Source organism: Aquimarina aquimarini (assembly GCF_900299535.1).
Taxonomy (GTDB): domain Bacteria; phylum Bacteroidota; class Bacteroidia; order Flavobacteriales; family Flavobacteriaceae; genus Aquimarina; species Aquimarina aquimarini.
This window is the reverse complement of record NZ_OMKE01000005.1, coordinates 57672-115342: the sequence shown is the minus strand read 5'-3', so window position 1 is coordinate 115342 and position 57671 is coordinate 57672. Positions and strand designations below refer to the sequence as shown.

Here is a 57671-nt window from a genome sequence, read left to right as displayed (position 1 = left end):
CTCGTGGCCAAAATGGTTTCAGGAGGAGATGTTAATGAGCGTACATATAGGGGAGCTTCTGTAATAGAATTAATACACACAGCAACTTTGGTTCATGATGATGTGGTTGATGATTCAAATCAGAGACGAGGCTTTTTTTCTATCAATGCATTGTGGAAAAATAAAATAGCAGTCTTAGTTGGAGATTACCTACTATCAAAAGGTTTGTTGCTCTCAATAGATCATGGAGATTTTGATTTATTAAAAATTATCTCGGTAGCTGTTAGAGAAATGAGTGAAGGAGAGTTGCTACAAATCGAGAAAGCCAGAAGTCTTGATATTACAGAAGAAGTGTATTATGAGATCATACGTCAGAAAACAGCAACACTGATTGCTGCTTGTTGTGGTTTAGGGGCTTGTTCTGTAGCTCCTGATTCAGATAATGTTCAGAAAATGAGAAGATTTGGGGAACTTATAGGTATGGCTTTTCAGATAAAAGATGATTTATTTGATTATGGAGATACTGCTATAGGTAAACCAACAGGGATTGATATAAAAGAGCAAAAAATGACATTACCTCTTATATATACATTAAATCATTGTAGTAAGGAGAAAAAGAAATGGCTTATCAACTCTGTAAAGAATCATAATAAAGATAAAAAGAGAGTTAAGCAAGTTATAGACTTTGTAAAGATAAGTGGAGGATTAGAGTATGCTATTACTATAATGCATCAATTCAAAAATGAAGCACTTACTATTTTATCAGAATATCCAGATTCAGATTATAAATCATCCTTAGAGTTAATGGTTGATTATGTAATCGATCGAAAAAAATAATTCCCACTTTTTGCTGGATATAAAATCTTATAGCCACGTGTAGTAACTATCCTGTTTCTTTTTTTTAAAGAAGTTATTTCTGTATTAAAAACAGAAAAAAATAAACCAGGCAACCTTTTTGTTTTTATTACCGTCTATGTAAAAGAAGGGTTCAAACTAATTGATCTTATTATTGAAAGTTATTCAGTTTTATAAAAACGAGACTCAGCTTATAAAAAAAGCTGCAAAACAGCATCATGATGCGCAACGTCAGTTGTACAATAAACATGCTCCCAAGATGCTAAGTGTATGCAGACAGTACATAAAAGATATTCATTTTGCAGAAGAAGTAATGTTGAGTGGGTTTTTGAAGGTTTTTATGAATATAGATAAATTTAGGTTCGAAGGAAATTTTGAGGGATGGGTAAGAAGAATTATGATTAATGAATCAATTTCTTTTTTAAGAAAAGAAAAACGGGTCTTGTTTATAGAAGAAATAACAAACTATCATGAAGAATCTCATAATAATATTAATACAGAATTAGAGGTAGATCAAATACAAGAATTGATAGATAATTTACCAGAAGGGTATAAAGTTGTGTTTGTATTGTATGCTATAGAAGGGTATAAACATAGAGAAATAGCAAAAATGTTAGAAATTTCAGAAGGTACCTCAAAATCTCAACTCTTTAAGGCTAGAAAAATGCTACAGCAAAAATTAAATAAACAAAATAATATAAGTAATGGCGCCATTGAAATTTGAAGATAAGATGAAGGAAAAATTAGGGCAACGTACTATACAGCCTTCAGCTAACTCATGGGAGAGATTAGAAGATAAGCTTAGCAATGTTCAAGGTAAGCAACGATACAGTAAAAGAAATTTGTGGTATAAGGTTGTTGCTATTTGTGTTGTGATGCTAATTACAACTGCTATTGTGGTAGATAAAAATTCAGAAGAAGAGCCAACAGGTTCTCAATTTGTTGATAGTAATAAAGAAATTATAGAAAAAGAAGGTGTAGAAGTAGTTTATGATAAAGTATTAGAAAAAAGAATTCAAGATAATACCGATGTTTTAGAAAATGATACCACAGCTAATAAGCTGGATATATCTTTATCACAAAGTAAAAAAGCAATTCACAAAGAAAGAATTGTTTCAAATGCAACGATTTTTAATGATACTGTAGATGAAAAAATATTCAGTAATCATAAATATGATCGTAAAATAATGGTAAGCGACAAACCCTTGCATACCAAAAAGCAAGCAGGGTTTATAGACTCCTTGGTGATAGAAAATAAAATAGCAGGAGTTGTTGCAGAAATCAAAGAGCTTCAAAAGAACAAAATCCAGATAAGTGATAAAGAAATAGATATATTGTTACAGAAAGCTCAAAAGGAAATTGCAATAGAAAAAAACGGTAACTCAGTAATGGTAAATGCATCAATTCTTTTACAAGATGTAGAGCAAGAACTTGATGAAAAGTTTAAGCAACGTGTTTTTGAAGCACTTAAAAGAGGGTTTCAAAAAGTTAAAACTGCCGTAGTAGAAAGAAATCAATAATATCATTCATCAATCAATAATTAGTAATCTCTCTCTCCTATAGAAAGAGAGAGGGATTGCAAAAATCAAAATTCTTAAAAAATGAAGACCTTAATTACAATTGCTACATTCGTGGCCATGACGCTTTTTGCTCAATTGTTAACAGCTCAAGAAATAAATAAAGATCAAAAAATAGAGGAGTTAGAAAAGCAAAAAGAATACATTATACAAACAGAAAAAGATGCCCTAAAAAAGGAAGTAGAAAAGATTAATGAAAAATTAGCGAATAATAAAATATCGCGAGAAGATGCTCAGCAAAATAAAGAAATAGTAGCAAAGAAGCGTGCTCTTAATATTGAAAATAGGATAGCGATTATAGAAAATAAAATAGCTCTTTTAGAACGTAACGGAGTTGAGGTTTTTAATTCGATAACAAAGAATGAGATTAATAAATATACAGTTTTTGGGATAGATTTAAGAGAACAGAATAAAAAGGAAATACCTTATGATAAGCGTACGACATCTAGTGTAGTAATGGCATTAGGGTTTAATAATGCAATTGTTGATGGGCAATCATTAGAAGATTCAGACTATAGGATTTTAGGAAGTCGATTTTTTGAAATAGGTTGGGCTTGGAAAACAAGAGTCTTTAAAAACACAAATTTCTTAAGAGTTAAATATGGTATTTCATACACCTCAAATGGTTTAAAAATTAGAAATAATAAATATTTTGTAGAAAATGGTAATCAAACTGTGTTAGAAGAATTTAGAGTAGAATTAGATAAATCTAAATTTAGAATGGATAATCTTGTGATTCCTGTGCATTTTGAATTAGGTCCATCAAAAGTAAAAGAAACAGAAAATAGCATTCGATACGATACTAATAATAAATTTAGGATAGGGTTAGGAGGGTATGCAGGGTTTAATATAAGTACTCGACAGAAACTAAAGTACAAAGAAAATGGAAATCGTATTAAGGATAAAATTAAGAAAGATTATAATACCAATAAAATAATATATGGAGTAAGTGCCTATATAGGTTTTAGTGATGTGTCTTTGTATGCTAAATATGATATATCTCCTATTTTTAAGAATGCAGAGGTTGAGCAAAATAATGTGTCATTAGGTTTACGATTTGATTTTTGACACTAGACATTATTCTTTTTGAGTAAAAATAATAATGTGTAAAACCCATATAAATATTACGGAATGCGTGTAAATACTTATTTTTAAGAGCTTTGTAAGGGTTTATTTTTTTGTTTTTTGATAAAATGCTCTATATTTATCTGAGTCAGATAGTGTGAAATAATTCTTCCCGAATTCAACAAACGCTTTTATATTTTTTGCCTCAAAATATAAGCGTTATTACTTATGCTGAAAAATGGTGTAAAATCGAACAGTTAACCAAATTTCACACATATGAAAACAAATTTTATTTATCTAGTATTTTTTGTGTTTTGCAGTTTTGGACTGCTAGCTCAAAAAGGAAGTCCCGTCAAGGCAAATTCTGTTGGTAAAGCGGCTTACAAAAGAGATATTCCTGCACTTTCTAAGATGGAGAATATCATTTCAGCAAAAGGTCTTGGTCATGTAGCGCCACCAAAGCGCAGAGGTAGTAATACTGTGGTACCAGGAAAAGGATTTCCAAAAGGGAATGATCCCCTTATTGAGCAACAAAAAAGTGCTAGCAAAATGGCTATTAGAGCCCCATTAGCATCCTTTGATGCACATGTAGGAACGGTACTGAATGATGCTACAGGAGCAATTGGTCCTAATCATTATGTATACGCATTTAATTCAGGTTTTGGTATTCTGGATAGATCTGGTAATGTTTTGTTAGCAGAAGCATCCTTAGGTACACTATTTCCTGGAGAAACATTAGGAGACCCCATTGTTGTCTACGATAACTTTGTAGATCGATTTATTATTATGGAGTTTAGTAATTCTCCTAATGGATTTTTGATAGCAGTTTGTAAAGGTCCTGATCCAGTAAATGATGGATGGTCAACCTATAGATTTAATACAGGAACATTTCCTGATTATGAAAAACTATCTATTTGGAGTGATGGATATTATATTACAGCCAATAAAGATCAAAATGCTCCCGACACCAATAATGTTGTATTTGCGGTAGAACGTGATAAAATGATCGCAGGAGATGCAAATGCTCAAATGGTTAGTTTTTCTTTACCTGGAGCCAAAACTAATGGATTTTACAGTCCAGGAGGGTTTAATGCAACAGGAACTACATTGCCTCCAGTGGGAGTTGGATGTCCAATAGTATACTTGCAAGATGATAGTTGGACAGGAGTTACTCAAGATCACTTAAAAATATGGACAATAGATGTAGATTGGGTAACCCCTGCTAATTCTACAATTTCAACACCACAACAGGTTGATACAGCACCGTTTGATAGTGTTTTTGATAATGGGTCTTTTCAAAATCTGGATGAGCCTGGTAATGGGCCAGATATAGATGCGCTTCAAGCAACAATGATGTATATGACGAATTATAGACGATTCCCATCACATAATTCTGTAGTGATGAATTTTGTAGTTGATTTAAATGGTACAGATAGTCTAGCAGGAATACGTTGGTATGAACTTCGTCAAACAGCAGATGGTCAGCCATGGACTATTTATCAAGAAGGAACATATACACAGCCAGATGGATTAAGTGCTTTTTGTGGAAGTATAGGAATGGATTCATTAGGGAATATTGGTCTTGCATATACCGTTGTTAGCTCAAGTGTATATACATCATTGCGATATACAGGAAGATTAGCAAATGACCCATTAGGTACCATGACTGTAGCAGAGCAGGTTTCTGCAAATGGTGACAGCCAAAATAACCGAAGTGATGGTAGGTATGGGGATTATGGGCAATTAACAATAGATCCATTAGACGATAAAACATTCTGGCATATAAGTGAATATATGAAAGGGCCTTCTCCAAATGTGAGAAAAAGTCATGTAGTTGCTTTTAAGATAGAGCCAGCAGTTGTTGATAATGATCCGCCGTCTACTCCAGCTAATTTAGCAGCTTCAGGTACTACAGCAAGAGAAACTACATTAAATTGGGGGGCATCTACAGATAATATAGGTGTTACAGGATACGATATCTATCAAGATAATGTCGTAGTCGGTAATTCTTCTACAGCGTCATACACTGTAATGGGATTAGCTCCTCTTACCACATATTCATTTTATGTAATAGCAAAAGATGCAGCAGGAAACCAATCCGCGCCAAGTAATACAGTAAGTGTAACGACACTAGAAAGTACAACAGGGCCAGGTTGTTTAAACGGTTTAGTAGCGCCCTATAATGAGAGTTTTGAAACTAATTTAGGAGCTTGGACTCAAGCGTCAGGAGATAATCTTGATTGGTCAAGAAATTCAGCAGGAACTCCTTCAAATGGGACTGGTCCTTCAAGTGCTGCAGATGGAACTTCGTATATATATGTAGAAGCATCAGGTAGTGGAACAGGGTATCCTAGTAAACAAGCGATACTTAATTCTCCTTGTTTTGATCTTAATGATGCAACAGCGGCAATATTTTCGTTTAAGTATCACATGTTTGGAGCAACAAACTTTGGATCACTTGATGTAGAGGTTAGTAATGATGAAGGAGTAACTTGGACAAGTGTTTGGAGTAGAACAGGAAATCAAGGTAACTCTTGGCAGACAGCAACCGTAGATTTAGCAGCTTATCTTGGCTCAGGGGTACAATTACGATTTAATAGAGTAACAGGTAATACTTGGCAAGCCGATGCTGCAATAGATGCAATATCGCTTTCTACAGGAGCGGCAGGAAACTGTGCAGCAAGTGATTTGACATTAAATATAACATTTGATAATTATCCACAAGAAACTTCTTGGATGTTAAAAGATGCGGCAGGAACAACAGTAGCTTCAAAAAGTTATTCTACAGCAAACCCTGATGGATCAACGGTTACAGAAGCGATTACTGGATTAGCTGCAGGTAACTTTGTTTTTACAATATCAGATTCTTTTGGTGATGGAATTTGCTGCTCATATGGTAATGGTTCTTATACCTTATCAAGTAGTGCTGGTACAATTGTAACAGGAGGACAGTTTACTAGTTCAGAAATTACAGAATTCTGTGTGCAAGGAGCAAGAGTACGATTAAATACTTATGAGCTTACAGATGTCAAGGCAAATGATAAAAGATTTGTATTGTCGCCAAATCCTGTAAATAACGGTATTTTGAATATATCTGTAGATAAAGCACCAATCCAAAGCTTGGAGATTTTTTCAATGTTTGGTCAACTGGTACGTACAGTTAAAAATGAAGAAAATAAACAACAAGTTAATGTAAGTGACCTTACTGCTGGAACATATTTTGTTCGGATAATAGCAGAAGAAACTATTGTAACTAGAAGTTTCGTTATTTCAAAATAACTTTTTAGAAACAAAAAAAATAGACTTAAGGAGATTTCTCTAAAAAAGTAACTTATTACCAGATAGATACCACGATCAAGTTTTTTAGATAGTGTGCTTTTGGTAAAACTAAAATAGGCTTTTAGTTTTGAAGTTACTTTTTTGGAGTGATCTCCTTTTTTGTAAGCTGTAAAAGTTTAGTTACTTATCAATTAAAGAAGTAGGTAAAAGAAACCAATACAATTCTTGTTTTTCTTTAGGATGAATTTAGATGGAGATAATGTAAGCTTAAAAATATGAACTTCGTGGATCTCATTAATTGTGCTATTTTTGTAGCAAATTTATCTACAAGTAAAAAGATAGATTGGTAAAAAAGAGGTATGAAAAAAAATACCTCAATACTCAATAGTAAACTTATTTATATTAGAGGATGATCCATAAAGCTACCATAGATGCTGTATTTGAAATTGCTAGACTAGAAGAAGTTATAGGTGATTTTGTGCAATTGAAAAAAGCAGGAAGTAATTTTAAAGGGCTCAGTCCTTTTAGTGATGAGAGAACTCCTTCTTTTATGGTTTCTCCTGTAAAGCAAATATGGAAAGATTTCTCTAGTGGAAAAGGAGGTAATGTAGTTGCCTTTTTGATGGAGCATGAGCATTTTACATACCCAGAAGCTATAAAATATTTAGCAAAAAAATATAATATAGAATTTGAAGAGACAGAGCAAACAGATGAGCAAAAGGAACAGGCGAATGAAAGAGAGAGCATGTACTTGGTTAGTGAGTTTGCAAATACTTTTTTTCAAAATTCATTGCTTAAAACCGAACAAGGTAAAGCAATAGGGTTAACATATTTTAAAGAACGAGGATTTACAGATGAAACAATAAAAAAGTTTGAATTAGGATACTCTCCTGATGTGTGGGATGCATTTACATCAGAAGCAATTAAAAAAGGATATCAGCTAAGTTATCTTGAGAAAACTGGACTTACTATTGTTAAAGAAGAAAAGCAATTTGATCGATTTAAAGGAAGAGTGATGTTTCCAATTCAATCAATGTCTGGTCGTGTTTTAGGATTTGGTGGTAGGATTTTAACCAATGATAAAAAAGCAGCCAAATACCTTAACTCCCCAGAAAGTGATATCTATCATAAAAGTAAAGTCCTTTATGGTATTTATCATGCGAAACAAGCTATTGCTAAAGAAGATAATTGTTATTTGGTAGAAGGATATACAGATGTAATTCAGTTTAATCAAACAGGAGTTGCTAATGTGGTTTCTTCATCAGGAACAGCGCTGACTACAGATCAAATACGTTTAATAAATAGACTGACTAAGAATATTACAGTATTGTTTGATAGTGATGCTGCAGGAATGAGAGCATCTCTAAGAGGGATAGATCTTATTCTGGAACAGGGAATGAATGTGAAGGTGTGTAACTTTCCAGAAGGTGAAGACCCTGATAGTTTTGCTAAGCAAAACACATTAGACGAATTGAATACGTATCTTGAGGAGAATGTTCAAGATTTTATAAGTTTCAAGGCATCTTTCTTACAACAAGAATCTAAGAATGACCCTATTAAGAGGGCAGAATTAGTAAGAGATATGGTGACCAGTATTTCAAAAATTCCTGATGTCATCAAACGAGAGATATATGTAAAAGAATGCTCTAGGATTATGGATGTCTCAGAAGATGTGTTGTTTGATACCCTAGCACAGATTCGCAATAGTGATGTAAAAGACCAGCATAAACAACAAAAACAGCAAAACAAACCTCTTGAAGTTGTAAAAACTGAAACTCAAAAGCAACCTAAAGTAAATAGACAATATATATTAGAGCGCCATATTATAAAAGCATTATTGTTATATGGTGTTCAGGAAGAGGAATTTGAGGATTTGATATTGAAAGAAAATGAAGAGGGAGAGCTTGTTTTAGAGCCAGAAATACACAATATAAAAGTTTTTGAAAAAATATATTTGGATTTACAGGATGATGAAATTGAATTCACTGATCAAATTTTTAAAGATATATATGGGATTTTGATTGAAGAGCTAAATCAGATTGATGAATTTAAGATAGAAAGCTTTATAAATAGAATTCAGCCAGAGATAGCAGCCGAGATCACAGAAATCATGATGAATGAAGATCGTTATGAACTGCACCGATGGGATGATAAAGAGATTCATGTAAAACAGAAAACAGAAACTATTTCAGACTATGTCAATAATATTATATTGAGCCTAAGGGGGTTTTTGATTGATCAAAAAATAAATGAGCTTTCACAAGGAGTGAAAGCTCAAAAGTTTGAAAATAATTTAACGGTCTTAGAAGATATTCGAGATTATCAAACCCTCAAAAAGTTATTATACAGAAAGCTAAATAGAGTAATTTAGCTTATGTGTAATAATCTGGATTGATGGATAAGATCTGCAAGATTATCTACTTTCAATTTTTTTAGTAATCGAGTTTTGTATGTACTTACTGTTTTTTCATTAATAGACAATGTCGAGGCAATATCTTTATTACGCTTTCCAGATGATAGAAGGTTAAGAACTTCTATTTCTCTAGAAGAGAGTTTTTTGTATTTTACAACCATATTGTTTTCATTGGCATTTCCATTTGCCAATTGTTGTGTAAGGTTGTCGTTTAGATATATACCACCTCGAGCAACTCTTTCGATTGCTTTTTTGAGTATTTTTGTTGGGACAGTTTTAGATAAGTATGCAGATGCCCCTGCTTTTATGGCACTTAATGCATACATTTCTTCAGGATGAGAGCTGAAAATAATTACTCTGATCCCTGCAAATTCTTTTTTAATAGTCCTTAATGCCATTATGCCATTGATTTGAGGTAAATCTAACTCCATGATAAGTATATCAGGAGTACTAGCTTTCAAAACATCATACATTTCGTTTCCATTACTTACTTTTCCAATAATCTCATAGTCCTCTGAGTTACGAAATAACGAAACGATCCCCTTCCTTGTGATTGGATGATGATCTGCAATTAATACGGTTGTCATTCTTGTTTACGATTGTTAACGTTAATTTAATTTTAAGAGTTTAACATCTTTAGGCTAGGGGTAATTTTAAATCTTGGTGCAAAATTACTAAGAACTAGTCCTCGTAAACTTTTTTTTATTGGTTTATCGATAAAATGTTGGTTATAATAGATCAAAGGGTATTTTGCAGACAGGAATTGGGGTCATTTTGTGTTGGTTTACGGTATTTAAATGTACAAAAATTTTAAAAACCTCTTGTTTTCTCCCTGTAAAATCGTCAATACCTTTACCTTCATTTTTCATTTTCATAGCCCATTCCAATTCATCATAGCTTGCTCCGATCTGGTCTTCATCACTTCTGCTATCACCAAATAAGCCATCCGTTGGTGCTGCAATTTGTATAGAATCTGGTACCTCTAGGCTTTTTCCTATGGCATAAACATCACTTTTTAATAAATCAGCAATTGGGCTTAAATCTACACCACCATCTCCATATTTTGTATAGAAGCCAACGCCAAAATCTTCAACTTTATTACCAGTTCCCGCAACTAGATATTTATGTAGTCCTGCAAAATAATATAGTGTAGACATTCTTAGTCGTGCTCTTGTATTTGCCAATGACAAGTCTAATTGTGCGCTTGGAGTAGTTTTTGGTACTACAGATTTAAACTCTTCAAAAACAGAAGTAAGGTCAACTCGCGTGTCAGATACATTTGAGAACCTTTTTTTTAATTGATCAATATGTTCTTGAGCACGGTTTACTTGGCTTTGAGCCTGATGAATTGGCATCTCTATACATAAGGTGTCTAGACCAGTTTTTGCACATAATGATGAGGTGACAGCGCTGTCGATCCCACCGCTTACACCAACAACAAAACCTTTGATGTTAGCTTTTGTAGCATATTCTTTTAACCAGTTGACAATATGGTCAATTACTTTTTCTGTTTGCATTCTTTGTTATTGTTAATTATTGATTGAATACCAGTTTTTCTTTTTTGTACTTCAGATATCTATCCTTGTACTTGGTAATTTGATGTATTACCTTTGCGAATATAAAATTAATAAAAAAAGATGGTGTTCTGGAATCAGATGAATTATTTAAAAAGATGTAGGAATATAAGGGTAGGTAATTTTAGGTTCTTAAATTTAGCCATTGTTTTTTACATATTTGTTTCTTGTTCTAATGAAAATAAGTTAGAAAAAGAGATTGCAGAAATCTCTGTAGATTTTGATATTGAAAGATTTGACCAGTTGTTTGCCCAATTGACACCAGAGAGCCTGCCAGAATTGAAAAACAATTTTCCTTTTCTGTTTTCAGAAAAATATGAAGATAGTATTTGGTTCAAAAGATCACAGGATACGATACAACAAGAAGTAAATAAAGAAGTAGAGAAAGTGTTTTCAGATCTTTCTGAAGAAAAAAGAGAATTACACTCACTTTTTCAGCATATACAATATTATTTCCCTCAAATAAAAGTGCCTCGTGTGGTAACCATTACCAATGATGTAGACTATAGAAACAAAGTAGTGCTTTCTAAGGGGTTGTTGGTTATTTCTCTAGATACATATTTAGGAAAAGATCATCATTTTTATGAAAGCATACAGAAGTATTTGAGGCAAAATTTCAACAGGCAGTATATTGTCTCTGATGTGGCTTCTGCTTATGCAAAAAATCAAGTTGGACCAATACGAGAAAGAACATTTCTGGGGAACCTGATATCTTTTGGAAAAGAATTGTATATCAAAGATCTATTATTACCAAGTCTTAGTAATGCAAGAAAAATTGGATATACAGAAGAACAGTATGAATGGGCAGAAATCAATGAAGAGCAGATATGGAGATATTTTATCGAGAAGCAGTTGTTGTACAGCACAGACAGTGAATTGATGCCGCGATTTATGTATCCAGCTCCTTTTTCAAAATTTTACTTAGAAGAAATAGATAAAGAAGCGCCAGATAGAATAGGTCAATATATAGGATGGAGAATTGTGGCTTCATATATGGAAAATAACAATGTATCTTTGCAGCAATTATTGATCGCAGATGCAGAAACAATATTTAATAAATCAAAGTATAAACCCAAAAGATAGTGATGAGCGGATATAAATCAGAAATTAAAATAGATATAGAGCTTGATGATAATAAGATTCCTGAGCAATTAAAGTGGACTGCAAAAGACGGAGGGGTAGAAGATGAGATTACCAAAGCAATGTTACTCTCTGTATGGGATAGTAAAAAAAAGGAAAGTCTTCGTATTGATTTATGGACCAAAGATATGCCTGTAGATGAAATGAAAATATTTTTTCATCAAACACTAGTAGCTATGAGTGATACGTTTTATAGAGCTACTCAAGATGAGAAAATGACTGAAACCATGAAGGATTTTTGTGATTATTTTGCCGAGAAATTAGAATTGAAACAAAAATAATGTATTGATTTTTTGAAATGTTTTGGAGAAAGTAAGGACTGAATAGTAAAATCCAAAATATTGAAAAAAACATTTCTTTTTGTGTATAATGCCAAGTCTGGTGTATGGAGTAAGTACCTAGATAATCTTCATAAAATAGTTAGCCCTACAACATATTCTTGTGATTTGTGTAGTCTTACTCATGGTGTTTTTTTTGAAAAAAAACTATGGAGAGATTTTAGAGAGAATTCTACTGTAGAATTTATTTTTATGTATAAAAATGATTTTTTAAAAGAGCATTCATCTGTAGGTCTTGATTTTCCCGTAATCTTGCAAAAAGAAGAAAAGGGTTTTTCAATTGTTTTAGAAGCTAATGAACTAGCTTCTTTGGGTTCAGAAAAAGAGTTAATAGAGTTGCTAAATTTAAAAGTAAATTAAGATTTTTGTAACTGTGTATTGATTTCTGAAATATAATTTAGCACCTCTTCTTTTCCTAATCCAGAAGAAGAAGAAGTGATAAAATAATTAGGCATTTCTTCCCAATATTGAAGCATTTCTTCTGTGTATTTCTGTATCTGAACTGGTAATTGATTTTTAGAAAGTTTATCGGCTTTTGTAAAAATAATAGAAAAAGGTATTTGATTTTCACCTAGCCATTGCATAAACTCAAGATCTATTTTTTGAGGTTCATGACGAGAGTCTACCAACACAAAAGCACTTACCAGTTGTGTTCGTTTAGAGAAATATGCAGTGATAAATTTTTGAAATACTTTTTTAGAGGATTTAGAAACTCTTGCATATCCATACCCTGGTAGATCGACCAAAAACCAAGATTTATTAATGGTAAAATGGTTGATAAGTTGCGTTTTCCCTGGTCTTCCAGATGTTTTTGCAAGGCTTTTACGATTAGTAAGCATATTGATCAATGAAGATTTACCTACATTAGATCGACCGATAAATGCATATTCTGGAAATCTGTCTTTAGGGCATTTGGCAACATCACTATTGCTCATTACAAATTCGGCACTACTAATCTTCATAACGTTAAAAAATAAGAGTGATTAGATGTTGCGTTCTTGCAACCAGTTATGGAATAATCTATTAAACTCTTCAGGATGTTCCATCATAGCTGCATGGCCACATTTGTCAATCCAATACAAATCAGAATCGGGTAACAACCTGTTGAAGTCATCTGCAACTTCTGGGGGCGTTACGGTGTCATCTTTTCCCCATATAATACAAGTAGGGGTGTTCATATTAGGTAGATCTTTTGCCATATTATGACGAATAGCGCTTTTGGCAATAGCCAAAGTTCTAATCAGTTTATTACGATCATTTACCGTTGCATATACTTCGTCAACAATTTCTTTTGTGGCAATTTCAGGATCATAGAAAACATTTTCAGCTTTAGCTTTTATGAATTCATAATCTCCTCGCTTAGGGTAGCTTTCTCCCATAGCGCTCTCGTATAGACCTGAGCTTCCTGTAATAACCAAAGCTTTGACCATTTCTGGATACATTTTGGTACATAAAAGAGCAATGTGTCCTCCTAGAGAATTACCTAATAGAATTACTTCTTTGTTGCCATAACCTAAGTGATCAATAAAATCCTTAAGAAACTTGGCGTATGTGCTAACTTTAGTTTTTAGAATAGGAAGGGTGTAGACAGGGAGTTCAGGGATCAATACTTTATACCCCTGTTCAGGGAAGTATGAGCTCACTCCTTCAAAATTACTTAAGCCACCCATCAAACCATGCAAGATGATGATTGGTGTGCCCTCTCCTAAATCTAGATAACTAAATTTTCCGTCTGTTTTTAATTCGTGCTTCATTAATACTTCTTACAAGAATTAAACGCAAATATAGCATTTTCATATTTAGTTTTGGGATTTTTTATCAATACTACAAAAATGATTTTTTTATTTTTTTTGAGACCTATAATTTCTGTTCAAAATTAATAAAAAGCCTGAAAATACACACTCAAATGTAGTGTGCTGATAAACAAAATTTTAAAGTTTTTGGTCGCTGTAATCTATTGCTTTTAATGATAACTTATTAACAATGTGGTAAATTGTGGTAAAAAGTGGTAATTTTTTCAATATATTTGAATTATTAAACGTTTAGGGAAATAAAGTGGTAAATCTAATCGGTACATACGAATGTAAGGCAGACGCAAAGGGACGTCTGATGATGCCTGCAGCTTTTAAGAAGCAGCTTTCGTCTGTGTTGCAAGATGGATTTGTGTTAAAAAGAGCTGTTTTTCAGTCGTGTTTGGAGTTGTATCCAATGGCAGAATGGAATCTTTTGATGCAAAAAATGAACAAACTCAATCGCTTTAAAAAGAAAAACAATGATTTTATCCGAAAATTCACAGCTGGAGTAAAGGTAGTAGAAGTAGATACTGCTGGCCGTCTTTTAATTCCAAAAGATTTAATTGGTTTTGCAGGAATTACTAAAGACATAGTGTTGTCATCAGCGGTCAATATAATTGAAGTGTGGGATAAGGATCAATACGAGAAAGCAATAGAGGATGCTGCTGTTGATTTTGCAGACCTGGCAGAAGAGGTAATGGGGTTTGATGATGAGATAAGCCTAGATTAATTAGGTAAGCAAGAGTCGCAATTTGATTTAACTATTCAAATAACAGAAAAGAAACAGATGGAGTATCATAATCCGGTATTACTTAAAAAAACAGTAGATGGGTTGGCTGTCGAGCCAAATGGGATATATGTAGATGTCACATTTGGCGGCGGTGGCCATTCTAAAGAAATTTTGAAACGATTAGGAGCAGAAGGTAAATTGTATGCTTTTGATCAAGATCAAGATGCTTTAGGTAATACAATCGATGATGAGAGGTTTACATTGATTAATGAGAATTTTAGGTTCATTAAACGATTTCTCAGGTTTCACGGAATAAGAAAAGTAGATGGGATCCTTGGTGATTTTGGTGTTTCTTCACATCAATTTGATGTAGCAGAAAGAGGTTTTTCTACACGATTTGAGGCAGATTTAGATATGAGGATGAATCAAAGCGGGAAAATATCTGCTTACCATATAATTAATGAGTATGAAGAGCTGGATCTAAGAAGAATGTTTTTGCAATACGGAGAATTACGTAATGCCCCCAAGTTAGCAAGAGCTATAGTTGGTGCTAGAAAAGATCAAGATGTAAAAACAAGCGCAGAATTAAAAGAGATATTAAATCCTTTTTTACCAAAGCACAGGGAGCATAAAGTGATGGCTCAGATATATCAAGCAATCCGGATAGAAGTAAACCAGGAAATAGAAGTGCTTAAGGAATTTTTGCAGCAAACAACAGGATTGCTAAACCCTGGAGGAAGAATCAGTTTGATATCCTATCATTCATTAGAAGATAGATTAGTCAAGCGATTTATACGTAACGGGATGTTTGAAGGAGAGCCTGAAAAAGATTTGTATGGTAATATGACAGTTCCGTTTAAAAAAGTAGGAGGGTTAATTGTTCCTGATGAAGACGAGATTAAAGAAAACAATAGAGCGCGAAGTGCAAAACTTAGAATAGCAGAAAAGATTTGAAACAGACGATATACGACATATTAAAAGGTAAGTTTCTTATAGCAGATGATGCTATGAAAAATTGGAGGATGTTGTTGTTTCTTTCCTTTTTAGCAATAATAATGATTGCAAGTTCTCATAATGCAGAGAGCAAAGTGCATGAGATTGCAAAATTAAATAATGAAGTAAGAGAGTTAAGGACGCATTTTGTAGATGGAAAAACAGAGTTGATGAGATTGAAGATGGAATCGTCTATAGTAAAAAAAATGATGCAAAAAGGATTAAAGCGCCCAGAAAGGCCACCTAGAAAAATAATAGTAAAAAATTAAACTGTTGGCAGTAAAAGAAAAAAACATATTAAATCGGTTGTACTTTATAGCAGCATGTATGTTCGTTTTTGCAATAGCAGTATTGGTGAAATTAGTGAATATACAGTTTGTAGAAGGAGATATGTATCGCCAAAAAGGCCAAGAACGAGTTTTTAAAACTTTTGATATTCCTGCAAATCGCGGAAACCTCTATGATAGTAAAGGTAATTTGCTAGCAACTTCTGTTCCTAAATATGATATACGATTTGATGCACTTGCAGTAAATGAAAAAGATTTTAGAGCACATATAAAACCGTTGTGTGAAGCTTTGTCTAAAGAGTTTGGGAAATCAGTGTCTTATTATGATAAAATAATAAGAACAGCTAGATCCAATAAAAATAGATACCTCTTATTGCGAAGAAATTTAGGATACTCTCAGTATATGAGAGTTAAGAAGTTTCCATTATTTGAGTTTGGAGCAAATCGAGGAGGGTTAATTGTGGAGCAACGTACTGTAAGGGAGCATCCTATAGGTAAGATAGCAGAGCGTACAGTTGGGTATGAAAGAAGGGATGAGCAAGGGTATTATACCAGAGTAGGTTTAGAAGGAGCTTATGGCCCATTTTTGAGAGGTAAAGAAGGAAAGCGAAAGAAACAAAAAATAGCAAAAAATCAATGGAAACCTATAGGAGATGCTAATGAAGTAGAACCACAAGATGGTTTTGATGTGGTTTCTACCATAGATGTGAATATTCAAGATATAGCACATCATGAATTATTGGCTCAATTAGAAAAATTTGAGGCAGAGCATGGAACTGTAGTTGTTATGGAGACCAAAACAGGAGAGATAAAAGCAATCTCTAATTTGGGTAGAACAAAAACAGGAAGGTATTATGAAAAATTAAATTATGCTGTAGGAGAATCTCATGAGCCTGGATCTACATTTAAGCTGATGACTATAGTAGCTGCTCTAGAAGATAAAGTGATAGATTCTAGTCATGTCGTAGATACAGAAGATGGGAAAGTGAAATTTTATGATAGAACAGTAAGAGATTCAAAATGGGGAGGGTATGGTAAGATATCTATGGCCAAAGCGTTTGAGTTGTCTTCAAATACTGCTTTTGCTAAAATTATTGATCAAAACTATAAAAACAATCCTAGAAAGTTTGTAGATCGATTGATTAATATGGGACTAGGGGAAACACTAGGATTAGCTATAAAAGGAGAAGGTAAGCCAAAAATTCCATATCCAGGAGACGATGATTGGTACGGTACGACATTGCCTTGGATGGCACATGGATATGGAGTAGCAATAACACCATTGCAAACATTAGCATTCTATAATGCAATAGCAAATGATGGAGAGATGGTTAAACCAAGATTTATCAAGGAGGTAAAAACCTGGGATAAGACCAGAGAAAGATTTGATAAAGAAATACTTAATCCGACAATATGCTCTAAAGAAACAGCAAAAATAGCGCAAGAGATGATGAAGAATGTTGTAAAAAGAGGAACCGCAGATAATATTCGTACAGATAATTTTGGAATAGCAGGAAAAACAGGAACATGCTGGGGGAATTATGGAAAAGATAAAGAACGAGAATACATATCCTCTTTTGCAGGATATTTTCCTGTAGATAAGCCTATCTATTCATGTATAGTAGTTATTCACCGTCCTAATAAGAAAAAAGGATATTACGGTAGTGAAGTTGCTGCTCCAGTTTTTAAGACGATAGCAACAAAGATATATAATGATATACCTGTTATAGATGAAGTGTCATATGCAGTAGTAGAAAGTAATGCAGTGGTAAATAGTTATGATAAATATTATCAAAATGCTCAAAAATATAAAACTATAATGCCCAATGTAAAAGGAATGCCTGCAATGGATGTAGTTGCCCTTTTAGAAAACATGGGGTTAAGAGTAAAATTAGAAGGAGTTGGAAAAGTGAAAAACCAATCCATAAAGCCTGGAACCAAAGTGAAGATAAACCAAACAGTGAGATTAGAATTATCGTGACAGAATTAAAAGATATACTATATAAGGTAGCTATTAATGCCGTAGTGGGAAACACTATAATTGGGGTTAATAAAATTGAGTTTGACTCTAGAAGAGTAGAACAAGATGATGTATTTGTGGCTATCAGAGGAGCTGTTTCTGATGGGCATGATTTTATAGAAAAAGCAATTGATCAAGGAGCACTAGCAGTGGTGTGTGAGAAAAAACCAAATACTATTGTAGAAGGAGTGACATATGTAGAAGTAGGAGACACTCAATCAGCATTAGCAATGATGGCTTCCAATTACTACGGTTCTCCTTCTGGAAATCTTAAACTAATTGGAGTTACAGGAACCAATGGTAAGACCACTATAGCAACATTGTTGTATCAATTATTTAAAAAAGCAGGTTTTAAAGTAGGTTTATTATCTACTGTAAAAATTTTGGTGGATTCTCAAGAGTATGCTACTACTCATACAACTCCTGATTCTTTGACAATTAATTATTACCTCAAGGAGATGAATGCTGTAGGAGTAGAATATTGTTTTATGGAGGTAAGTTCACATGGTATAGATCAAAAGCGTACAGAAGGATTGGAGTTTGTAGGAGGAATTTTTACCAATCTCTCTCATGATCATCTTGATTATCATAAAACTTTCAAAGAATATAGAGATGTAAAAAAGAAATTCTTTGATAGTTTACCTTCAAAAGCATTTGCAATAGTAAATAAAGATGATAAGAATGGGGAGTTTATGCTTCAAAATACCAAAGCAAAAAAGTATAGCTATGCCTTAAAATCATATGCAGATTATAGAGGTCAGATTATAGAAAACAGTATCCAGGGGTTGTTGCTCAAGTTGAATGATCAAGAAGTCTGGACAAAATTGATAGGAAGCTTTAATGCGTACAATTTGTTAGCAATTTTCGGCACTGCAGAATTACTAGGATTAGAAACTTTAGAAACATTACAGCTATTGAGTGACTTGCAAAGTGTGAGTGGTAGATTTCAGTATTTGATTTCTGACGAAAAAATCACGGCAATAGTTGATTATGCACATACACCAGATGCCTTAAAAAATGTATTAGAAACAATCAATGATATTAGAACAAATAACGAAACATTGATTACTGTAGTTGGTTGTGGCGGGGATAGAGATAAGTCAAAACGACCTGTGATGGGTAATATTGCAGCAAAACTTAGTAATAAGGTGATTTTTACAAGTGATAATCCTAGAACAGAAAATCCTGACCAAATTATAGAAGAGATAGAAAAAGGAGTAGAACCACAGGATTATAAAAAAACATTATCAATTACAAATAGAAAGCAAGCAATAAAAACAGCTTGTCAGTTAGCACAGAAAGATGATATTATTCTCATAGCAGGAAAGGGTCATGAAACCTATCAAGAGATTAATGGCGAACGAAATGATTTTGATGATTTTGAAATCGTTGGGAAAGAATTAAAAAAAATAAATAAATAAACCCTTCTGTACTCAAAGAAAACAAAGTACAAAAGGTAACAACCCCATATGTTATATTATCTATTTGAATATTTAGAAAGCGAATATCAGTTTCCCGGAGCAACGCTTTTTCAGTTTATCACCTTTAGAGCGGCAATGGCTATTATAGTATCATTGTTGATCTCTACAATTTATGGTAAACGAATTATAAACTTTCTTAGAAAGAAGCAAATGGGAGAAAGTATTCGAGAGCTTGGTTTAGATGGTCAGGCAGAAAAAGCAGGTACACCAACCATGGGAGGAGTGATTATTATTCTGGCGACCCTTGTACCAGTATTGTTATTTGCAAGACTCGATAATATATATGTAATTCTACTGGTTGTTACAACTTTATGGATGGGGATTATTGGATTTACAGATGATTATTTAAAAATAAAACGAAAAGATAAGGAAGGCTTAGCTGGGCGATTCAAGATCATAGGACAAGTAGGGTTAGGGCTCATAGTAGGGTGTACCATGTATTTTCATGGAGATATCACTATTAAAGAAGAAAAAGCGCAATCAGAAACTAGTAAAATAGCAACTGTAGGAGAAGAGGTGTCTGATTTTAACCCAGCGACAAAATCGACAAAAACCACATTACCGTTTTTTAAAAATAATGAATTTGATTACTCAGATTTAATCACATGGATTAGCCCTGAGATGGTGAAATATACTTGGTTAATTTTTATTCCAATTGTAATATTTATCGTTACTGCAGTGTCAAATGGAGCCAATCTTACTGATGGAATTGATGGGCTTGCTGCTGGTTCATCTGCAATAATAGTACTCACATTGGCCTTGTTTGCATGGATATCTGGTAATATCATTTTTTCAGACTATCTCAATATAATGTATATCCCTAACTCAGGAGAGATTGTAATATATATAACAGCTTTTGCAGGAGCATTAGTTGGGTTTTTGTGGTACAATACATATCCAGCGCAAGTGTTTATGGGAGACACAGGTAGTCTTACCATTGGAGGAATAATAGCGGTGATATCAATTGCAATACGTAAAGAGTTTTTGATTCCAATCCTTTGTGGGATCTTTTTTATAGAAACCTTATCTGTAATGATTCAGGTAAGTTGGTTTAAGTACACCAAAAGAAAACATGGAGAAGGACGAAGAGTGTTTTTAATGTCTCCTTTGCATCATCATTATCAGAAAAAAGGGATACATGAGAGTAAGATTGTTTCAAGATTTTGGATTATAGGAATTTTGCTGGCAATTATCACAGTTGTAACACTTAAAGTGAGATAAGGACGTGAACAGTAAGTCAAAAATAAGAAAACGACTCGTTGTGCTGGGAGCAGGAGAAAGTGGTGTAGGAACTGCCATCCTAGGAAAAAAAGAAGGGTTTGAAGTTTTTGTTTCTGATAAGGGAGTAATAACAGATCAGTATAAAGATGTTCTTAGAAATTTTGATATCCAGTGGGAAGAAGAGCAACATACAGAAGCTAAGATTCTGAATGCAGATGTTGTAATGAAGAGCCCTGGGATTCCAGATAAAATAGCACTAGTAGAAAAGTTGAAAAAAGCTGGGGTTAAGGTTGTGTCAGAAATAGAATTTGCATCAGCATATACAACAGCACAAATTGTAGGGATTACAGGAAGTAATGGCAAGACAACCACTACAATGCTTACGCATTATATACTTGAAAAAGGAGAGTTAGAGGTCAATATGGCTGGAAATATCGGAGATAGTTTTGCTAAACAAGTGGCAGAAAAGGATGCTCCAGTATATGTTTTAGAGCTAAGTAGTTTTCAGTTAGATGGTATAGAGGATTTTGCTCCTCATATTGCAGTGTTGACTAATATTACACCAGATCATTTGGATCGGTATGAATATGAATTTGAGAATTACATAGCCTCAAAATTCAGGATTGCAATGAATCAAAAAGAAGAGGATTATTTTATTTATGATGCCGATGATTCAGTAATAACAGAATATTTAGATAAACACCCTGTTCGTTCAAGGTTATTACCTTTCTCATTGACCAAAAAGGTAGAGAACGGAGCATATTTAGAAGAAGAAAACATAATAATAACAATAGATAATAATATAATTAAGATGCCAACAACAAAATTAGCAGCAAAAGGAGGTCACAATGTGAAAAATGCTATGGCGGCAGCCACAGTATCACAATTGTTGAAAATTAGAAAAACGACTATAAGAGAATGTCTAGAAAATTTTCATGGTGTAGAACATCGATTAGAAAATGTATTAAAAATTAGTAATGTACAATACATTAATGATTCAAAAGCAACGAATGTAAATGCAACATTTTATGCTTTGGATGCTATGAAATCTGCAACCGTTTGGATTGTAGGAGGGGTAGATAAAGGAAATGACTATACAGAACTATATTCTTTGGTAAATGAAAAAGTAAAAGCAATTATTTGCTTGGGAGTAGATAATTCAAAAATAATTAACGCATTTGGTAATTGTGTAGATAATATTGTTGAAACACAATCTATGAAAGAAGCTGTAAATATGGCCTATAAGATAGCAGAACGAAATGAAAATGTATTGTTGTCTCCTGCATGCGCAAGTTTTGACTTGTTTAAAAACTATGAAGAAAGAGGAAGGCAGTTTAAAGAAGCAGTGAGAGAGTTGTAGTAGGGTAATAATAAAATCTGTATAGAAAATAAACAGTCTAATTGTGAAGAACAAAGTATAAAAGATGACAAAGAAAATACTAACAAATATAAAAGGGGATAGGGCGATCTGGGCTGTAGCGGCTTTGTTGGCATTGTTTTCGTTTCTTCCTGTCTATAGTGCTAGTAGTAATTTGGCGTATCTATATGGAGATGGAGATACTTTTGGTTTTCTGATAAAGCATTTTGCGCATCTGGTTTTGGGGTTTTTGATTATGTATGGAGTGCATAAAATACCATATCACTATTTTAAAGGGTTGTCTATAATTATGATTCCTGTTATCGTAGTATTGTTGCTAGTTACAATGGCTCAGAATACTACCATAGGAGGTGCAAATGCCAGTAGATGGATTCGGCTACCATTTGTTGGAGTTACTTTTCAAACATCTACATTGGCGGCAGTAGTTTTGATGGCATATGTGGCCAGATATCTTTCAAAAATTAAGGATAAAGTAGTTTCTTTTAAAGAAACATTGGTGCCACTTTGGTTACCTGTTTTTTTAGTATTAATGTTAATCCTACCAGCCAATTTCTCTACAACAGCTATCATCTTTTCGATGGTTATAGTATTGGTGTTTTTAGGGGGGTACCCCATACGGTATATAGCAGTAGTGTTAGGAACAGGGCTATTGGTGCTTACCTTTTTTGTGTTATTTGCTAAAGCATTTCCAGGAGTTTTTCCAAATAGAGTAGATACATGGGTAAGCAGGATAGAAAATTTTGCAGATGATAAAAATACTCAGGAAGATTATCAAATCGAACGAGCAAAAATTGCAATAGCAAGAGGGAGAGTTATTGGTACTGGTCCTGGAAAAAGTGTACAAAGAAATTTTTTACCACAATCATCATCAGATTTTATCTATGCTATTATTATTGAAGAATGGGGCTTTGTTGGAGGTGTTTTTCTAATGTTATTATACATTTTATTGTTACTGCGATTGGTAATTGTGGCTCATAAAAGCACAGATATATTTGGTAAGTTATTAGTCGTAGGTGTTGGATTACCTATTGTTTTTCAGGCATTGATAAATATGGCCGTTGCAGTAGAATTATTTCCAGTTACTGGGCAAACATTGCCACTTGTAAGTAGTGGGGGTACATCAATTTGGATGACATGCCTAGCAATAGGTATTGTGTTGAGTGTAAGTAGTGAAAGGAATCTAGATACAGAAAAAGAAAAAATTAAAGAAAAAGAAGAAGATCCGTTAGGAGTTTTGAGTGAAGTTTTATGAGTAAAAATCTGAAAGTCATATTATCAGGAGGAGGAACAGGAGGGCATATCTACCCTGCAATAGCTATTGCCAATGAGATAAAAAACAGATATCCTGAGGCTTCTATTTTGTTTGTAGGGGCAGAGGATCGTATGGAGATGCAAAAAGTGCCACAAGCGGGATATGAGATTATAGGACTGTGGATTAGTGGTATTCAAAGAAAATTAACGTTGAGCAATTTGTTGTTTCCGATAAAGCTATTAAGTAGTCTTTGGAAATCGAGAAATATTATAAAAAAAATCCAGCCTGATGTGGTTATAGGAACAGGAGGATTTGCAAGTGGACCATTATTGAAAGTAGCAAGCACAAAAAATATTCCAACAGTAATTCAAGAGCAAAATTCATTGCCAGGGATAACAAATAAATGGTTGTCAAAAGGGGCTAATAAAATATGCGTAGCCTATGATGGTATGAATCGTTTTTTTCCTGAGGATAAAATAGTAAAAACAGGAAACCCAGTAAGGCAAGATCTGTTGAGTGTAGAGGGAAAAAGAGAAGAAGCTATTGCAAAATATAAGCTTGATACAAAGAAAAAAACAATAGTAGTATTAGGAGGAAGTCTAGGAGCAAGAAGGATTAATCAGTTAATCGAAAAAGAATTAGAGTTTTTTGCAAAGAAAGGAGTACAGGTTATTTGGCAATGTGGAAAGTTGTACTATTCAGAGTACAAACAGTATGATAGTAATAGAAATGTACAAGTACATCAGTTTTTGGATACTATGGATTTGGCATATGCAGCAGCAGATATTATTATCTCTAGAGCAGGAGCAAGTTCTGTTTCAGAATTGTGTATTGTGGCAAAACCAACATTGTTTATTCCTTCTCCAAATGTAGCAGAAGATCATCAAACCAAAAATGCACAAGCTATAGTTGATCAAGAAGGAGCGGTTATGTTAAGAGAAAAAGAATTGGATGACAATTTTCAGCATACAATTTCAGATATACTGGCATCAGAAGAGAAACAGATCAAGCTATCAGAAGCAATAAAAAAAATAGCATTACCCAATGCGACTTCTGATATCGTTAACGAGATAGAAAAATTAATAGAAAAGAAGAGGTAAGGAATAAGTATCAATGAATAAAAGTTTAGAGAACATACAAAATATATATTTTATCGGTATCGGAGGTATTGGTATGAGTGCTCTTGCGCGATATTTTAAGTTCCTTGGTAAAAATGTAGCAGGATATGATAAAACACCAAGTCAGATAACTACGGATTTAATTTCGTTAGGCATTCCAATTCATTTTGAAGACGGTGTAGAAAATATTCCTGAGATATTTTTAAGAAAAGAGAATACTTTGGTAGTGTACACGCCAGCTATTCCAAAAGGTCATAAAGAGTTTGTATATGTGCAGGAAAATGGTTTTTTAATAAAAAAGAGGGCAGAAGTCTTAGGGATAATAACAAAAGATATTTATACTCTTGCGGTTGCAGGAACACATGGTAAAACTACGACGACAGCAATTCTAGCGCATTTGCTTAAAGAAAGTGGAGCAAAAGTAACAGCATTTTTAGGAGGAATTAGTGAGAACTATCAATCCAATCTTGTTTTAGAAGGAAATGAAGTGGTTGTAGTAGAAGCAGATGAATTTGATAGATCGTTTTTGCAATTATATCCTGATATTGCTGCTGTTACCTCGATGGATGCAGATCATTTGGATATTTATAAAAAAGCAAACGCGTTAGAAGAATCTTTTGTTGAATTTTCATCAAAAACAAAAGATCACCTATTAGTTAGAAACGGATTGCCTCTTTCTGGGATCACTTTTGGAATTGAAGATGGTTCTGATTACTGTATACAAGATATAAAAATCGATAATGGTACTTATATCTTTGATTTAAAGACTCCAAACAAACTTATAAAAGATTTGCATTTAAACCTGCCAGGTAAACACAACTTGTTAAATGCTATTACAGCCTTTGCTATAGCGATGCTTTACGGCTCCCCGACCGAGTCTTTGGCAAAGGCTTTATTTTCTTTTAAAGGGGTGCAGAGAAGATTTAGTTATCAGATCAAAAAAGAAGATTTGGTATTTATTGATGACTATGCACACCACCCCACAGAGATCAATGCACTACATCAAGCGGTAAGAGAAATGCACCCTGATAAAAAAGTATTGGCAATTTTTCAACCACATTTGTATAGTAGAACAAAAGATTTTGTTTCAGATTTTGCACAAAGTCTAGGGCAGTTTGATGAACTTATTTTACTAGATATATACCCAGCAAGAGAGTTGCCTATAAAAGGAGTTACCTCTCAGTGGTTGTTGGATATGATTGATGCAGAAAAGAAAAAACTTGTAAGTAAAGATAGTTTGATCAAGGAAATAACAAGTAGCAACCCTGAGGTAGTAGTTACAATTGGAGCGGGTGATATAGGAGAAGAGGTAGGTAGGATAAAAGAAGCTTTGCTGGTATGAAAAATAGAATTTTGACATATTTAAAGTGGAGCGGACTACTTATTTTGATAGTAGTTCTTTTTGCTTTTGCAAGTAAACGCAATGAGCAACGAAAAATTAGTGAAGTATATATAGAATTCATAGAAGAACAAGATCCATATATAAATGAAACGGCGGTTAATAAATTGTTAATACAAAATCAGGAAAGAGTTACGAATGTGGGCAAAGAAATTTTAGTTTTGAATACCGTAGAGCAGGAACTCGATGCGCACAGAATGATTGAGCATTCTGATGTGTATCTAACTGTAAATGGAGAACTTAAAGCACAAATCAAGCAACGCACCCCAATTGCTAGGGTTGATGCGGTTACTCCCTTTTATGTTGATGCTACTGGAAATATGATGCCTTTATCAGATAGTCATTCGGCTCATGTGCCGATAGTACATAATGTATCTGAGAAAGAAGTCGAGCAAGTATTCCCTTTGTTAAAAAAAATTCGTAAAGATGAATTTTTGAAAAAACATGTAGTGGGAATACGCCTTAATCAAGAAGGTAATTATGAATTAGAACTAAGGGTGTATTCATTTACATTAGTTTTTGGGAAAATAGAAAATTTAGAAAAGAAGATTAAAAATTTTAAGGCATTTTATCAAAAAGCAAGAAAAGATAAAAGCCTTGATACGTATAAAAAAGTCAGTTTGCAATTTAGTAATCAAGTGGTTTGCACAATAAAATAATACCAATATGGAACGAGAAGTAAATGAAATAGCGGTAGGATTGGACATAGGGACAACTAAGATTGTTGCTATGGTAGGAAAATATAATGAGTATGGGAAGATGGAGGTATTGGGAGTTGGCAAATCCAAAAGTTTAGGAGTACACAGAGGAGTGGTTAATAATATTACACAAACCATTCAATCTATACAACAAGCCATTCAGGAATCAGAAAGTGTTTCTGGAATGAAAATTAACAATGTAACAGTAGGAATTGCTGGTCAACATATTCGTAGCCTGCAACACAGTGATTATATCACAAGACCTAATGCAGATGCTGTAATTGATGAAGACGATATAGAAAAACTATGTAATCAGGTACATAAACTAGTTATGTTACCTGGGGAAGAAATTTTACATGTATTACCACAGGAATATAAAGTAGATGGTCAGGCAGAAATAAAGGAACCTGTAGGAATGTATGGAGGAAGATTGGAAGCCAATTTTCATGTAGTAGTAGGGCAAGTAACCTCTATACGAAACATAGGAAGATGTGTAAAAAGTTCAGGCTTAGAATTATCAGATGTGACCCTAGAGCCATTGGCATCTGCAAATGCAGTATTAAGTCAGGAAGAAAAAGAGGCTGGTGTTGCATTAATTGATATTGGTGGAGGAACCACAGACTTAGCTATTTTCAAAGACGGTATTATACGTCATACGGCAGTTATTCCTTTTGGAGGTAATGTTATTACAGAAGATATTAAAGAAGGCTGTTCTATTATTGAAAAACAAGCAGAGTTATTAAAAATAAAATTTGGATCTGCATGGCCAGGAGAAAATAAGGATAATGAAATTGTTTCAATCCCAGGATTAAGAGGAAGGGAGCCTAAGGAAATTACCTTAAAAAATCTTTCTAAGATTATTCATGCCAGAGTGGTAGAGATTATAGAACAGGTTTTTTTAGAGATCAAAAACTATGGGCATGAATCTCCTAAGAAAAAATTGATAGCAGGAATTGTATTGACAGGAGGAGGCTCACAGCTTAAACACCTTAAACAATTGGTAGAATATATCACTGGTATGGATACGCGAATAGGATATCCTAATGAGCATCTGGCAGGAAACAGCGATTCAGAAACGACTAGTCCAATGTATGCAACTGCTGTAGGATTAGTAATGGATGGGTTGATTCATCTTAAAAAACAAAAAAAGACAGTAAAAAAAGAAGAAACTTCGATACATACAGAAACAACTACACAGCAAGAAGAAGCGGTTGTAGAAGATACTGTTATTGAAGAGAAATTACCAAAAGAAGATCTCAAGCCGAGAAAAAATATTTTGGAGAAGTGGACAGAAAAATTCAAGGAATTCTTGGATAACGCTGAGTAGTTAAAAAGTAAATATGTTCAATGTTTGGGCATAGAAAAATATATAAAGTATAGTTTAGGAGAACCATAAAATTAGCAATTATGAGTAAAAGTGAGGAGTTCGAAAATATTTCGTTTGATTTACCCAAAAATCAATCTAATGTGATCAAAGTAATCGGAGTTGGAGGTGGAGGTAGTAATGCCATCAATCACATGTTCCAACAGGGAATTAAGGGAGTGGATTTTGTGATTTGTAATACAGATTCACAGGCTTTAGAAAATAGCTCGATTCCTAATAAAATACAATTAGGAGTTTCTCTAACCGAAGGATTAGGAGCTGGAGCAAATCCTGAAGTAGGAGAAAAAGCGGCAGTAGAAAGTTACGAGGAAATAAAAAATATGCTCGATACCAATACCAAAATGATTTTTATCACTGCAGGTATGGGTGGAGGAACAGGAACAGGAGCTGCCCCTGTGATAGCAAAAATGGCTAAAGAATTAGATGTGTTGACTGTAGGGATTGTTACTATTCCTTTTCAGTTTGAAGGTCGTATGCGTAATGAGCAAGCTCAGCTAGGAGTAGAGAGATTACGTGCACATGTTGATTCTCTGATTGTTATTAATAATAATAAGCTGAGAGAAGTATATGGTAACCTTGGGTTTAAAGCTGGTTTTTCTAAAGCAGATGAAGTCTTAGCAACAGCCTCTAGAGGTATAGCCGAAGTAATAACACATCACTATACACAGAATATAGATTTACGTGATGCAAAAACAGTACTTAGTAATAGTGGTACGGCAATTATGGGGTCTGCTAATGCCTCAGGTAATAAACGTGCTCACGATGCTATTGCTAAAGCATTAGATTCTCCATTACTTAATGATAACAAAATTTCTGGAGCCAAAAACGTACTTCTCCTTATTGTTTCTGGTAAAGAAGAAATTACAATTGATGAAATTGGTGAAATTAATGATCACATCCAGCAAGAAGCTGGACATGGTGCCAATATAATAATGGGAGTAGGAGAAGATGAATCTTTAGAAGATGCAATCTCTGTTACAGTTATTGCTACTGGTTTTGATGTAGAACAACAAGACGAGATAGTAAATACAGAAACTAAGAAAATAATTCATACGCTTGAGGATGAACAAAGAGCAACTACACAAGATTTATCTCCTAAATCTACAGGAAAAATTACTCCTATAAGCGCTCCGATTCCTAAAAAAGAAATTGAAGAAACAAAGATTATAAAGCACAAATTAATTGAGGAAGAAGAAGTAGGAGAAGATATTTTGATCCCTACAACAGATTTACTGAAAAATATAGATGTGTCTTATGAAGTAGTAGAACCATTTTCTTCTAATGATGACTTTGTTATTATAAATGCACAGGATATCATTAAACAAATAGAAGTTAATGATGAAAAAGAGATTCAGGTACAAGAAGAAAAAGAAGATCAATTTGCATTGGCATTTGATATGCCTGTAGAAAATACAAAAGAACCAGAACAACCTATAATTTCAAATGAATCAGTTTCTGAACAGAAAAAAACACAAGACGAACAACCTATTGTTTTTGATCTGAGTGACGATATCATGGATATGGAGGTTAAGGATCCTATAGAGGTAGTTCCTGTGGGAGAAACTGTATCAGAAGGTGTGCGTAAATATAGTCTGGAAGATTATATGGAAGAGGAGAAGAGATTGACAGATGCAAAACCAACAGAGGTTGAAGAACAAGACGAAGAAATTCTTTTAGAAAAGAAAATTATTACTCCAACTCCTGAGGTAGAAAAAAGTGAAGATGTAGATCCTATGAATCAACCTATTTCTGAAACTTTAAAAGCAAGAGCAGCAGAGCGCAGAGCTAAGATGAAGGAGTTTAATTATAAGTTTAGAAATAGTTCTTCTAATATAGATGATATAGAAAAAGAACCTGCATATAAGAGAGCAGGGATAGATGTAGATGCAAAACCAGATGATTCTGGTTTGTCAAGAACATCTTTAGGAACAGATGGTAATGATGATATACAATTGCGTAAAAACAATTCTTTTTTACATGATAATGTAGATTAGATTAAGTATCTGCATAAGGAAACTATAATAGATAAAAGGTTGAAAAACCTATAAAAATAAATAGAACTAAACCGATAATCTATTCCAAGAGTATCGGTTTATTTTTTATCTTCGCAATCCAAAATGATATAATAATTTTAAACCCAAAAGGTGATGAGTTTACAGCAAGAAGTAATGACAGCGATGAAAGAAGCAATGAAAGCTAAAGATACAAATGCTTTGACCTCATTGCGAGCTATAAAATCAGCCATTTTATTGGCTCAGACAGAAAGCGGAGCAAAAGAAGAGTTGACAGAAGATCAGGAATTAAAATTATTACAAAAACTGGTAAAGCAAAGAAAAGATAGTGCTGTTATTTTTGAAGAACAAGGGCGTAATGATTTGGCAGAACCAGAATTGGCTCAAGCAAAGGTAATCGAGAAATTTTTGCCAGAGCAATTGAGTGAAGAAGAGATAGAAAAAGTAGTCGTAGCGGTTATCGCTTCTACAGGAGCAGAAGGAATGAAAGATATGGGTAAAGTGATGGGAGCAACAAGTGCAAAATTAGCAGGAAAAGCTGATGGAAAAACAATTTCTACAATAGTAAAGAATAAATTATCATAATTATAATAAACTGGCCGCGTGGCGCAACTGAATAGCGCATCAGATTTCGGCTCTGAGGGTTGGGGGTTTGAATCCCTCCGCGGTCACTTAAAGAGATAAATTTAACATTTATCTCTTTTTTATTTTGCTGAAAATCAACAATTTAGACTCTTTCTGATTCGAACTCAATCCTGTTAAGTCTTATCTATTTTTATTTTATAACTCATTGATTTCTTGATGTTAAAAGTTCGAATCTTTTCGAGGGGTGAATCAAAAAACAACTAATATAGGATCAATATCAAATGTTGTGTTTTATGCAAAAATTCTAGTTAATCTAAAGAGGAAGAATTTCTTTATCATTTTGGGTAATTTATCTATATGTAAGTATCTTTAATTAGGTAACATTTGACCCTAATCAGACATACATATTTAAGAGCTAACTAATATTAATAAAAAATGAAAAAAATTGTATTTATTCTCTTAGGTATATCACAAATTGTGATAGGACAGGATAATCCTTTTTATTTAATTAACAATATTAATTCTTCTAACAAAAACAGTTTACATGTTGTTAATGGTGAAATAGGGTCGAAGAAATATTCTCGAAGTGTTATTAAAAATGAGCCTAATAAAGAAATTCTATTCGTTGAAACTGGTGATTTTAATGGTGATGGTATAAAAGATATATTTTATGTTATAGATGAAAATAATGGAAAGACTAAAGGAGTTGGAATAGATGGATCTAACAGTAGTGATTTGTGGTATTTTTCAGACGATAATAATAGGGTGTGGAATGGTAAGGTTAAATTTATTCTTGTAGGTAACTTTATTAATAACGATGAATATGAAGATATTTGTATAGTAAGAGAATCTGGAAATAACAACAATGCTAACGCTCTATTTGTAATTAATGGAAAGACTGGAAAAAAATCGTTGCATGAGAATGTTTTTGTGGATAAGAATTTTCCAAACTCTCAGGTTACTCATCTAACTTCTGGCGATTTCAATGGTGATGGTATTGATGATATCTATTATATTTATGAAACTTTTGAGAATAGAAAACACGGGGTTTTGCTTGGAAATGGGGGGAATATATCTTATTGGGAATCAAACTTTGAAGGTCATGGATCAAAATGGGGTAATATTTTAAATGTACAGAGCTGTTATTCCGATATAGATAAAAAATCAAATGTTTTCTATATCAGAAAATCTGGAAATCTCAAAAGCCGAGTGTTGATAATGTTAGATGGAGCTAATGGATCAAAAAAATGGGGTAAAAATTTAGTAACCTATGAAGACGAGGGTGAAAATGAAATTCAATTCATAAGAACAGGTGATTTTAATGGTGATGGTAGTATAGATATTTTTTATATTAAAGATTTAATAAATGAAAGTACTCGAGGTTTTTTTCAACATTTTGCAATCGATGGTCTAAATGGTAATCAGATATGGAGTTCTTCAAATACTCAAAAATGGTGGGGTAAGAAAATAAAATTTACTCTAACAGGTAATTTCGTTAATAACGATAGTATTGATGATATTTGTATTGTTAGAGAGTCTGACACCAATGATAATGCTCTTTTTGTTTTAAATGGGCAGACAGGAAAAAAGTCGCTATTAGAAGGTGGTAATTTTGTTGACAAAAATTTTATAAATGAAAGTGTTTTAGCAATATCAAAAGGAAAATTTAATCTTGACGCATCTGATGATATATATTTCATATCAGAAAATCAAAATAGTAGAAAACATGGCTCCATAAAAGGGAATGGTAATGGTGATTTACTATGGGAAAAACATCTTGAAAATTCAAGAAATTTAGAGGGTAAAATATCTTTTTGCAAAACAATTAATACCTCAAAGCAAATTACACCTGATAGATGGACTACAGACCAAAATTGGTTATATAAAAACGGTCATAAGTTTTTTGTTATAGGAGCTTGGTATACTCGTGGAATGAATGGTGGAAAAATTGACTATAATTCAGCTCCTCCTTATTCAATAAAACCAAATTCAGCTGATGAAAGTAATGTAGTGGGGTTGTATACAAGTGATCATATGTTGAATAAAATAAATTTTGAAAAAGAATTTGAGATGTTTAATACACTTGTGGCTGATGAAGGTATGGAGTGGCCTTGGGTTGTTGAAAATAGATTAATGTTAAATATACATCAGTGGCATAGAGATTTAGCAATGGAAGGAGGAGTCAGCCTTAATAATGCTAAAGCAATTGCAGAAGATGAAAGTAGTTACTGGAAAAACAAACAACTGAACCGGATTTATTTGCACGATGAACCATATAATACAAAAGGTAACGGCAATGGTTTTAGCGATAATGATTTTATTAGAGCTTCAGAAAATAATAGATATGACTATTTCAATTTATGGAATAAAACAATTAAAACCAATGATACAGGAGCATTGACTTTTATGGATGTACAAGCAGGGGGTGGTTGTTCAAATGTTAATAATTTTCATGGGTTAGCTCAAAATTTTACTCCTTTAAATAGTCTTGAATATTGTCCAAGAGTTAAAGCATTAGCATCAAATGTTTCTTACGATCTTTTATCTCAACAATTCTATAGTGTAAATGGTGATGCAATTAAAAATATCGCTAAAATAGTAAGAGGAATAAAAGGTATTTCAAACAAACCATGTTTTGTTTTTCTTGATGCTGAAAAAGAAGATTCTAGTGTAGATGATATGGTAATCTATGAAGAAGCATTAAAAGCAGAAGCATATGTATCTATGATACACGGCGCTGCTGGTATTATGTTTTGGCGAAGAGGAAAATTAGCAGAACAAACACCAGAAAAAATAGAAATTTGGAATGCAGTGAAAAGAATTAGCCAGAATTTGAGGGATAAAGAACATATATTTTCAGGGACATATGTTTCTGGGGAAGAAGCTGAAAATAATATTCATAAAGGACGGTTTAAATCAATTAACGGTAATTTATATGATATATTAGTGAATGCCAGTCAAAACAGATCAAACGTAGGTTACCTTATGTTTAACGAGCCCATATTATTAAAACCCAGAGAAGTATATGTTAAAAAATACAACTCTAATATGCACTCTAAAAGCAATAGTGATTTATCTATAAAAGATTCTTCATTATCTGTTTTCCCTAACCCTGTAAATGGAATTGTTAACTTATCCTTAAAACTATTTCAAAATAGTAATTTGGTTTTTGAAATATTCAATACAGAAGGAGTTAGAATAGTTAATCTCAATTTAGGAATGTATCAAAAAGGTATTAATGAGATTACACTTGATTCAAGTAATTTCAATTTAATAAATAATGGCCTTTATATTTTAAAAATAACAATTAATAATTTAAGTAATAAAGAAGTGATTTATAAAAAAGTTGTTTTTGAAAGAGATTGACCAACAATATTTTAAGTTCCCCCACCGTATTCTATGATTAAAACAAGTAAGAATTGAATTATTTATTGTTAATAAGATTAAGCGGCAAACTTCATAGTATCTATATATGGAGTTTGTCTTTTTATTACGGCAAAAACTCTAGCAATTAGCTTGTTTCTAACAATATTAATAGTACTCATTTTGTTTTTACCTTGACTCACTCTTTTGAGATAATAATGTTTTATTTCTGGGTTATGTTGTATCGCTGAAATTGCACACATATTTATTATAGATTTTAGTTTTTTATTTGCCAAATGTGAAACTTTGGCTTTTCCTTTTATACTTGTGTCAGATTGGTAAGGAAAAGGGGCTATACCACAATACGAAGCAAATCTACGCCAGTTTTTAAACCTATTAAAGTTGTTCGTATATGCAATAATTATAACCGCAGTTTGCAAACCAATCCCCTTAATACTGGTAATAAGTTCATAGCTGGTTTTTGTTTTAAAGTATAGTAATGGTAACGATTGTACCCTCTAGGCAGAATTTTCTGGCTAGCTTGTCGTTCTCGATATGCTACGCTATCGCCTAACTATGGAGCATCAATACGAGTCAATCTTATTTTTTGTGTAGTCTGCACATAGAACCTTAAATCGATCTCTACTTGCAAGGTATCGCCATCAATCCACCGCTTGTTTGTTTTATAATATCTTAAAACATTCATTTGTAATTTTTCATGTTTTAAATCCCTTTTCAAATATCCAGTATTAATTATTTTCTTACTCATCAATTATATGCTTTGTAAAATGTGAGATATTAAGTAGATGCTATACTATCATCAAAAATGATGAAAATACAATTCTATCACAAATGTTATAAAAGTGTTAAACCTCGCTAAGGGTACTTACTAACTTATTGATTTTTAGGATTTTGTTTTTGAAAAAGTTCGACAATTGTCCTGCCGAGGTCACGAAACGAGGCAAGTATAAAATTTGCCTCGTTTTATGTATCTGATTATTAGTGTTTTATGGATGTTTCGCATACAGTAGTCTTCTTATTAAGGATATTCCCTTGAATAATATATGATAATTGATTTTCAGTCGATTATGAGTTCGGCGTATCCTTCCGAGGTTCTTGAAAACTATTTCTTCTTTTCTGTATTGATTAGAAACTCGATTTTTTACTTTTAACTAGTACCTAAATCTAGAAAGTGGTCATTTAAAATTATTTATCCATTTTATTAATAGCTATTTTTAAAGAAGGCTACAGTATTTTAAGATTAATTTAAAAAAACATTAACCTTTTCTTTTCTTATACCTTTATTTTTAATGTGGTTTATGATTAAATAAAAGTGTAAGGCGCTTATAATTAATGTGGTAAACACGTATATTTTTATTGTTGATATATATAATATTTATTTTTGAATGTTAGATTTTATACTTTTTAATACGATTATAATATTTAAATTTGATTGAGTTTAAATATATAGAATTTTATAAAACGTAAATGAAAAGTGTTATTTAAGTAATGAAATTTATAACAGAATAAATCTAATATAAAAGTTACTGATTAAATTGTAAACTAATTGTCTCCCTCCTTTTAAGCTTCTTTAAAAAGAAAGAAGAAAACAAAATTATTACCTAATACATAAATTCCCCTTGAAGAAATGTTTTTATGTTCAGTTTTATTCTGATGTAAAAATATTTTAAAATGAGCTTGTTAAATTTTACTCCCTTCCAGTTACAACAAGCTATAATAGATTACTAGAAATTAATAGGTTACCCATGGTAAAAACCAATAATAATTGAATCATTATATAAGTTGGGCTATATAGTCTTTATAAAACAAATATCAGATAAATAAATAAGGAAAACGATGAATTATATAAGGGAAATAATAAGGCAGGTTCAAAATAGGGAGGGTATTTTGGATCTGCTTTTTATTCATTTATTGTTTCAGTTATTTTACCCAAAAATGATAAGGAGTTTGTTTTAGATTCTATATAAGTCTTTTTTGAGTTAGAAAAAGATAAGTAAAGTATAAAGTAATAAAAACTAATTACCTGTATTAAAAATTAAGAGTTTTGCTCTTTTAAGAAATGTAAAATTCAAGTCTTACCCTCAGATAGAATACACTCTTATGTATGTCTCTATTTTAATTGAGATCCCTCCATTTATTTTTTGTTTAACCCCTTAGTAGTTAAGGGATATTGTATTCAAATCATTTTTGATATTGTTTTAAATCAATGGATTTAAAATGTATTAGATTGGAATTAGTGTACATATTTATAAGCAAAAAATGCTAATGATAAATCTAATTTATTTACAAGTCTTTAATATTAATTTTTAAATATATAAATATGAAAAAGCATGTTTTATTATTCATTTTGAATATAACAAAAAGCAAAAGGTTTTCTAATGAGAACCTCTGGTACAAGGTTGCACCGAAAGGTGTTACAAATTCAGTAATACCAAACTCTGTATTATGGAACACAATATGCACAAGTAAATCACCACATAGATTAATAAAAAAACTGATAAATTTATACGTACTCTCTCTTAGTTTTCTTTGTATGGGTGAAATACAAGGACAAGCAATAAAAAATATTCCTGGTGGACGCGCTCCTATGGATGTACAACTCTCGACAGGGAATTTATCTTTTTCTGAGACAATATTGTCTATTGAAGGTTTTGATTTTACCATGCAATATGATTCTAATAACATATCAGAGGGGGCATCTACAATTAATGAAAGGCAACCAACTTCTGTATTAGGACTTGGATGGTCTTTTCTACAGCCAGAGATTATTAGGGTGACCAATGGAACTACCTTACTTAATGATGACTCATTTAGGCTTATCAGTTCATCTGGGGTTAACGAATTAACTTTTACTGAAAAAAAAGATAATACACATGTATATAGGATTAAAGGTAATAAGAGAAATAGGGTAACTTATTACGAAATGGGTGATTTTTGGATAATTGAGAATTCTGATGGGACAAAAACATATTATGGAGATGATCCTAATGATATCGTAACTTCTAATTCCAATTGTACAGACTTACTTGTTGATAGGCATAGAAGTGGAATTGCAAAAACGGTAGTTCCATATACTAGAGAATGGAAAGTAAGTAAAGTTTTGGATGAGTGGGATAATCAAGTTGTTTTTCGATATATAAAAACTTCAAAAAAAGTTGGCAATAATGATGTTCCATTGTCTGAACAAACATTTACTCAAGAAAGCTATTTGTCAAATGTTTCTTCGTCTAATAATACACATGAATTAATATTTGTGTATGAAAACAAAGATGCTGATGAATATGAAGATCCATATACTGCAGTAAAGGAACCAGATATTTATCAAGAAAAGTATGAGACAAAATTTTTAAAAAGCTGTTATGTAGAACATAACAATGATGAGATATCTCATGAATACGTATTTGATTATGGGTTTATTGGTAAAGGAAAATTTAAAAAACGTGTTCTTAAATCGATTAAATTAAAAGACACAAATGAATCCGTCTCTAAATTTGATTACTGGGGAGAAAATAAAGCACTAGATGGAGTTTTTTCTGAAGAAGTAGTTTTAAATCAGGTTTCCAACTATAATTACCAACTATATAATACTGCTACAAAGGCTTTATATGGAGGTATGAAATCAAAAACTGATGCATTGGGAGCAAAATATATGTACAGTTATTCAGAAAAAAATCTTAAAGAATCTAATCGTGATATTGTTTTAGGGCCAGAAGGTAAGTTTGATATTAATACTGGAACTATGATAGAAAATAGTAATTGGGAAAAAGCTAAAGTTTTTCAAGGAGCTGATTTTTCAATCTTAAGTTGGAAAAATAAAAATACAGGAGGAGATGTAAAGTTTGCAATAGCCAACTGGTTGAATCAATGGAGTGTTTCTTACCATACCGAAAATGCTTTAGCAGATTCTTATGAAAAAGATTTTAAACCTATTGTTAAAAGCAATGTTTTTGTCTATTTCAATTCGTCTAGTAAAAAGCTTTGTATATGGGAAAAAGCAAATGATCTTTTCAATCATTGGGAAAAAAAGGAAATCAATATCACTGATACTGATTTAAATATTAATGAGTATAAACTTGCCTTTTCTAATGACAAAAAGATTGCGTTTTTTAATGGGAATAACAAAGTTCATCTTTATTCAAAACAACAAGGAGACTGGAAAAAAGAGACAAAAGAACATGTTTTCAAAAGTACTCACAATTTTTCTAAAATCGATATTGCATTTCAGGGAAACAATCTTATTTTGGTAAAGGCTCGTAATACACTGACTTCATTACCAGGTTCTGCTCTACCAACTCAAAAATGGGAGTTTGAATTAGCTGAATTTATTTATGATCAAAGCAGAATAGGCACTACAAATTCGTTGTGGAATGCATTGGAAAATAAAACAGGTCCGATGCGGTATGGCCCTCATCAACGACCAGAGGATGTAATTCATTTAAACATTCAAGCTACAGATAATTATGTTGGAGCCATTATCAACCTTAAAAATCCAAGAACTTCTGTTACCAATTTTTCATCCATATTATATCATACAAATAGTAGGGTCTTCTTCACTTTTGAAAATAAACAGTATCAAGCAGATTCTGAAGATGATATGCATACTAGATTTACAACAATTAATAATAATTATGTATTGATGGGTAGTCCAGATGAAGGAGTTATCGCAAAAGCAATCCATGAAGCTGATGGATTTAAGATTCAACGTAATATCCCGTCAACAGAAAATGTTCCAATATTTGCTGATCAAAATTGTTACAGTACAAACGATGGAGACAAAGGGAGTCTTCGTATGTATGATCTACAGCAAAAAGATTTTTTTCTTAAGCATGAATTTAATAATGGGCAATTGAGTAATGCATGGCTTGAATTCTTTAAAATAGTTGATGTTGTTTTAAACAACCCAATTACCTATGTTGCAGGAGGAGAAATATTTTTAGTTATTGGTTCAATCGAAGATATAATAAAATCCGCTGTAGGAGAATCATTGTACCAACAAGATTTTAGTACGTCCTTCAAAAACACTCATTTTATTCAAGATAATCTTATTTATGAGTTTGATAAATCAGCTAATTTTATAAATACAGGTCATCAATTACTCAGTACGAATAAACCCAGTTATTATAAAGGAGATTATTTCCTGAAAATAAATAATAAAAAATGGAATTTAAAAGAAACAACTGTTGCTAATAACCCGTATGGAGGGGATTATTCGAGCGATGGAGTTGTTTCATTTAATTATGCAGGGGTAAATTCTACATGGAATCCTGAGTTTGTTTTTTCTAATATTGTGTATAGTGAAGATTGGGGAACTGGGTTACCAGCACCTGGGTCTATGAATCGTCATACGATAGAACAAGAAATCATGATGATGAAAAATAAGATTCCTGTGTCCAGAAATCGAATTGGTAGAGGAGAAATATCTTTTAGTGCTACAGCAAATTATCATGGGTATAAAAAACCAAATACGGCATTAGAAGGATTAAGCACTTTAGGGATTAAAGATATTGAAATGTCTCAGGATCAATTTGCATTAAAATACACAAAAAATCAACAAACATATGATCTTGATAAAAGCCCTTATATACATCTCTTTAAAGTCATTAAAGGTAATTATAAAGGAGAAGTTGAAAAGTATGTGGTCTCAGAAGTTTCGTTTGATGATGGAACTCAACAAACATCTACTTATATAGATTATGGTGACAAAGCACTGCAAAGAAATGCTATTCTACCCAATGTTTTCTCAAAAGTAATGGTTAGTCAAGGGGGTATTGACAGACCTTATGGATATACAGAACATTTATTTATTAATGGAGGAGATTTGAATAATGCAGAATTTGAAATTCATAATATCATTAATCAACCAAGTCAAATAAAAATGATAACTACAACTTTTCCTTCTGTAGGAGAAGGTGTAGATAATGAAACTGTTAATAATAGTATAGGACAAGAGATAGGAAGTAGAGTCTATAGAAAAGAAACCGATAGTAAATACACTTTAGAAGCTGAAAATCAAATTATCGAACAGGTCTATAATTCAATTTTGGGCAATAGTACTAATCAAGAGTTCATTTTAAGTAGTGTTTCTAGGCAATCCATTCTTGACGATGTACCTTCAAAGAACAAGGAGGTATTTAATGAGTATGGATATATAAAAGAAAGGTCAGATATTTCTACAGAATTGAACTCCAATAATGAACCTGTTGATGTTACAGATAAGACTATCTATACCTATGCATATGAAACAAATAATGTAATTGCTACAGATAGAAGATTTGATCTTATAAATCAATTGACAAGAACCCATTCTGGAGATAATATTGGTGAAAAAAACATTAGTGCAACAGCATTTTTATATGCAAAAAACAATAGAGCATGGGCTTTACAAACTACTTTCACTTCTTTAAAAGAAGGGGGAGTTTTTAATGGACTAGCTTCAAATCAAGATCGTTCTCAATGGTATCCAATATCATCTATTTTGAATAGGAATGGTAACGGAAAAATTACACAGGAACAAGCTGATGGAGTTATTCATTCACATTTTTTTGATAAAAAAGGACAACTGCCAATTGTTTCTTTTGCAAATGCGGAAATGTCTGAGGTTTCTTATTTTGGATTCGAGAATTATGAAGAGAATATGATTTCATCAATTATGGCAGTAGATGGTGCAATTAATCATAATCGCAAAGGGAAAGTAGGTGTTATTGAGCCTAATATTTCTTATAGCTCTTTGTTTGATAAAAAAGTGATCCCAAAAAGTGATAGAAAATACATACTATCTCTATATGCCAAAATACCAGTTGGTGAAACATTGACATTAAGGATTTCAAATAATCACTCCAACATTTTTAAAGGAAGTGGTGATTGGGAGATATATACTATATCATCAGAAAAAATAACTGATCTTACCCCTTCTATAGAAGCTACTTCAAAGGTTTTTATTGACGACATTTCTATTCGACCAGTTACAAGTAGAATGAATGCTAGTATTTATGACAATAGACTCAATTTAATAGCAACAATCAATAATAGTTATGTTCGATCAGATCATATTTTTGATGTATCAAAAACTAAAATAATCAAAAGTGTTACGGCATTAAAAAGAGGAATGATTAATAACAATTATAAATATGATAAGGTTTCTAATGATTTGATCAAAAATACCGATGCTTTATTAGAAGGTTCCTATAAATATCATATTACTGGAGGTGGAAAAGCGAAATATTTCACTAAAGTTAATCAACAAACCTCTGTAAGTGTCTTTGATGATTGTTTATCAACAGAGCACAAAGGATTTGCTGTTTCTGCTATAGTGCCTCTTGATGCACCGTTACACTTGGGACTAGGTCAATTATATACTTTAAAAATAATAAATAACTTTCCAGTTCCCGCTAATGAGACTACAAACAATTTAGGATATAATGTTTTAAAAGCTGAATTTAGAGATGCTGGAGGACTTCTAATCCAATCAGATCAGAAATATCATAACAAACAGTTTAAACCCAACTTTCTTTCAAATCAAAAGAATATTGATCTGACTGTATTCTGTAAAAATTCAGATATTTATGTGTTTGTAGACGGTGTGTTACTCCAACATAATGTAATACAAAATATAGGAAGTTCTAGCGAAATAAAAATTGTCAATAAGACAGAAGACATTATTCTTATTCCAAATCCAATGATGGAGTTTACTTATCTGGATAAAGAAGGTAAGCCTGTAGAAAATATTATGAATCATACAAACAATCAGGTAATTTCTTATGGAACTATTTATGATAATTGGGGGAATCCAACTATTACACTTTTACCAGTTTTATATGATGACGGGTTTAAAAAACATAAAAACCTTTATACTTCATATGATTTTAATACCAATGTGCTTAACGGAGATATAATCAATTTTTATAACTCACCTGCTCAAATGGATAGTCAAGGCATTAAGCTATTAGGAGAAGACTATAAGTTTCCTTATTCAAGGTTAATACATACCAAAAGTCCATTACATCGTTTAAAAACAAAAATTAGGGCAGGAGCTATTAATAATGAAATAAAAAATAATGTTCAATTTAGTTATTCAGGAGCTCCTATAGGTAACGGAGGAATATTAGAAGAAGTTATTCAGAAAAATGCTTTAGATGGAGGGATTCTAGAAAACTCTACATCAAGAAATTCAAAAGGAAGACTTCTCTCTTCTGAATATAATGATATTAAATTGTCGTATTCTAAAGATTATAGCGCTGTAGGGGTAGTAACAAGTAACTTACATTTACCCAATTATTTTGGATATCTAAATGATATTAATCCTGATAAGCAAATAGCTCAAATACATACGAATACTATAAAATATGGAAAGCTAGTCAGTACTGAATCATCTCCTGATGAAGAAATAACTAAAAAAATATTTGATCCTTATGGAAAAAAAATATTTGAGTTGACAGGAGATGGAGCAGCACAAACACCTAATGTCATTGAATATATTAAGTATGATAAATTATCTAGAATTATTGAAAAAGGAATTCTCAATAAAAACTGGGATGAAAACGAGCTAAAAAACCATACTATTAATGGAACTGTTCCTACTGGGATGATACCAAGAAAGAAGTGGAAGTATGATCAGGTTAGTCTTTCTGCTATTGGAGATGTAGCTTTTGAAACAGATGCTAAAGCAACTACTGAAAAATCATATTGGAATTATAGTACAGCTTTGACAATGGTTTCAGAAAGTGTAAAACCAATACCTGATACATTTAGAATTGAATTACATATAGACAATACTGATCAAGTCTGGTATCGTATCAAATCATCTGACCCCGAACTTTCTGGAAAATATCTTACCAAACATGCGACAAAAGGATTGGTATTTAGTAATCCTAAGGAAGTTGGAAATGCTGATGAGTTTTTATTCCAATTTATCCCTTCCAAAAATGGTTTTATAGTACAGAAAAAAGATGGTTCTTACCTTCAATATAAACATAGTGAACCTGATGACATAGTGCTGTTAACTGTAAATATTGCTGAAGCCAGCATGTTTAAGATTAGGCAAATGAAAGAAGGTGTTGAAAAACAGTATATTACTTCGTTAGTTGATGAAATGTCATTAGGGCATATTTCTGATATTTTTGAATATCAGTCAAGTGTAACTACAGGTAAGTCTTTTCTTTATAACTGGAATGGAAATAGGGTAGGGATAAATTCTTATGATAATACTAATAATATGCTTACCAACAGCTTAGTAACTTACATGTATTTACTTTCAAAACCTATTCGTTCAGTTACGGCTTCTGGGTTTATTACTCAATACGACTATACTCCAGAAGGTTACTTAAGTAAAGTTTTTAATGAGAATAATGTGTTTGCTTCTGATTTCTTGTATAATCTAAGTGGTAAGGTTACATTGTACACCATAAATAGTTCAAAAGTAAATAAAAGTTTTACGTATGATATTTTAGGTAGATTAAAAGATATTCAGGTTGTTGATAAAGTGAATAATACAAAACCAAACTTGTTTCATCAATCTTTAGAATATTTTAAAAACAATAATGAACAGAATGATTTTATTTCAAAAATAACCATCCAAAAAAATGGCATTAATACAGTTGATGATATCAATTATGATCAGCACAATAGAATTGTAGACCAAAGTGGTTTATCATACGATCCTAATGGCAATATCTTATCAAATATCCATCAATATGAGCATCAGAAAAATAAGTTAATTACATCTGGTAGCAACAAAGAATATAAATATGATAAACAAGGAAGGGTTGTATCTTTTAAAAATGGAAGTAATAACAATTATAATATCAAATATTCAGATATTGATTCCGAAGTTACAAGTATAAATGTTGATACTAAAAAATATACGTTTTTATATTCTCAAAAGGAGAGAGTTCTTAAAGATACTCCAGAAGAGACTATAGAATATATTTATGGTAATTCAATGTATCCATTAGCAGAAAAGATCGTTAATAAGGGTACGGGAACAAGTATGACTACCGATTATATCAATTTTCCTAATGGAGATATTCTCGCTTTTTCTAAAAATAATGAAACTCACTATTTAATAAAAGATTATTTAGATTCTTCTCACCTAATCCTAGATGCAAATAATACTATTATAGATAGTTATGATTACGATAAATGGGGGAATTTGAAAAATAATTCAGGTGATAAAAAACTATTTCGATATCTATTTACAGGACAGGAATATGATAATGAGTTTCATTTATATAATTACAAGGCCAGAATATATGACCCTGTTATAAAACGTTTTTTACAGCCTGATCCATTGAAAATAAATTCAAGTCCATATGTATATGCTAATAATAATCCCATAAACTTTGTAGATAGAGATGGAATGGCTCCTTCAATCGCACAAATTATGGGGAGAAGATTGCCAATAATTAGGTCTTATGTAAGAAAAATTGCTAAATATAAATATCGTGCAAAACTCTATGGAGGAAGACGTCTAAATATTCAAAATAGGGATCCACTTGTAATTAGAAATAGAGCACGACTTAGAGCGGTTGAAAAAAACTTCAAGAATTTTAGAAGACGAACGGTTAACAAAATAAAAAGGTCTGCAGGGTATGTTGAAAATACTAATCAAAATATTAAGTTTCGAGCATTATCTGAAAATGAAAGATTTACGTCGAGAGGGGATGTGGTTAGTAGAACTTATCCAGCTCCTTCAGAACTCGATGATACTGCTCGTGGACACCTTGTCGGTTTAAGGGAATCTCCATGGATTTCAACAACATCTAGTGAAGCAGAAGCAATAGGGAATTATGGTTCTAGTGGAGGAGCAGTAATTAAAATCGATATTCGAGGAATTCCAAAATACCATATGTTTTCTCTGGATGAAATTAGAGCTTTACCATTCTCTAGAGCAAGAAATTATGGAATCTCAGCTGGTGAACATTTGATTGCAGATAGAGTTCCAGCAAGTAATATTCTGACCATTAGAGGTGAAATGACTGGTTTTACAGAAGTTCCATATGTAAATCATTAATATTAAATCACATGTTTAGTTGGGAGAAAATGAGCTAAGTAAAGGGAGCAATAAGGCGGGTTCAAAATAGGGGGTGTTTTGAATCTGCTTTTTTTCAAATCATTAAACATTTCAAAAAGATGCTTTAAGGTATTTATCTTATTGATAATATACATTTTTCCTTAACTAAAAAAATAAGATAAAATATAACTTAAAAAATGGTAAAATAAGAATAAGTCATTTTTTATAAATTTTTATTATGCCAGTATAACTTTTATCATATTCTTTACATATTAAATACACCTCTTTATTTCTAATTTTTCAATTAGAAAAATTCACTAACTCTTAAAAACCTTATACAATGAATTTAGATATAATAACAGTATTAATTAATGAAAAAAAGTATAAAACTTATTCTGATAATAAAACTATTTGTTTAAAACAAAAAAACTTCAATAAAATTTATTTAGTAAAAATAGGAATTGTAAAGATAAATATGATTACTGATCAAGGTCAACATATAATAATCTCATTACAAACCAAAAATGAAATTATAGGAGCTTGTTTAACAGTAAAATATGATAATTACCCTTCATATCTAATTGTGCCAATTGCCAAGAAAACAATTTTATTCGAATTTGATATTACAGATGTTTATAAACTTATAAATCAAAAATCTATTTTTAAAAAAAGTTTATTATCTATAATAAATTGGCAACACTCTAAATTAGAAAAAAGAATACAACTATTACAAATTCAATCTACAGAACAACGGTTTATAAAATCATTAATCGAATTCAAAGAAAAGTTTAGAAATTCATTTGATCATTCTAAAAAAAATATAGAGATTAACTCACCTTTAAATCAAAATGAATTTGCCACTTATATTAGAACAACTAGAATAAATATGAATATTATTGTTAATACAATGAAAAAAGAAAAGTTAATCAATTATAAATATAAAAATATCATATTGAAAGAGAAGTTTATTGATCTTTATTTAAGCTATTTTTATTCCATTTTGGGAGATGCATTTTTTTTATAAATCTATTATAAATTAAAGTACTTTATTAATTTTAAAAGCGTAATAAAAATAGTCAGACGAAAAAACAGAATCATGTAAAGAAATTTTAACTAAGCCCTATGACCTTTTTCCCAAGTATAGGTCCTACTTAAAAGTAGAAAATCTGAGCTTAAGTTTATAAACCTTGTAGTTGCAATTCAACTATTAAAGGTTATATGTTTTGTGAAATTTGACATATTAAATAGATAATAAAATATCATCAAAAATGAATAAAATACAATAATATCACAAATGTTACAAAAGTGTTAAAGCTAATAAGTCTATTTACTAACTTATTGATTTTTAAAATTTTATATTTAAAAAAGTTCGACAATTGTCCTGCCGAGGTCACTGGAAAGGACAAGTATTTTTTACTTGTCCTTTTTTTATTTAAATCCTGATATAGAGTTAATTAAGGGTCAAGACCAAAAGGGATCAAGATCAAAAGTTGTGTTTACGCAAATATTCTGGTTAATCTGAATAACAAGAATTCTACATTTTTGACTCCTCTGAACTATACTCTAAAATGAAACGCAGGGTAACAATTTAGATCATTACAACATAAATATTCAACATTAATGAGATTGTAATAAATCAAAAAACTAAATAAAAGATGAAAGAAATATTTAACTTTTTAGTATTAATTATACTATCTACATCTATTTTTGGGCAACAAACCACGGAATTTATTGTAACAGGAGGGATACAAGATAATAACCCTAATTTTAATAATGTATTATCGGATGCAATAACAAACCTAAATTCAAAAGGTACAATTACTATTAAAGGCAATATAACTATCTCTGAAGATTTTGTAATTCCAAAAGAAATAGAGCTTAATTTTTTTAAAGGAAACAAAATAATAATTGATGATGGAGTTACATTTCAATTAAATGGGAGTATCAGTGCAGGTATCTACCAGATTTTTAGTGGTAATGTAACGGGTAAGCCAGTAGTCGAAAAATTATACCCTCAATGGTTTGGAGCTAAAGGAGATGGAGTTTCCATAGATCATACCGCAATACAAACTGCAATAAATCTATTATCAAAAAGTACTGATCAATCTTATTCGGGAGGAATTTTATATTTCCCTAAAGGTAAATATAAGGTTGAAGAATCCATAGTTATTGATAAGAATCAGCATCATAGTTTGATTTTTGGTAACAATCAGGGAGGAACAAGTAGAATCTTCAATACATCAAATAACAAAGCTATATTTAAAGTAAAGGGATTAGGTATAAGTAACTACCTACTCGGTGTTCAATTTAAGCATTTAATAATTCAAGGGCATATTGGTATTGAGACATACTACACCGCTGATTTGATTGTAGATAAATGTACATTTTCTATAACAAATAATAACCCAAATGGAGATGAAAAAGCTACAGGAATCTTGTTAGCAGAATCCGAAAATAGTCAGGGAAATGGTCAGGAAGTCAGAACAAGAATAATTAATTCAAGATTTTCAGGAAGCAGAGATAATGCTAATAGTAATTTTGGTATATATTCAAAAAAGTTGTCTAGAATTGCGGATATTGACATTAAAAATAACATTTTCATCGATTTATCAGAATCTGCAATCAATTTAGGATATATGGATGGTGGAGTAATTGCTGAGAATAAATTTTTTTCTGATATTTCCAATGGATCTCCACATGGGATAGTCTTAGGGAAACCTATTTGGGCTATTATCAAAAATAACCATATTTTTAATAATAGAGGTAATGGAATATTATTAAAAGGACCTCGTTGGTCTATTTGTAACGAAAATATGTTTGTTAATACGGGTAAAAATCGTAGAGCTGCTTTAAGAGTTCAATCTTTTGACGCAACTGTAATCGATCCTAATGATAAAGTACATTTAGGTGGCAATAATCAGTTTATAGGAAACATCTTTAATAATTGTTTCACTTCTGCCATTAAATTTATTAGCTTACAAACTAATAAGAAAATGTCTAACAATTTAATTGAAAATAATCAAATATATGGATCCGGCTATACTGGGATTCCTGCTGTTGATGCAATTGTTCTTGAAAATTGTAAAAACTTTCAATTTAAAGATACATATGTAAATGGAACAGCAACAGAAATAGTAGAAAAGCAAGAGGTAAATATACACCGTACAAGATATTGGCTCAATGTAAAAGAATGTAATAATATTACATTTTCAAACACCAAATTTGAAAATACTCTCGAATCAGATTTATTTAGGAATGGTAGTACTCAATTAACTTTTGAAAATTCCAATCAGACCAAACTAATTAATAGTAATTATAAGGTAATCTCAACTGATAAAATAATTTTAGGCTCTGGTTTTAATAATATTTACTTACCATCTGCAAATATTAGAATAAATCCTTTGACGATTAAATTAGTTACCAATGGACAGTTAAATGTAATTCCAAAAGCGAATCAAACAATTGATGATCAACCAATACTTTCTTTGAAAATTAAAAATGATGCAATATCACTTATAAGTAATGGTCAAAATTGGTATATAATCCAATAATATTCTAGAGAAAACTAATTGTAATATATAGCTCTTTACTCAAAAGACATCATCAAAAATGATAAAAATACAATAACATCACAAATGTTATAAAAATATTAAACTTTGCTAAGAGTATTTGTTAACTTATTTATCTTTAAAAAAGTTCGACAATTGTCCCTCCGCGGTCACTTTAGTATTTAAAACCCTTGTAAGTAGTAGTGCTTACAAGGGTTTTCGTTTTTTAGTAAAGTCAATAAAAAATATCTAATTTCTTGGTATTCAGTAATAAGAGGTTTGAGCTCCTTATATTAGGACACGTAGAAAATAAGTTACTTAAGTTCAGCAGCGGGAACAATAAAATATTCTACCTTATCTATATTATTTGGAGATATAGAGTTATTTGTTTAATAATGAAATATTAATAAAGGATAATCTCATAATATACCAGAGAGTGAGGTTCTAAAAATGATTGTTTTTTGTAGTACCTACATCTATATACACTGAAAGCCTCGAGCTATATATCCATGTTACCCCTTTGTTCAGGAATAAAGAAACACTATATGTTTTTTGGAAGCTCAAGCAGCATGCACTAAAGTGTATCGTTTTAACTATTTTTGAGAATAATAAGAATAATCAAATCATACCAATCATGCAAAACTTTAATTATAGGTTGCTTACAGTAGTATTTCTATTATATTTCATTCCATTCTTATCATTTTCAATTGATCCAACGGATACCCGATTGATGGAACAGCCTGCAATAGGAAAATCTCATATTGCATTTATATATGCAAACGATTTATGGATTTCAAATTTAGATGGATCACAACCTAGAAGGCTGACCATTGATGAGGGAATAGAATCGAACCCTGTATTTTCTCCAGATGGAAAACTAATAGCGTTTAGCGCCGAATATGAAGGTAACGAAGATGTATATATTGTCTCTGTGAATGGAGGGATTCCTAAAAGACTTACCTGGCATCCAATTTGGGATAATGCTTTAGGATTCACGCCTGATGGAAAATCTGTACTGTTCAATTCTCAAAGATCGATACACACTAACAGATATTCAAAACTTTATGAAGTTTCCATTGATGGTGGCTATCCAAAAGAATTGGAAATTCCGAATGCCTGGCACGCTACTTATTCTCCTGATGGTAATTACATGGCGTATACTCCTATAAGAGAAAGATTCCATCAGTGGAAGAATTACAGAGGAGGAACCACTGCCAATATATGGGTGTTCTCATTTAAGGATAAATCTATAGTTAAGATTCCGCAACCTACTGGCGGTAGTAATGATGTACAGCCAATGTGGCGTGGGGATGAAATATACTTTTTGAGTGACCGAAACGGTGAGTTTAATCTATTTTCCTTTAATACCGCCTCTAAAGAAATAATACAACGTACTCAATTTACAGATTTTCCTATCATTAATGCAAAACTTAATACCGACACGATCATCTTTGAACAAGCTGGTTATATCCATCTATATGATATAGCTCAAAAAAACTCAAAAAAACTTAAAATCGGTATTGCCACTGATCTTCTTGAATTACGAAAGCGATATGTTAAAGGAAGTAAACATATTCGTTCAGCAGCTATCTCCCCATCTGGTAAGCGAGTAGTTTTTGATTATCGAGGAGAAATAATTACGATCCCTGAGAAAAAAGGAGATCCAAGAAATATTACATTAAGCCCAGGGAGTCACGAAAAATATCCCGCGTGGTCGCCTGATGGAAAAAATATAGCTTATTTTTCAGATGTTTCTGGCGAATATGAATTACATATAAAATCTCAGGATGGTAAGGGAACCCCAGAAGTTTTTAAACTTTCTGGAACTGGGTTCTACGCACATGCCAATTGGTCTCCTAATAGCAAAAAAATCAGTTTTGTCGATAATGGAAGAAATCTATATATTCTAGATGTAGTTTCTAAAGAAATAAAGAAGGTAGCTAATGATGAATATTACTTTCCTGGAGCTTTTAGGAACCTCTTTGGGGACTGGTCTCCAGATTCTAATTGGATCACCTATTCAAAGATTATAGATACTAATTTTGAGCAAATTTTTCTGTATTCTCTTAAGGATTCAAAAAGTTATCCAGTTTCTGACGGATATAGCAATGCCAATGAACCAGTTTTTGACCCTGAAGGGAAATATTTGTATTTTTTTGCCTCTACAGATGCTGGACCTGTAGTGAACTGGTTTGATCAGTCTAATCAGGATATGTCAATTACTAATTCTATATACTTAGTAACACTTCAGAAAGAAACGGTTTCTCCGTTGGCAAAAGAAAGTGATGAGGAAGAACTAGAAGAAGAAGAAGCTGGTCAAAAAGATGAAAATAAAAAAGAGAAAACTATTCAAATAGATCTTAGTGATATTCAAAATAGAATTATTTCCCTACCCATTGAAGCAGGACATTATTATGGACTTGGATCAGGAGAAACAGCTAAGATTTTGTTTATCACCTTTGATCCAAACAACAACAAGAAACCTTCAAAACTCTATCAATACGATTTAAAGGAGCAAAAAAAAGAAGAAATCATGGACTTGGATAGCTATATAATTTCTTCGAATGGAAAAAAGATGGTTTATAATAATAAAAATACTTGGGGTATTACTGAGATTGGGAAAAAACCAAAAAATGGAGAAGGCATTTTAAAAATTGATCCCATTGAAGTAAAAATTGATCCTGTTGAAGAATGGAAAAATATATTTGAAGAAGCTTGGAGAATCAACAGAGATTATTTCTATGATCCTGGAATGCACGGTTCGAATTGGAAAGGTATGAAAGAAAAATACTCACAGTTTTTACCCCATCTATCGTCACGAAATGATTTGAATAGAGTTATCCAATGGATGTGTAGTGAACTATCCGTAGGACATCATCGTTTACAAGGGGTTGGAGAACAGCTTCGTGAGGCAAATGAAGTTCCTGGTGGTTTATTAGGTGCTGACTACAAAATTGTAAACAATAAATACCAATTCAAAAAAATCTATGGTGGTCTTAATTGGAATCCCGAACTCAGATCTCCTTTGACGGAACCAGGAATTAACGTTAAGCCAGGTGATTATCTATTGGCTGTAAATGGCAAAGAGCTATCTGGAAATGAAAATATTTTCAGTTTTTTTGAAAATACAGCAGGTAAAATAATCGAAATAACAGTAGGGCCAAATCAAGACTTTAAAGACTCAAGAGTTAGTAAGATAACCCCTATAGCAAGTGAATATGCTCTTAGAAACCGAGATTGGGTAGAAGGGAATTTAAAAAAAGTACATGATATGACCAATGGACAAGTTGCTTATGTATATGTCCCAAATACTACTACGGCTGGTCACGAATATTTTAAAAGATATTTCTTTCCGCAAGCAGATAAAGAAGCAATCATTATAGATGAACGCTTCAATGGTGGTGGTCAAATAGCAGATTATTATATAAACCTTTTGCTGAATCCTTATCAGTCTCACTGGAATTTTCGATATGGTAAAGATTTAAAAACTCCAAGTGCTTCTATACAGGGACCTAAAGTTATGCTTATTGACGAAACAGCTGGTTCTGGCGGTGATATGTTACCCTGGATGTTTCGAAAGTTTAAAGTTGGAACTCTCGTGGGTAAGAGAACCTGGGGAGGTTTAGTAGGAATTTTGGGGTTTCCTGAGTTTATTGATGGTGCCAGTGTTACCGCACCCAACGTAGCTATATGGACAGAAGAAGGGTTTATCGTTGAAAATGTAGGGGTCGCTCCAGATATCGAAGTAGAACAATTACCTTCGGAAATAATAAAGGGAAAGGATCCTCAGCTAGAAAAAGCGATTGAAGTGATCTTACAAAAATTGAAAAATAATCCACCCAAAAAACAGGTTAGACCTCCGTATCCAAAAAGAGCGGCTAACTAAAAAAGATAGTATCTAGCTAAGTACTTAGAAGTTCTGAGTATTTGTCTGTAAACGTGTTTATTTCTTTCAGATCTTGCATCAAAAAGTTTGAATTTTGAATCATCTTGGTTACAAAGCTGTAAATATTTACCATAGCCAGACAAAATTGTCTGGCTTTTTTGTTGTATATTATTTTTACACTTAAGAATTACCTAATTAAGTTTATTAAATTATAAAGTTTATTGGTTTCAATTTTTAGTTGAGAGCTAAAATCGGGTCGTTTTATGAAAATAAAAACATGAAAATAACAATTAAATTATTTCTCTTTGTATTAAGTATTACCTTTGTAGAAGCCCAAGAGATAAAACCATACTACAACTCATTAAATAAAGCTTTAGAAACCCCAGACTTAGTAAAAGGACTTAGTTTATCTTTTAAAAAACTAGAAGGTTTACCAAGGGCTATTGGTAAATTTAAAAACCTGAAATGGTTAGATGTTAGTAATAATAAGCTAAAAACACTACCCATTGAAATAGGTGAGTTGATGAGTTTAACAGAACTTAATCTTATGAGCAATGAGATGTCTTCATTACCCTCTAGTTTTGAAAATTTAAGTTGTCTTGATATACTAAAACTGAATAATAATAAATTAATAGAAGTTCCATCATCGGTTAAAAATTTAGAAAATTTAAGAGAACTAAATCTCTTTTATAATAAGCTCATTCAATTCCCAACCAAATTTAATGGACTAAAAAAACTTATTAAATTAAACCTTGGTGGTAATCAAATCAGTGGTCTACCAAAAAACTTTAAAGAACTTAAGCAATTAAAAGAATTAAACTTACATTCTAATAAATTTATTGAAATTCCGGCTATTATTGGGGAGTTACCAAATTTAAGCATACTTTATCTAGGTAAAAACTCGATAAATAAGCTACCTAAGTCTATAGAGAAATTAGAAAACCTTACTAAGTTAAGTATAGGAATTGGTCAATTTAATGAATTTCCTGAAGTTATATGTGAATTAAAAAAATTGAAACATCTTGTTTTAGACACTAATAAACTGGTTAAACTGCCAACATCTATAGATAAGTTAAATAACCTCACTATTCTGGATATAGATTATAATAATTTAGTAGAATTACCATTATCGATAGGCAAATTGTCTAATTTGGAAGAATTACATTTAAATGGAAATCAAATTATAGAAATACCAATTACTATTGGTAAGCTCCAAAATCTTAAAAAATTTCTCATAGGTCAAAATAAAATCCATAAGCTTCCTACTGCAATAGGTGAACTTAATAAACTCAAAAGTTTTTACTTAAGAGGAAATCAACTACAGGCATTACCTTCAAGTATTGGGAGTTTGAAAAACCTTGTGGAATTAGACCTTAATCAAAATAAAATTAAAAAACTACCAATATCCATAGGTAAATTAAAAAAAATAGAGTCTTTTTTTATTTCAGACAACCAAATTACAGAATTACCATTAACCATTGGTGAAATGGTAAACCTTAAAAAATTAGATCTAGGTAATAATAAACTTACAAAACTGCCAAATACGATCAATAAATTAAAAAAACTTGAACAACTTAATTTATCTAAAAATAATTTTTCCGAAGAAGAAAAAAGGAAAATAAAATTATGGTTGCCAAATTGTAGAGTATATTACTAGAGACATGTATTGTATCCCCGCTACCGCGATGGACTTGCAAGAGAAATTCGGACAACTTTTCTAAGACTTATGCCGCATTTTTAAATTTAAAAATTCTATTTCGACTTCTATGGGGTTTTGTGCTCCAAAGAAGAATGTAACCCTTTCTATCATACCATACCTCTATATGATCAAATACAGCTGTTTTTAGCTTTAAAATCATGATGGTAAACAAGTTCTACTTTTAGTGTTTTAAAAAAAGATTCTACTAGTGCATTATCCCAAAAATTTACCTTTCTTATATACTATTAAAATTACCTGCTATCGATCTGGTGTAACTATTTTTTAAACTATAGACATATTAAGGTAACAAAATCGTTTTCTATTTGATTTAAGCATATAAAGCTAAACTAATGATTAAACAATTACCCCTTATATCAGTTTTAATATTTATCAATATTTATTCATGTTATCCTAACATAAAAACCATTGATGGTGTTACATATAGTTATAAATGTTATATAGATAAAACAAATAAGTATACCATAGATGAATTAAAAGAGATTCCTTTTAAACATGTTCCTGACATAAATTTTCCTTTTTTTAAAGGAAATATTTGGATTAAAATAAAATTAATTAATACTACTTTTAAGAAAAAAGAACTCGCTATTCTTAACAACGATATTATAAACAGGAGCTATAAGTTTTATCAACTCGATAAAAATAATAACAATAACTTATTTATCGCAACCAATAATAAAAGCGATATTGACAATCGTACTTTTATTTTTTTTATTAGATAAAAGTAAAAAGCTTTCAAGAAACGTTACAATAAAACTAGATATATCACTTTTTTAAACTCATCATAATACCTTTATAATCTTTTATAATAGACAAGACAATATATGTGATTAACACGTAGTTATGCTAGAAGATATTATATAATATCATGACCAACTTATAAAAACACAAAATATCGATTATGTTGTCATCTAGAGGTATAAAAATATGCATTTATATTATTATATCATTTATGCAGTATGCATACACTCAAGGCAATCCAAATAAGTTAGTAGAAAATGCAAAAGATTCTCTAATAAGTAATCCTAATTATTCGTACAATATCCTTTCTAAATTATCCAAAAGGAAAAAAATCCATGATTCTATACGTCTAAAAGTTAATATTACTATAGGTGAATATTTTAACTCTATTGGAGTTCCTGATTCTGCTGAGTATTATGCAAAAAAAGCACTATTGCGAATAAAACTGAAAAGCCAAAGAGGTAACAGTCTTAAAGAGACTATCAATCTCCAAAAAAAGACAGCGACTATCTACCGAATTATTGGGTCAGGATATCGAATAAGCGGTAAAATTGATAAAGCGATAGAGATACTTTTTAAGAGTCTAGAGATTTCTGAAAAGATACATTACAAAGAAATGATCTCTAAAGTAAAATCAGATTTAGGAATTCTCTATGGAAATAAAAATGAACTAGATAAGGCAATACAATTTTTTAAAGAAAGTATAGATCACGCATATAATGATCAGGCTATTTATGCTAACTATGTAAACATTGGAAGTATTTATTTCTTCAAAAAAGATTTTGACAATGCAGAGAAATACTTTATACAAGCTTTTGAATTAATGCCTCTTGAAAAAGACCCTAAAGTATCTGCTACTATTGCTTTAAATATTGGTTCTGTTTTATTTGAAAATAAAAAATATATTAAAGCTATTAATTATTATGAGAAAAGTAAGAACATAGCAGACAATTATGGTTTTAAGGATAAAGGTTTAAATGCAATAGTACACAAAGCCTTAGCTCTAGATGCTTTAGGTAACTCTGGTAAAGCTATTAATACACTTGTTAAAACTTTGCCAGAAGCAAAGAAAATAAGAAACCTGGAAGTACAGAAAAATATCCATGAGAATTTAGCAAGTATTTACACAACTATTGGTAATCATAAATTAGCCAATAGTTCGCTTATTGAGTTTTATAAACTCAAAGACTCCATAAGTAATACAAAACAGCGTAAAGAAATTACTGAATTAGAGATTAAATATGAAACCACCAAAAAAGAAAAAGAAATTCTAGCATTAAAAGAAAATCAATTAATTAAGGATAATGAAATTAGTAGACAACGACTACTTAAAAGATCATCTATTATAGTTTTTTTGATTGTTTTAATTCCTATATCAGCCTTATTGATTGTGTATTACCAAAAACTTAAAGTACAAAACCAGTACAATCTTCAAAAAGAAGAAATTCATAAGCAAAAAATTAATTCTGTACTCAAAGAACAAGAATTAAAATTAGCAAATACGTATACTTTTGCACAAAACGAAGAGCGTAATCGTATCGCAAGTGAATTACATGACTCCGTAGGAGGTAACCTTGCAGCAATCAAATTACAAATGGCAGGGAGGCAAGAAGAAATACATAAGGAGAAAGATACTATACTAGATCAGCTAGATAATGTATATGAACAGGTTAGGCAAATATCACATAACCTTACTCCTAAAAAACTTTGTAACTCATCTTTTACTAAATATATTAGTGATTATATCGATACCATTGAAAATGTAACTGAACCCGAAATTACATTTATCCCTCATCCTGTTGATAAAATTGATAAGCTTGATGAAAAATATAAGCCTGAAATTTTCAAAGTCATTCAGGAATTACTCACCAATGCATTAAAATATGCCAATGCAAAACATATAGAAATCTGTTTTAATGTTTATGAAAATGATTTAGAAGTTATTTTTGAAGATGATGGGATAGGCTTTTCTGTAGATACAGTAACTTCAGGTATCGGGTTACAAAATATAAAAAACCGCTTATCTAAGATGTACGGTGAAATACACATCGATTCTGTTATCAACAGAGGTACCGCTATTCGAATAAAAATACCTACTTATAATGAAATCCCACAACAAATATAAATTACTTATTGTAGATGATCATAAAATGTTTCTTGATGGATTATCAAGTATGCTAGCTCATGAATCTGAATATGAGGTTTTATTTACTTCTTATAATGGTCTTGAAGCCAAAAAGTATCTTGACATTAATACGCAAGAAAAAATTGATTTAGCCATATTAGATATCAATATGCCCGAAATTGATGGTATAGAACTTAATCGATATATAAAGAAAAAACACCCTCATATAAAAACCCTGATGGTAAGTATGCTTACCGATCCTGAAAAAATATATGAACTTACTCACGATGGGGTAGATGGATATGTACCTAAAAATGCTAAAAAAACTGAGTTATTTCTTGCTATTGAAACTATTTTGAAAGGTGAAAATTACTTTTCAGAAAGTATAAAGCAAGCATATACAGAAAGCATATTTAATCAAAAGAAAGAGAATGTTATCAAACTAACCAAACGAGAAAAAGAAATTCTAAAACTGATTGCTCAGGAATATACAACACAGGAAATTGCAGATCAGCTTTTTTTAAGCAAATACACTATCGAAGGTTATAGAACCAGTCTGATCTCTAAACTGAAAGTAAAGAATGTAGTAGGACTAGCAAAATATGCCATAAAATTGGGGTTGGTGGAGTGAGATGAGTTGAGATTGTAATATTTATTGAATTTCTAAATCAATTATTCTAAGGATAAATAT

The 57671-nt window shown here is 31.7% G+C and carries 38 protein-coding genes and 1 tRNA gene (1 of these 39 only partly in view); 33 read left to right on the top strand and 6 right to left on the bottom strand.

Annotated elements, in window-relative coordinates; all coding sequences use genetic code 11:
* From DG508_RS01415 to dnaG, 6 genes are all read left to right on the top strand, one after another.
* A protein-coding gene (locus tag DG508_RS01415; protein ID WP_108866439.1) for a polyprenyl synthetase family protein crosses the window boundary here: on the top strand, positions 1-816 show its 3' portion. Its footprint begins 162 nt before the window's first position; 816 of the gene's 978 nt are visible here — the last part of the coding sequence; its start codon lies beyond the left edge, outside the window; the stop codon is at positions 814-816.
* A 172-nt stretch (positions 817-988) separates the two neighbouring features.
* Entirely contained in the window at positions 989-1558 is a 570-nt protein-coding gene (locus tag DG508_RS01410) for an RNA polymerase sigma factor (RefSeq protein WP_108866472.1), read from the top strand.
* Positions 1539-2354, top strand: a complete 816-nt coding sequence (locus tag DG508_RS01405; RefSeq protein WP_108866438.1) for a hypothetical protein — start codon at positions 1539-1541, stop codon at positions 2352-2354. Before DG508_RS01410 ends, DG508_RS01405 begins: the two co-directional genes overlap by 20 nt.
* An 81-nt stretch (positions 2355-2435) precedes the next feature.
* The gene (locus DG508_RS01400) at positions 2436-3479 is read left to right on the top strand and encodes a hypothetical protein (protein WP_108866437.1); all 1044 of its coding nucleotides are present in this window, start codon (positions 2436-2438) and stop codon (positions 3477-3479) included.
* Between the two features lie 273 nt (positions 3480-3752).
* On the top strand, positions 3753-6755 hold the full coding sequence (locus DG508_RS01395) for a T9SS-dependent choice-of-anchor J family protein (RefSeq protein ID WP_199912742.1): 3003 nt from the start codon (positions 3753-3755) through the stop codon (positions 6753-6755).
* A 409-nt stretch (positions 6756-7164) separates the two neighbouring features.
* Complete coding sequence (dnaG, locus tag DG508_RS01390; RefSeq protein WP_108866436.1) at positions 7165-9126, top strand: DNA primase; 1962 nt, start codon at positions 7165-7167, stop codon at positions 9124-9126.
* Here the strand turns inward: dnaG and DG508_RS01385 are convergent.
* Both DG508_RS01385 and nadE read right to left on the bottom strand, forming a co-directional pair.
* Positions 9123-9755, bottom strand: a complete 633-nt coding sequence (locus DG508_RS01385) for a response regulator (protein ID WP_103864692.1) — start codon at positions 9753-9755, stop codon at positions 9123-9125. The two genes, dnaG and DG508_RS01385, sit on opposite strands and share 4 nt — an antisense overlap.
* 141 nt (positions 9756-9896) lie before the next feature.
* Positions 9897-10685, bottom strand: coding sequence for an NAD(+) synthase (gene nadE, locus DG508_RS01380; protein ID WP_108866435.1), 789 nt, complete (start codon positions 10683-10685; stop codon positions 9897-9899).
* Positions 10686-10823: 138 nt separating this feature from the next.
* On the opposite strand from nadE, the gene gldB reads away from it, so the two are divergent.
* The 3 genes from gldB to DG508_RS01365 are packed head-to-tail and all read left to right on the top strand — an operon-like array spanning position 10824 to position 12580.
* On the top strand, positions 10824-11825 hold the full coding sequence (gldB, locus tag DG508_RS01375) for a gliding motility lipoprotein GldB (RefSeq protein ID WP_108866470.1): 1002 nt from the start codon (positions 10824-10826) through the stop codon (positions 11823-11825).
* A gap of 2 nt (positions 11826-11827) precedes the next feature.
* On the top strand, positions 11828-12163 hold the full coding sequence (gene gldC / locus DG508_RS01370; RefSeq protein WP_199912741.1) for a gliding motility protein GldC: 336 nt from the start codon (positions 11828-11830) through the stop codon (positions 12161-12163).
* A 60-nt stretch (positions 12164-12223) separates the two neighbouring features.
* Positions 12224-12580, top strand: coding sequence for a GTPase (locus DG508_RS01365; RefSeq protein WP_108866433.1), 357 nt, complete (start codon positions 12224-12226; stop codon positions 12578-12580).
* Here DG508_RS01365 and yihA read toward each other — a convergent pair.
* Both yihA and DG508_RS01355 read right to left on the bottom strand, forming a co-directional pair.
* The gene (gene yihA, locus DG508_RS01360; RefSeq protein ID WP_108866432.1) at positions 12577-13182 is read right to left on the bottom strand and encodes a ribosome biogenesis GTP-binding protein YihA/YsxC; all 606 of its coding nucleotides are present in this window, start codon (positions 13180-13182) and stop codon (positions 12577-12579) included. The genes DG508_RS01365 and yihA overlap by 4 nt on opposite strands.
* Before the next feature lie 21 nt (positions 13183-13203).
* Positions 13204-13974 (bottom strand): alpha/beta fold hydrolase, encoded by a 771-nt coding sequence (locus DG508_RS01355; protein WP_108866431.1) that lies wholly within the window; start codon positions 13972-13974, stop codon positions 13204-13206.
* A gap of 301 nt (positions 13975-14275) precedes the next feature.
* Here DG508_RS01355 and mraZ point away from each other — a divergent pair, with 301 nt between their 5' ends.
* From mraZ to DG508_RS01275, 16 genes are all read left to right on the top strand, one after another.
* Positions 14276-14743 carry a division/cell wall cluster transcriptional repressor MraZ gene (gene mraZ / locus DG508_RS01350; protein ID WP_108866430.1) on the top strand — a complete coding sequence of 156 codons (468 nt, stop codon included), beginning with the start codon at positions 14276-14278 and terminating at the stop codon, positions 14741-14743.
* Between the two features lie 57 nt (positions 14744-14800).
* On the top strand, positions 14801-15697 hold the full coding sequence (gene rsmH, locus DG508_RS01345) for a 16S rRNA (cytosine(1402)-N(4))-methyltransferase RsmH (protein WP_108866429.1): 897 nt from the start codon (positions 14801-14803) through the stop codon (positions 15695-15697).
* Positions 15694-16005, top strand: a complete 312-nt coding sequence (locus DG508_RS01340; RefSeq protein WP_108866428.1) for an FtsL-like putative cell division protein — start codon at positions 15694-15696, stop codon at positions 16003-16005. The genes rsmH and DG508_RS01340 overlap by 4 nt, the downstream gene beginning before the upstream one ends.
* A 4-nt stretch (positions 16006-16009) precedes the next feature.
* Positions 16010-18004 carry a penicillin-binding protein gene (locus DG508_RS01335; protein WP_199912740.1) on the top strand — a complete coding sequence of 665 codons (1995 nt, stop codon included), beginning with the start codon at positions 16010-16012 and terminating at the stop codon, positions 18002-18004.
* Positions 18001-19464, top strand: coding sequence for a UDP-N-acetylmuramoyl-L-alanyl-D-glutamate--2,6-diaminopimelate ligase (locus DG508_RS01330; protein ID WP_108866426.1), 1464 nt, complete (start codon positions 18001-18003; stop codon positions 19462-19464). Before DG508_RS01335 ends, DG508_RS01330 begins: the two co-directional genes overlap by 4 nt.
* A 48-nt stretch (positions 19465-19512) precedes the next feature.
* Positions 19513-20745, top strand: coding sequence for a phospho-N-acetylmuramoyl-pentapeptide-transferase (gene mraY, locus DG508_RS01325; protein ID WP_108866425.1), 1233 nt, complete (start codon positions 19513-19515; stop codon positions 20743-20745).
* A gap of 22 nt (positions 20746-20767) precedes the next feature.
* Positions 20768-22105, top strand: a complete 1338-nt coding sequence (gene murD / locus DG508_RS01320) for a UDP-N-acetylmuramoyl-L-alanine--D-glutamate ligase (protein WP_108866469.1) — start codon at positions 20768-20770, stop codon at positions 22103-22105.
* Between the two features lie 64 nt (positions 22106-22169).
* On the top strand, positions 22170-23375 hold the full coding sequence (locus DG508_RS01315) for an FtsW/RodA/SpoVE family cell cycle protein (protein ID WP_108866424.1): 1206 nt from the start codon (positions 22170-22172) through the stop codon (positions 23373-23375).
* Positions 23372-24475: an undecaprenyldiphospho-muramoylpentapeptide beta-N-acetylglucosaminyltransferase gene (gene murG, locus DG508_RS01310; protein ID WP_108866423.1), complete on the top strand. Its 1104-nt coding sequence runs from the start codon at positions 23372-23374 to the stop codon at positions 24473-24475. The genes DG508_RS01315 and murG overlap by 4 nt, the downstream gene beginning before the upstream one ends.
* Before the next feature lie 13 nt (positions 24476-24488).
* Complete coding sequence (gene murC, locus DG508_RS01305; RefSeq protein ID WP_108866422.1) at positions 24489-25835, top strand: UDP-N-acetylmuramate--L-alanine ligase; 1347 nt, start codon at positions 24489-24491, stop codon at positions 25833-25835.
* On the top strand, positions 25832-26551 hold the full coding sequence (locus tag DG508_RS01300) for a cell division protein FtsQ/DivIB (RefSeq protein ID WP_108866421.1): 720 nt from the start codon (positions 25832-25834) through the stop codon (positions 26549-26551). Before murC ends, DG508_RS01300 begins: the two co-directional genes overlap by 4 nt.
* 7 nt (positions 26552-26558) lie before the next feature.
* A complete protein-coding gene (gene ftsA, locus DG508_RS01295; RefSeq protein ID WP_108866420.1) occupies positions 26559-27917 on the top strand; it encodes a cell division protein FtsA in 1359 nt (452 codons plus the stop codon).
* 80 nt (positions 27918-27997) lie between these two features.
* Positions 27998-29968, top strand: a complete 1971-nt coding sequence (ftsZ, locus tag DG508_RS01290; RefSeq protein WP_108866419.1) for a cell division protein FtsZ — start codon at positions 27998-28000, stop codon at positions 29966-29968.
* A 153-nt stretch (positions 29969-30121) separates the two neighbouring features.
* Complete coding sequence (locus DG508_RS01285; protein ID WP_108866418.1) at positions 30122-30571, top strand: GatB/YqeY domain-containing protein; 450 nt, start codon at positions 30122-30124, stop codon at positions 30569-30571.
* A 12-nt stretch (positions 30572-30583) separates the two neighbouring features.
* A tRNA-Arg gene (locus tag DG508_RS01280) sits at positions 30584-30657 on the top strand.
* Positions 30658-31006: 349 nt separating this feature from the next.
* A complete protein-coding gene (locus DG508_RS01275) occupies positions 31007-33937 on the top strand; it encodes a T9SS type A sorting domain-containing protein (protein WP_108866417.1) in 2931 nt (976 codons plus the stop codon).
* Positions 33938-34014: 77 nt separating this feature from the next.
* On the opposite strand, the gene DG508_RS01270 is transcribed toward DG508_RS01275, so the two are convergent.
* Positions 34015-34398 carry a transposase gene (locus DG508_RS01270; RefSeq protein WP_108866416.1) on the bottom strand — a complete coding sequence of 128 codons (384 nt, stop codon included), beginning with the start codon at positions 34396-34398 and terminating at the stop codon, positions 34015-34017.
* 110 nt (positions 34399-34508) lie between these two features.
* Positions 34509-34703, bottom strand: a complete 195-nt coding sequence (locus DG508_RS01265) for a hypothetical protein (protein WP_108866415.1) — start codon at positions 34701-34703, stop codon at positions 34509-34511.
* Between the two features lie 1785 nt (positions 34704-36488).
* Between DG508_RS01265 and DG508_RS01260 the strand changes: the two genes are divergently transcribed.
* From DG508_RS01260 to DG508_RS01225, 8 genes are all read left to right on the top strand, one after another.
* Positions 36489-44963: an RHS repeat domain-containing protein gene (locus DG508_RS01260; RefSeq protein WP_108866414.1), complete on the top strand. Its 8475-nt coding sequence runs from the start codon at positions 36489-36491 to the stop codon at positions 44961-44963.
* 340 nt (positions 44964-45303) lie between these two features.
* Positions 45304-45987 carry a Crp/Fnr family transcriptional regulator gene (locus tag DG508_RS01255; RefSeq protein ID WP_108866413.1) on the top strand — a complete coding sequence of 228 codons (684 nt, stop codon included), beginning with the start codon at positions 45304-45306 and terminating at the stop codon, positions 45985-45987.
* Between the two features lie 631 nt (positions 45988-46618).
* Positions 46619-48514: a glycosyl hydrolase family 28-related protein gene (locus tag DG508_RS01250; RefSeq protein WP_108866412.1), complete on the top strand. Its 1896-nt coding sequence runs from the start codon at positions 46619-46621 to the stop codon at positions 48512-48514.
* A 631-nt stretch (positions 48515-49145) separates the two neighbouring features.
* Positions 49146-52397, top strand: coding sequence for a S41 family peptidase (locus DG508_RS01245; protein WP_108866411.1), 3252 nt, complete (start codon positions 49146-49148; stop codon positions 52395-52397).
* A 277-nt stretch (positions 52398-52674) separates the two neighbouring features.
* Positions 52675-54054, top strand: a complete 1380-nt coding sequence (locus DG508_RS01240) for a leucine-rich repeat domain-containing protein (RefSeq protein ID WP_108866410.1) — start codon at positions 52675-52677, stop codon at positions 54052-54054.
* A gap of 392 nt (positions 54055-54446) precedes the next feature.
* Entirely contained in the window at positions 54447-54836 is a 390-nt protein-coding gene (locus DG508_RS01235; RefSeq protein ID WP_108866409.1) for a 7TM-DISM domain-containing protein, read from the top strand.
* Positions 54837-55066: 230 nt separating this feature from the next.
* Positions 55067-56980: a tetratricopeptide repeat-containing sensor histidine kinase gene (locus tag DG508_RS01230; protein ID WP_234418150.1), complete on the top strand. Its 1914-nt coding sequence runs from the start codon at positions 55067-55069 to the stop codon at positions 56978-56980.
* Positions 56958-57611 carry a response regulator gene (locus DG508_RS01225; RefSeq protein ID WP_108866407.1) on the top strand — a complete coding sequence of 218 codons (654 nt, stop codon included), beginning with the start codon at positions 56958-56960 and terminating at the stop codon, positions 57609-57611. The genes DG508_RS01230 and DG508_RS01225 overlap by 23 nt, the downstream gene beginning before the upstream one ends.
* Positions 57612-57671: the final 60 nt, after the last annotated feature.

What these genes read in the sequence shown, in the direction of transcription:
- DG508_RS01405 (WP_108866438.1), top strand. Translation starts at nt 1,539, where the DNA reads ATGGCGCCATTGAAATTTGAAGATAAGATGAAGGAAAAATTAGGGCAA.
- DG508_RS01400 (WP_108866437.1), top strand. Translation starts at nt 2,436, where the DNA reads ATGAAGACCTTAATTACAATTGCTACATTCGTGGCCATGACGCTTTTT.
- DG508_RS01395 (WP_199912742.1), top strand. Translation starts at nt 3,753, where the DNA reads ATGAAAACAAATTTTATTTATCTAGTATTTTTTGTGTTTTGCAGTTTT.
- dnaG (WP_108866436.1), top strand. Translation starts at nt 7,165, where the DNA reads ATGATCCATAAAGCTACCATAGATGCTGTATTTGAAATTGCTAGACTA.
- DG508_RS01385 (WP_103864692.1), bottom strand. Translation starts at nt 9,755, where the DNA reads ATGACAACCGTATTAATTGCAGATCATCATCCAATCACAAGGAAGGGG.
- nadE (WP_108866435.1), bottom strand. Translation starts at nt 10,685, where the DNA reads ATGCAAACAGAAAAAGTAATTGACCATATTGTCAACTGGTTAAAAGAA.
- gldB (WP_108866470.1), top strand. Translation starts at nt 10,824, where the DNA reads ATGAATTATTTAAAAAGATGTAGGAATATAAGGGTAGGTAATTTTAGG.
- gldC (WP_199912741.1), top strand. Translation starts at nt 11,828, where the DNA reads ATGAGCGGATATAAATCAGAAATTAAAATAGATATAGAGCTTGATGAT.
- yihA (WP_108866432.1), bottom strand. Translation starts at nt 13,182, where the DNA reads ATGAAGATTAGTAGTGCCGAATTTGTAATGAGCAATAGTGATGTTGCC.
- DG508_RS01355 (WP_108866431.1), bottom strand. Translation starts at nt 13,974, where the DNA reads ATGAAGCACGAATTAAAAACAGACGGAAAATTTAGTTATCTAGATTTA.
- rsmH (WP_108866429.1), top strand. Translation starts at nt 14,801, where the DNA reads ATGGAGTATCATAATCCGGTATTACTTAAAAAAACAGTAGATGGGTTG.
- mraY (WP_108866425.1), top strand. Translation starts at nt 19,513, where the DNA reads ATGTTATATTATCTATTTGAATATTTAGAAAGCGAATATCAGTTTCCC.
- DG508_RS01315 (WP_108866424.1), top strand. Translation starts at nt 22,170, where the DNA reads ATGACAAAGAAAATACTAACAAATATAAAAGGGGATAGGGCGATCTGG.
- murG (WP_108866423.1), top strand. Translation starts at nt 23,372, where the DNA reads ATGAGTAAAAATCTGAAAGTCATATTATCAGGAGGAGGAACAGGAGGG.
- murC (WP_108866422.1), top strand. Translation starts at nt 24,489, where the DNA reads ATGAATAAAAGTTTAGAGAACATACAAAATATATATTTTATCGGTATC.
- DG508_RS01300 (WP_108866421.1), top strand. Translation starts at nt 25,832, where the DNA reads ATGAAAAATAGAATTTTGACATATTTAAAGTGGAGCGGACTACTTATT.
- ftsA (WP_108866420.1), top strand. Translation starts at nt 26,559, where the DNA reads ATGGAACGAGAAGTAAATGAAATAGCGGTAGGATTGGACATAGGGACA.
- ftsZ (WP_108866419.1), top strand. Translation starts at nt 27,998, where the DNA reads ATGAGTAAAAGTGAGGAGTTCGAAAATATTTCGTTTGATTTACCCAAA.
- DG508_RS01285 (WP_108866418.1), top strand. Translation starts at nt 30,122, where the DNA reads ATGAGTTTACAGCAAGAAGTAATGACAGCGATGAAAGAAGCAATGAAA.
- DG508_RS01275 (WP_108866417.1), top strand. Translation starts at nt 31,007, where the DNA reads ATGAAAAAAATTGTATTTATTCTCTTAGGTATATCACAAATTGTGATA.
- DG508_RS01265 (WP_108866415.1), bottom strand. Translation starts at nt 34,703, where the DNA reads ATGAGTAAGAAAATAATTAATACTGGATATTTGAAAAGGGATTTAAAA.
- DG508_RS01260 (WP_108866414.1), top strand. Translation starts at nt 36,489, where the DNA reads ATGGGTGAAATACAAGGACAAGCAATAAAAAATATTCCTGGTGGACGC.
- DG508_RS01255 (WP_108866413.1), top strand. Translation starts at nt 45,304, where the DNA reads ATGAATTTAGATATAATAACAGTATTAATTAATGAAAAAAAGTATAAA.
- DG508_RS01250 (WP_108866412.1), top strand. Translation starts at nt 46,619, where the DNA reads ATGAAAGAAATATTTAACTTTTTAGTATTAATTATACTATCTACATCT.
- DG508_RS01245 (WP_108866411.1), top strand. Translation starts at nt 49,146, where the DNA reads ATGCAAAACTTTAATTATAGGTTGCTTACAGTAGTATTTCTATTATAT.
- DG508_RS01240 (WP_108866410.1), top strand. Translation starts at nt 52,675, where the DNA reads ATGAAAATAACAATTAAATTATTTCTCTTTGTATTAAGTATTACCTTT.
- DG508_RS01235 (WP_108866409.1), top strand. Translation starts at nt 54,447, where the DNA reads ATGATTAAACAATTACCCCTTATATCAGTTTTAATATTTATCAATATT.
- DG508_RS01230 (WP_234418150.1), top strand. Translation starts at nt 55,067, where the DNA reads ATGCAGTATGCATACACTCAAGGCAATCCAAATAAGTTAGTAGAAAAT.
- DG508_RS01225 (WP_108866407.1), top strand. Translation starts at nt 56,958, where the DNA reads ATGAAATCCCACAACAAATATAAATTACTTATTGTAGATGATCATAAA.